This window comes from Gilliamella sp. BG2 (assembly GCF_046635645.1).
Classification (GTDB): domain Bacteria; phylum Pseudomonadota; class Gammaproteobacteria; order Enterobacterales; family Orbaceae; genus Gilliamella; species Gilliamella bombi.
The window spans coordinates 1-57,671 of sequence record NZ_JBIDFF010000003.1 but is presented as its reverse complement, the minus strand read 5'-3'; the positions used below and the strand labels follow the sequence as shown (position 1 = coordinate 57,671).

General features: G+C 35.1%; 52 protein-coding genes and 3 pseudogenes (1 of these 55 running past the window's edge). 28 read left to right on the top strand and 27 right to left on the bottom strand.

Annotated elements, in window-relative coordinates:
• The 5 genes from ACGH6Q_RS02175 to rpmE form a co-directional block, all read left to right on the top strand.
• Positions 1–105, top strand: partial view of a DUF721 domain-containing protein gene (locus ACGH6Q_RS02175; RefSeq protein ID WP_411591675.1) — the 3' end only. It extends 357 nt beyond the left edge of the window; only the last 105 of its 462 coding nucleotides appear in the window; the start codon falls outside the window, past its left edge; the stop codon is at positions 103–105.
• A 62-nt stretch (positions 106–167) separates the two neighbouring features.
• The gene (locus ACGH6Q_RS02170; RefSeq protein ID WP_065561406.1) at positions 168–572 is read left to right on the top strand and encodes a YhcB family protein; all 405 of its coding nucleotides are present in this window, start codon (positions 168–170) and stop codon (positions 570–572) included.
• A 79-nt stretch (positions 573–651) separates the two neighbouring features.
• Positions 652–2,025, top strand: a complete 1,374-nt coding sequence (locus ACGH6Q_RS02165) for a Do family serine endopeptidase (protein WP_065609090.1) — start codon at positions 652–654, stop codon at positions 2,023–2,025.
• A 112-nt stretch (positions 2,026–2,137) separates the two neighbouring features.
• The gene (gene degS / locus ACGH6Q_RS02160; protein ID WP_174798672.1) at positions 2,138–3,190 is read left to right on the top strand and encodes an outer membrane-stress sensor serine endopeptidase DegS; all 1,053 of its coding nucleotides are present in this window, start codon (positions 2,138–2,140) and stop codon (positions 3,188–3,190) included.
• A gap of 141 nt (positions 3,191–3,331) precedes the next feature.
• Entirely contained in the window at positions 3,332–3,547 is a 216-nt protein-coding gene (gene rpmE, locus ACGH6Q_RS02155) for a 50S ribosomal protein L31 (RefSeq protein WP_034914396.1), read from the top strand.
• 90 nt (positions 3,548–3,637) lie between these two features.
• Here rpmE and metJ read toward each other — a convergent pair whose 3' ends face one another.
• Positions 3,638–3,949: a met regulon transcriptional regulator MetJ gene (gene metJ, locus ACGH6Q_RS02150; RefSeq protein ID WP_034914400.1), complete on the bottom strand. Its 312-nt coding sequence runs from the start codon at positions 3,947–3,949 to the stop codon at positions 3,638–3,640.
• A 177-nt stretch (positions 3,950–4,126) separates the two neighbouring features.
• Here metJ and metB point away from each other — a divergent pair, with 177 nt between their 5' ends.
• The gene (gene metB, locus ACGH6Q_RS02145; protein ID WP_174798671.1) at positions 4,127–5,293 is read left to right on the top strand and encodes a cystathionine gamma-synthase; all 1,167 of its coding nucleotides are present in this window, start codon (positions 4,127–4,129) and stop codon (positions 5,291–5,293) included.
• Positions 5,294–5,370: 77 nt separating this feature from the next.
• Here the strand turns inward: metB and citX are convergent, their stop codons facing one another.
• From citX to ACGH6Q_RS02110, 7 genes and pseudogenes are all read right to left on the bottom strand, one after another.
• Positions 5,371–5,922 carry a citrate lyase holo-[acyl-carrier protein] synthase gene (gene citX, locus ACGH6Q_RS02140; RefSeq protein ID WP_411591672.1) on the bottom strand — a complete coding sequence of 184 codons (552 nt, stop codon included), beginning with the start codon at positions 5,920–5,922 and terminating at the stop codon, positions 5,371–5,373.
• A gap of 76 nt (positions 5,923–5,998) precedes the next feature.
• Positions 5,999–7,528 (bottom strand): citrate lyase subunit alpha, encoded by a 1,530-nt coding sequence (citF, locus tag ACGH6Q_RS02135; protein ID WP_411591670.1) that lies wholly within the window; start codon positions 7,526–7,528, stop codon positions 5,999–6,001.
• A gap of 12 nt (positions 7,529–7,540) precedes the next feature.
• Complete coding sequence (citE, locus tag ACGH6Q_RS02130; protein ID WP_034914409.1) at positions 7,541–8,428, bottom strand: citrate (pro-3S)-lyase subunit beta; 888 nt, start codon at positions 8,426–8,428, stop codon at positions 7,541–7,543.
• Positions 8,425–8,715, bottom strand: coding sequence for a citrate lyase acyl carrier protein (gene citD, locus ACGH6Q_RS02125; RefSeq protein WP_065589424.1), 291 nt, complete (start codon positions 8,713–8,715; stop codon positions 8,425–8,427). The genes citE and citD overlap by 4 nt, the downstream gene beginning before the upstream one ends.
• Before the next feature lie 21 nt (positions 8,716–8,736).
• The gene (gene citC, locus ACGH6Q_RS02120) at positions 8,737–9,771 is read right to left on the bottom strand and encodes a [citrate (pro-3S)-lyase] ligase (RefSeq protein WP_411591668.1); all 1,035 of its coding nucleotides are present in this window, start codon (positions 9,769–9,771) and stop codon (positions 8,737–8,739) included.
• A 10-nt stretch (positions 9,772–9,781) separates the two neighbouring features.
• Positions 9,782–10,621 (bottom strand): fumarylacetoacetate hydrolase family protein, encoded by an 840-nt coding sequence (locus ACGH6Q_RS02115; RefSeq protein WP_065589426.1) that lies wholly within the window; start codon positions 10,619–10,621, stop codon positions 9,782–9,784.
• Positions 10,622–10,715: 94 nt separating this feature from the next.
• Positions 10,716–12,002: pseudogene (locus tag ACGH6Q_RS02110) on the bottom strand (2-hydroxycarboxylate transporter family protein); the annotation flags it as partial.
• Between the two features lie 276 nt (positions 12,003–12,278).
• Between ACGH6Q_RS02110 and ACGH6Q_RS02105 the strand changes: the two are divergent.
• The 5 genes from ACGH6Q_RS02105 to ACGH6Q_RS02085 all read left to right on the top strand — a co-directional run bounded on the left by ACGH6Q_RS02105 (position 12,279) and on the right by ACGH6Q_RS02085 (position 19,663).
• Positions 12,279–13,868: a sensor histidine kinase gene (locus ACGH6Q_RS02105; RefSeq protein ID WP_174798669.1), complete on the top strand. Its 1,590-nt coding sequence runs from the start codon at positions 12,279–12,281 to the stop codon at positions 13,866–13,868.
• Between the two features lie 15 nt (positions 13,869–13,883).
• Positions 13,884–14,585 (top strand): response regulator, encoded by a 702-nt coding sequence (locus tag ACGH6Q_RS02100; protein ID WP_034914423.1) that lies wholly within the window; start codon positions 13,884–13,886, stop codon positions 14,583–14,585.
• A 716-nt stretch (positions 14,586–15,301) separates the two neighbouring features.
• A complete protein-coding gene (locus tag ACGH6Q_RS02095) occupies positions 15,302–16,843 on the top strand; it encodes a hypothetical protein (protein WP_411591666.1) in 1,542 nt (513 codons plus the stop codon).
• A gap of 817 nt (positions 16,844–17,660) precedes the next feature.
• Complete coding sequence (locus ACGH6Q_RS02090; RefSeq protein WP_411591664.1) at positions 17,661–18,524, top strand: RNA ligase family protein; 864 nt, start codon at positions 17,661–17,663, stop codon at positions 18,522–18,524.
• Positions 18,521–19,663, top strand: coding sequence for an AAA family ATPase (locus ACGH6Q_RS02085; protein ID WP_411591662.1), 1,143 nt, complete (start codon positions 18,521–18,523; stop codon positions 19,661–19,663). The genes ACGH6Q_RS02090 and ACGH6Q_RS02085 overlap by 4 nt, the downstream gene beginning before the upstream one ends.
• 139 nt (positions 19,664–19,802) lie before the next feature.
• Here the strand turns inward: ACGH6Q_RS02085 and citG are convergent, their stop codons facing one another.
• The 15 genes and pseudogenes from citG to ACGH6Q_RS02010 all read right to left on the bottom strand — a co-directional run bounded on the left by citG (position 19,803) and on the right by ACGH6Q_RS02010 (position 34,894).
• Positions 19,803–20,696 carry a triphosphoribosyl-dephospho-CoA synthase CitG gene (gene citG / locus ACGH6Q_RS02080; protein ID WP_065636796.1) on the bottom strand — a complete coding sequence of 298 codons (894 nt, stop codon included), beginning with the start codon at positions 20,694–20,696 and terminating at the stop codon, positions 19,803–19,805.
• A gap of 99 nt (positions 20,697–20,795) precedes the next feature.
• Positions 20,796–23,789, bottom strand: a pseudogene (locus ACGH6Q_RS02075) (DNA translocase FtsK 4TM domain-containing protein); the annotation flags it as partial.
• A gap of 147 nt (positions 23,790–23,936) precedes the next feature.
• The gene (locus ACGH6Q_RS02070; RefSeq protein WP_411591660.1) at positions 23,937–24,458 is read right to left on the bottom strand and encodes a gamma carbonic anhydrase family protein; all 522 of its coding nucleotides are present in this window, start codon (positions 24,456–24,458) and stop codon (positions 23,937–23,939) included.
• A gap of 5 nt (positions 24,459–24,463) precedes the next feature.
• Positions 24,464–25,705: a Bcr/CflA family multidrug efflux MFS transporter gene (locus tag ACGH6Q_RS02065; RefSeq protein WP_208610424.1), complete on the bottom strand. Its 1,242-nt coding sequence runs from the start codon at positions 25,703–25,705 to the stop codon at positions 24,464–24,466.
• Between the two features lie 128 nt (positions 25,706–25,833).
• Entirely contained in the window at positions 25,834–26,523 is a 690-nt protein-coding gene (rsuA, locus tag ACGH6Q_RS02060) for a 16S rRNA pseudouridine(516) synthase RsuA (protein WP_411591659.1), read from the bottom strand.
• Positions 26,524–26,544: 21 nt separating this feature from the next.
• Complete coding sequence (locus ACGH6Q_RS02055; RefSeq protein WP_065589434.1) at positions 26,545–27,276, bottom strand: class I SAM-dependent methyltransferase; 732 nt, start codon at positions 27,274–27,276, stop codon at positions 26,545–26,547.
• Positions 27,263–29,290 (bottom strand): oligopeptidase A, encoded by a 2,028-nt coding sequence (gene prlC / locus ACGH6Q_RS02050; protein WP_411591658.1) that lies wholly within the window; start codon positions 29,288–29,290, stop codon positions 27,263–27,265. Before prlC ends, ACGH6Q_RS02055 begins: the two co-directional genes overlap by 14 nt.
• Positions 29,291–29,386: 96 nt before the next feature.
• Positions 29,387–29,644: a BolA family protein gene (locus ACGH6Q_RS02045; protein ID WP_065560910.1), complete on the bottom strand. Its 258-nt coding sequence runs from the start codon at positions 29,642–29,644 to the stop codon at positions 29,387–29,389.
• Positions 29,645–29,735: 91 nt separating this feature from the next.
• The gene (locus ACGH6Q_RS02040; RefSeq protein WP_296208569.1) at positions 29,736–30,008 is read right to left on the bottom strand and encodes an STAS domain-containing protein; all 273 of its coding nucleotides are present in this window, start codon (positions 30,006–30,008) and stop codon (positions 29,736–29,738) included.
• A 5-nt stretch (positions 30,009–30,013) separates the two neighbouring features.
• Positions 30,014–30,658 (bottom strand): phospholipid-binding protein MlaC, encoded by a 645-nt coding sequence (gene mlaC / locus ACGH6Q_RS02035; protein WP_411591656.1) that lies wholly within the window; start codon positions 30,656–30,658, stop codon positions 30,014–30,016.
• Positions 30,659–30,667: 9 nt separating this feature from the next.
• Positions 30,668–31,258, bottom strand: a complete 591-nt coding sequence (mlaD, locus tag ACGH6Q_RS02030) for an outer membrane lipid asymmetry maintenance protein MlaD (RefSeq protein ID WP_296302527.1) — start codon at positions 31,256–31,258, stop codon at positions 30,668–30,670.
• A gap of 10 nt (positions 31,259–31,268) precedes the next feature.
• On the bottom strand, positions 31,269–32,048 hold the full coding sequence (gene mlaE / locus ACGH6Q_RS02025) for a lipid asymmetry maintenance ABC transporter permease subunit MlaE (RefSeq protein ID WP_296302526.1): 780 nt from the start codon (positions 32,046–32,048) through the stop codon (positions 31,269–31,271).
• A complete protein-coding gene (gene mlaF / locus ACGH6Q_RS02020) occupies positions 32,048–32,863 on the bottom strand; it encodes a phospholipid ABC transporter ATP-binding protein MlaF (protein ID WP_218056394.1) in 816 nt (271 codons plus the stop codon). Before mlaF ends, mlaE begins: the two co-directional genes overlap by 1 nt.
• A gap of 287 nt (positions 32,864–33,150) precedes the next feature.
• A complete protein-coding gene (locus ACGH6Q_RS02015; protein WP_370738298.1) occupies positions 33,151–33,750 on the bottom strand; it encodes a methionine ABC transporter permease in 600 nt (199 codons plus the stop codon).
• Between the two features lie 85 nt (positions 33,751–33,835).
• Positions 33,836–34,894, bottom strand: a complete 1,059-nt coding sequence (locus ACGH6Q_RS02010; protein WP_174798656.1) for a methionine ABC transporter ATP-binding protein — start codon at positions 34,892–34,894, stop codon at positions 33,836–33,838.
• A gap of 269 nt (positions 34,895–35,163) precedes the next feature.
• Between ACGH6Q_RS02010 and ACGH6Q_RS02005 the strand changes: the two genes are divergently transcribed.
• Complete coding sequence (locus ACGH6Q_RS02005; RefSeq protein ID WP_141671398.1) at positions 35,164–36,012, top strand: MetQ/NlpA family ABC transporter substrate-binding protein; 849 nt, start codon at positions 35,164–35,166, stop codon at positions 36,010–36,012.
• Positions 36,013–36,061: 49 nt separating this feature from the next.
• Here the strand turns inward: ACGH6Q_RS02005 and ACGH6Q_RS02000 are convergent, their stop codons facing one another.
• Together ACGH6Q_RS02000 and pepN are read right to left on the bottom strand one after the other, a co-directional pair.
• The gene (locus tag ACGH6Q_RS02000) at positions 36,062–36,391 is read right to left on the bottom strand and encodes a rhodanese-like domain-containing protein (RefSeq protein WP_411591651.1); all 330 of its coding nucleotides are present in this window, start codon (positions 36,389–36,391) and stop codon (positions 36,062–36,064) included.
• A 129-nt stretch (positions 36,392–36,520) separates the two neighbouring features.
• Entirely contained in the window at positions 36,521–39,154 is a 2,634-nt protein-coding gene (pepN, locus tag ACGH6Q_RS01995) for an aminopeptidase N (RefSeq protein ID WP_411591649.1), read from the bottom strand.
• Between the two features lie 158 nt (positions 39,155–39,312).
• Between pepN and pncB the strand changes: the two genes are divergently transcribed.
• The 5 genes from pncB (at position 39,313) to ACGH6Q_RS01970 (ending at position 45,600) form a co-directional block, all read left to right on the top strand.
• On the top strand, positions 39,313–40,506 hold the full coding sequence (gene pncB, locus ACGH6Q_RS01990) for a nicotinate phosphoribosyltransferase (protein ID WP_411591647.1): 1,194 nt from the start codon (positions 39,313–39,315) through the stop codon (positions 40,504–40,506).
• 161 nt (positions 40,507–40,667) lie between these two features.
• Entirely contained in the window at positions 40,668–42,071 is a 1,404-nt protein-coding gene (gene asnS, locus ACGH6Q_RS01985; protein WP_411591646.1) for an asparagine--tRNA ligase, read from the top strand.
• Positions 42,072–42,355: 284 nt separating this feature from the next.
• Positions 42,356–43,558, top strand: coding sequence for a porin (locus ACGH6Q_RS01980; RefSeq protein WP_085164238.1), 1,203 nt, complete (start codon positions 42,356–42,358; stop codon positions 43,556–43,558).
• Between the two features lie 300 nt (positions 43,559–43,858).
• A complete protein-coding gene (locus tag ACGH6Q_RS01975; RefSeq protein WP_034911519.1) occupies positions 43,859–45,001 on the top strand; it encodes a porin in 1,143 nt (380 codons plus the stop codon).
• A 140-nt stretch (positions 45,002–45,141) separates the two neighbouring features.
• On the top strand, positions 45,142–45,600 hold the full coding sequence (locus ACGH6Q_RS01970) for a methylglyoxal synthase (protein ID WP_065589447.1): 459 nt from the start codon (positions 45,142–45,144) through the stop codon (positions 45,598–45,600).
• A 219-nt stretch (positions 45,601–45,819) separates the two neighbouring features.
• Here ACGH6Q_RS01970 and ACGH6Q_RS01965 read toward each other — a convergent pair whose 3' ends face one another.
• Both ACGH6Q_RS01965 and lpcA read right to left on the bottom strand, forming a co-directional pair.
• Positions 45,820–46,599, bottom strand: coding sequence for a class II glutamine amidotransferase (locus tag ACGH6Q_RS01965; RefSeq protein WP_411591643.1), 780 nt, complete (start codon positions 46,597–46,599; stop codon positions 45,820–45,822).
• A gap of 1 nt (position 46,600) precedes the next feature.
• Positions 46,601–47,179: a D-sedoheptulose 7-phosphate isomerase gene (gene lpcA / locus ACGH6Q_RS01960; RefSeq protein ID WP_411591640.1), complete on the bottom strand. Its 579-nt coding sequence runs from the start codon at positions 47,177–47,179 to the stop codon at positions 46,601–46,603.
• A 401-nt stretch (positions 47,180–47,580) separates the two neighbouring features.
• Here lpcA and ribE point away from each other — a divergent pair, with 401 nt between their 5' ends.
• The 11 genes and pseudogenes from ribE to gorA all read left to right on the top strand — a co-directional run bounded on the left by ribE (position 47,581) and on the right by gorA (position 57,526).
• Positions 47,581–48,051 (top strand): 6,7-dimethyl-8-ribityllumazine synthase, encoded by a 471-nt coding sequence (gene ribE / locus ACGH6Q_RS01955; RefSeq protein WP_034911536.1) that lies wholly within the window; start codon positions 47,581–47,583, stop codon positions 48,049–48,051.
• A gap of 4 nt (positions 48,052–48,055) precedes the next feature.
• Complete coding sequence (nusB, locus tag ACGH6Q_RS01950) at positions 48,056–48,475, top strand: transcription antitermination factor NusB (RefSeq protein WP_034911540.1); 420 nt, start codon at positions 48,056–48,058, stop codon at positions 48,473–48,475.
• Between the two features lie 21 nt (positions 48,476–48,496).
• The gene (locus ACGH6Q_RS01945) at positions 48,497–49,552 is read left to right on the top strand and encodes a TrmH family RNA methyltransferase (RefSeq protein ID WP_411591637.1); all 1,056 of its coding nucleotides are present in this window, start codon (positions 48,497–48,499) and stop codon (positions 49,550–49,552) included.
• 151 nt (positions 49,553–49,703) lie between these two features.
• Entirely contained in the window at positions 49,704–50,639 is a 936-nt protein-coding gene (gene nadR / locus ACGH6Q_RS01940) for a multifunctional transcriptional regulator/nicotinamide-nucleotide adenylyltransferase/ribosylnicotinamide kinase NadR (RefSeq protein ID WP_174798646.1), read from the top strand.
• Positions 50,640–50,701: 62 nt separating this feature from the next.
• Positions 50,702–51,478: a bifunctional demethylmenaquinone methyltransferase/2-methoxy-6-polyprenyl-1,4-benzoquinol methylase UbiE gene (ubiE, locus tag ACGH6Q_RS01935; protein ID WP_411591634.1), complete on the top strand. Its 777-nt coding sequence runs from the start codon at positions 50,702–50,704 to the stop codon at positions 51,476–51,478.
• Positions 51,479–51,492: 14 nt separating this feature from the next.
• Complete coding sequence (gene ubiB, locus ACGH6Q_RS01930) at positions 51,493–53,034, top strand: ubiquinone biosynthesis regulatory protein kinase UbiB (RefSeq protein ID WP_411591632.1); 1,542 nt, start codon at positions 51,493–51,495, stop codon at positions 53,032–53,034.
• A gap of 86 nt (positions 53,035–53,120) precedes the next feature.
• The gene (gene tatA, locus ACGH6Q_RS01925; protein WP_051634208.1) at positions 53,121–53,354 is read left to right on the top strand and encodes a twin-arginine translocase TatA/TatE family subunit; all 234 of its coding nucleotides are present in this window, start codon (positions 53,121–53,123) and stop codon (positions 53,352–53,354) included.
• Between the two features lie 3 nt (positions 53,355–53,357).
• Positions 53,358–53,645, top strand: a pseudogene (gene tatB / locus ACGH6Q_RS01920) (Sec-independent protein translocase protein TatB); the annotation flags it as partial.
• Between the two features lie 50 nt (positions 53,646–53,695).
• Positions 53,696–54,466 carry a twin-arginine translocase subunit TatC gene (tatC, locus tag ACGH6Q_RS01915; protein ID WP_065609060.1) on the top strand — a complete coding sequence of 257 codons (771 nt, stop codon included), beginning with the start codon at positions 53,696–53,698 and terminating at the stop codon, positions 54,464–54,466.
• 46 nt (positions 54,467–54,512) lie between these two features.
• Positions 54,513–55,937: a bifunctional D-glycero-beta-D-manno-heptose-7-phosphate kinase/D-glycero-beta-D-manno-heptose 1-phosphate adenylyltransferase HldE gene (gene hldE, locus ACGH6Q_RS01910; protein ID WP_411591629.1), complete on the top strand. Its 1,425-nt coding sequence runs from the start codon at positions 54,513–54,515 to the stop codon at positions 55,935–55,937.
• 233 nt (positions 55,938–56,170) lie between these two features.
• The gene (gene gorA, locus ACGH6Q_RS01905; RefSeq protein ID WP_411591626.1) at positions 56,171–57,526 is read left to right on the top strand and encodes a glutathione-disulfide reductase; all 1,356 of its coding nucleotides are present in this window, start codon (positions 56,171–56,173) and stop codon (positions 57,524–57,526) included.
• Positions 57,527–57,671 lie beyond the last annotated feature (145 nt).

Below are 57,671 nucleotides of genomic sequence, written 5' to 3'. Positions count from 1 at the left end.
AGTGTGATGACACAAAAAAGCGCAATGTTTCTATCTGCATTAGCAGAAAATGCACCAGACAAGTTAAAAAAACAATTGATAAAACTTGCTAACCATGCAAAATAAGCGCTGATAATTAGTCTTCAATTTTATAAAATTATATATCTTAAAGATATAAGGAGTGAATAATGGATAAAGGTATGCTTACTTATCTTATAATTGGATTTGTGATTGGTTTTATTATTTGTTTCATTTTTATTAGTGTTATTAGTCCTAAGGCACGTAAATATGCCAAAGTTAAACAAGAGTTAGATCAAACAAAAGATGAATTAATAGCCCAAAAACAAATGATTGCTAAACATTTTTCACATAGTGCAGAAATATTGGATAATATGGCTAAAGATTTTCGTCGCCTTTATCAACATATGGCAGAAAACTCCAGTCAATTTATGGATAGTGGTAATATTCAATCTTTAGATTTTGATTCAAATACAGATTCTAACGAAACAAAAGAAATTACGCTTGATAAGCAGCCTAGAGATTATTCTGATGATTCTTCAGGTTTATTTAAAACGGATGAAAATAAATCTTAACCAATGATTTTATTCTCCGTTACTTAATATTCAAGCAATTTTATAGAGTGTAAATTTTTGTAAAAGCGAGAGTTCTGAGATGATTAATTCATTAAAACAACAAAAAAAATTATTAAGTATTTTAGCTTTAAGTTTAGGAATAAGTTTATCTGTACTTCCGAATACTTATGCAGCTTTTCCTCCTGCCTCAACCGATAATAATACGCAACTGCCAAGTTTGGCGCCTATGCTTGAAACTGTATTACCATCAGTTGTTAGTATTAAAGTTGAAGGAACAGCTCAAATGCAAAATAATATGCCAGAAGAATTTAGACGTTTTTTTGGTTATCCAGATAGCCAATCAAGGGCGTTTACAGGTTTAGGTTCTGGTGTGATTATTGATGCAGAAAAAGGCTATGTTGTTACGAATAATCATGTTATTGATGGTGCTGATAAAATTACGGTTGCTCTAAACGATGGGCATGAATTTAAAGCAAAACTAATCGGTAAGGATCCACAAAGTGATATAGCATTACTTAAAATCGATGATGCCAAAAAATTAACAGCTATTAAATTAGCAGATTCTGATAATTTACGTGTTGGTGATTATGCTGTTGCTATTGGTAATCCATTTGGCATTGGTCAAACTGTTACTTCAGGGATTATTTCAGCTTTAGCTCGTAGTGGACTTAATATGAATGGTTTTGAAAACTTCATTCAAACAGATGCTTCAATTAACCAAGGTAACTCTGGTGGGGCACTTGTGAATTTAAATGGTGAGCTTGTTGGTATAAATACCGCAATTATTGCTCCAAGTGGTGGTAATGTAGGGATAGGATTTGCAATTCCTAGTAACATGGTAAAAAGTTTAACTTCTCAGCTTATAGAATTTGGTGAAGTAAAACGTGGCGTGCTTGGTATCAAAGGTAATGAATTGACATCGGATATAGCAAAAGCGTTTGATGTTGATGTTCAAAAAGGAGCCTTTGTTAGTGAAGTTATTGAGAATTCAGCCGCACAAGCAGCAGGAATTAAATCTGGCGATATTATTGTCTCGATGGATGGTAAACCAGTTGATAGTTTTGCTGAACTACGTGCAAAAATTGCGACAACTGGAGCAGGGCGAACTGTTAAGCTAGGTTTAATTCGAGATGGCAAAACAATATCTGTCGATGTAAAACTAAAAAATAGCGACGAGACAACAACGGATGCGAAATCGCTACATTCTGCTCTTGATGGTGCAACGCTTAGCAATGGTGAAATTAAAGGCCAAAAAGGTGTTTTAATAGAAAGTATTGCTAAAAATTCGCCTGCGTCTCGACTCAGTTTGCAAGAGGGAGATCTTATTACTGGAGTTAATAAAGAACGAGTAACTAATATTGCAGATCTTAGAAAAATTATTGATAGTCACCCATCAGTAATTGCATTAAATATAATTCGTGGCGATAGTCGTTTATATTTAATTTTACGATAATTAGTCATTTTTTATATCGTCGATGCTTTAGCATCGACGAAAACTTTAATTTTAACCTTTATATAGATGTGTTAAAATCTTCATTATTCTTCCCATTACAATTCTGAAACTAATGCTCAAAAAAATTCTATGGCCAATATTAATTGGAACGGTTTTAGCTATTGTGTTATTGATTATTTTTCCTTCTTTACAAAAAGGAAACCAATCAAATTTTCCAACTTCAATTTTTCATGATGATCCATTAAGTTTTTCTAGTGCTGTTAAAACTGCAGCCCCTGCAGTAGTTAATATTTATAGCCGCTCAATTAATTCTTTTTCTCAGGAATCACAAGATAGTCCAATAACTCCGCTCGGTTCTGGAGTAATTATGAATGGGAATGGGTATATTGTTACTAATTATCATGTAGTTGAAGATGCAGAACAAATTATCGTCGCATTGCAAGATGGACGAATATTTGAAGCTTTATCTGTAGGCTCAGATAAACTTGTTGATTTAGCAGTATTAAAAATAGAGGCTTCAAATATCCCCACTATATTGATAAATCCTCAACGCGAACCTAAAATTGGTGATGTCGTATTAGCCATAGGGAACCCTTACAATATAGGGCAAACTATTACACAAGGTATTATCAGTGCTACAGGTCGTGATGGATTGAGCCCATACAGAAGGCAAAATTTTATTCAAACTGATGCATCAATAAATCATGGCAATTCAGGTGGAGCGCTAGTAAATAGCAAAGGTGAATTAATGGGAATTAATACTCTTACCTTTGCAAAAAATCTAGGCAATGATATTCCTGAAGGAATTGGATTTGCTATCCCAACTGCATTAGCAGTTAAAATCATGAATAAATTAATTCGCGATGGAAAAGTTATTAGAGGATATATAGGAATTGATGGATTAGAATTTGCACCAACTCAAAATCCAAGTGATATGCCAGTGGTGTTAGGTATTTTAGTCACCAGAGCGGAAGGTCCTTCATTACAAGCGGGAATACAAGCTAATGATATTCTGATTATGGTAGATAATAAACCTGTTAAATCAATTGTTGAAACAATGGATCAAATAGCTGAGTTGAAACCTGGTACAATTGTCCCCATTATAGTTCAGCGAAATGGGGAAAAGATTGAACTGCAATTAACAATAGGTCAATTACCTGTTTAATTGTTCTTTTATTTCTTGATTAACTCGACTATTGGCCGTATAATCTGCTGTCTTATCATGTTTTTTTAACACTCGTATGGTGTATAGATTTTGCTTTTATGGCCATTTATATAGCGATACGAAAAACTTTAGAGGTTTATTATGAAAGAAGGTATTCATCCAGAATATACTGCAATTACAGCAACTTGTTCTTGTGGTAACGTTATTAAAACTCATTCTACTGTTGGTCATGATATTCATCTTGACGTATGTGGTGAATGTCACCCATTCTATACAGGTAAACAACGTGATGTTGCAACTGGTGGACGTGTAGATAAGTTCAAACAACGTTTTGCTATGGTTGGCGGTAAAAAATAATTTTTCGGAAAACCATGTCCCAAAATTAATAATAATAGAAAAGGCGCATAAGCGCCTTTTGTTTTTCAAAATTAGTTTTTTAGTTAATAATCAATCAAAATCGGGATTAATACCTAAATCTTGCATCATCTTTTTAGCTTGCTTAGGAATACCGTCTTCACGATCTTTTTGTAAATCATCGTCACAAGGTAAAGGTTGACCGGTATAAGCATGAAGAAAGGCTTCACACAATAATTCACTATTTGTTGCATGACGTAAATTATTGACTTGTCGGCGAGTGCGTTCATCAGTCAATATTTTTAAAACTTTCAACGGAATTGATACTGTAATTTTTTTTACTTGTTCGCTTTTTTTACCATGTTCAGCATAAGGGCTTATATATTCGCCATTCCATTCCATCATCTTGTCACCAAATTACATCACAAATAATGTGGGCAATTCTAACGTTTTTTTTATTTTTCTGCAATCTACACACCAAGATAGTTAGACGTCTAGACATGTTGACGTCCTTATTGAATGTGTTATTCTTATACAATCTGTTGTTGAAGTAAGTAAAGTATTATTTAGAGGAATATTATTATGGTTAGTCAAACCAACAATTTAAGCCAAGGAACAATAGCTGTTCGTGGTGGGATTAATACTGATGAGCAATATGGTAGTGTTGTACCTGTTATTACACCATCTACTTGTTATCGTTATGAAGAATTTGCAAAACCAAGAAAGTTTGATTATGCACGAAAAGCTAATCCTAGTCGGCGATTAGTGGAAGAAACTGTTGCGAAATTAGAAGGTGGTGCAGATGCTATTTTAACAAACTGTGGCATGTCAGCAATTCATCTTATCAGTGTTGCTTTATTAGCGCCAAATGACTTAGTTGTTGCTCCTCATGATTGTTATGGCGGCAGCTATCGACTTTTTAATAGTCTAAGCCAAAAAGGCTATTTTAAAGTGAAATTTGTTGATCAGTCCGATGCAATAGCTTTACAAGAAGCACTTAATTTACATCCTAAATTAGTATTGATTGAAACACCAAGTAACCCATTACTTCGTGTTGTTGATATCAAGAAAATAGCCCAACAAGCACATGATGTTGGATCTTTGGTTTTAGTAGATAATACATTTATGACGCCAATTTTACAAAAACCGTTGGAGCTTGGTGCTGATATAGTCAGCCATTCTTGTACCAAATTTTTAAATGGGCATTCGGATTTATTAGCGGGAATTTTAGTCTTCAAAGACCAACAGCTTGCTACAGATGTTTTATGGTGGGCCAACAATATTGGTACGCTTACTTCATCATTTGATAGTTATCTTTTATTGCGTGGGTTACGAACTCTTGCTGCACGTGTTAATTTGCAACAAGAAAATGCCCAAAAAGTTGTTGAGTTTCTTGTTAATCACCCAAAAATAGCAAAAGTATTTCATCCCTCTTTACCATCTAATCTTGGGCATGATATTGCTAAAGAACAACAAAAAGGGTTTGGCTCGTTACTAAGTTTTGAACTGGTTGGAAATGCCGATGTAATGCCTAAGTTTTTAAAAGCGCTTAAAATTATTACATTAGCTCAATCACTTGGTGGCGTTGAGAGTCTTGTCTGCCACCCAGCAACAATGACACATTCAGGTATTAGTGCAGAAGCACGAAAAACAGCGGGTATTTCAGATCAGCTATTACGTATTTCAGTTGGTTTAGAAGATATTACTGATTTACTAGCTGATTTACAGCAGGCACTTGAAACAATCTAATTGAATTTTTAGATTAAAAAAGGATTGATGATATAATGCTGTAATGTTATTTCATCAACCTATTATTTGCACTTTTATTAAAGTGATGTTTTATTCTTTCTGAAATTTTCTATTTTCTTTTTTATCGCGGTAAAAATTTCATCAATTGAATGCCGTTTAGCTCTACCACAAATTTTTGCCTCTTCATTGCAGACCAAACATTGTCTTGGTTGATTTTCGAATTGAGAACGTGACAGGCTATTTTGTGTAACAATGTCAATAACATCAATATCCCACAAACGCCCTAAGGGATGATTATTTTCGACTTCAATACAATATTTTTTAAGGGTTTTAGCTGAACATTTAATTGCTATGATTGCTTCTGAACCAGTAATGTAATGGAAATGATCTTCATTGATTATTGTTATATTGTTTTGTAAAAAACAGAGATGTAAAGCTTTAATTGCTTCGTCAAAAAGATAACGGGCTCCGCTACTGTTTTTTATAGGACCAGGAATAACTATGCTTAATGATATGATTGGATATTTATAGCATGTCATTGCATGCTTTTGGTTTTCAACTCGCTTTTCCTTGGCTAGTAGCATTTGCTCAAGGATAATAGGAGTGCCATCATCAAATTTAATTTGCATTTTTTTCATCAAATAGAAAAGTAATAGCATGACACTTTTACATGTCAGGCTATTACTATATTAATAAAGATTAAAATTAATCTTTAACTTGGCGTACGACATCAATAACAGAGCCATCACGGAAATGTACGATACCAACGATTTTATCATTAAATTCGATTGGTTTTGGTTCACCAGTTAAAGACACAGCACGTTGATAAAGCTCTTCAATGCTCATAATTGGTAGGTTAGCTGCTTTTAAACGTTCAGCAATTTCTGAACGATTAGGGTTAACAGCAATACCATGGTCAGTGACTAGCACATCAACGCTCTCACCAGGAGTAACTAATGTTGTTACCTTTTTAATTACTGTTGGAATACGGCTACGAATGAGTGGCGCAACAACAATTGTTAAGTTTGCACCAGCAGCCGTATCACAGTGACCGCCAGAAGCACCGCGCATTACACCGTCAGAACCAGTTAATACATTAACATTGTAATCAAGGTCGATTTCTAACGCACTTAAAATAACAATATCAAGCTCATCAACACTTGCACCTTTTGAGGCAGGATTTGCATAAACATTAGTTGAAACTTCGATATGATCTTTATTTTTACCTAAAGATTGCCCCGCAGTGCCGTCAAAACTTTGAGTATCTAATAAACGTTTAACTAATCCTTTTTCGTGAAGATCAACAATACTTGCTGTAATACCACCTAAAGCAAATGATGCAGTGATATTTTTCGCACGCATGCGATTTTCAAGGAAACGAGTTGCTGCAGTTGACGATGCACCAGAACCAGTTTGGATTGAAAAACCATCTTTAAAATAACCAGAGTGTTCAATAACATCAGCTGCATAACGAGCGATCATCAGTTCGCGTGGATTGCTAGTTATACGCGCTGCGCCCACACTAATTTTAGTTGGGTCACCCACTTCATCAACTTTAACAATATAATCAACTTGATCTTGGCGAATACTTGCTGGATGGTTAGGATATCCAACAATATCCTCAGTTAATAGTACAACTTTTTTAGCAAATTGCGCATCAACCATAGCATAACCTAGAGCACCACATTGTGATTTTCCTGATACACCATTAGCGTTACCTTGTTCATCAGCGGTTGATACAGCTAAAAATGCGATATCAATGTTAATTTCACCACTTTGGATTAGTTTTACACGTCCACCATGAGAATGGATATGGACTGGGTTTTCCATTAAACCGTGAGAAATCGCATCGGCTAATTTACCACGTAAACCAGAGGTATAAATTTTAGTAATTACACCAGATTCGATATGAGGAATTAACGCTGAGTTACAGCTTAATAAAGAACTTGAAGCTAGCGTCAAATTTTTAATGCCTAAATTACTGATAGTCTCAACAACTTTGTTGATAACCTTATCGCCTTCACGAAATGCATGGTGAAAAGAGATAGTCATTCCATCACGCAATTCACATTTTTTAATTGCTTGCTCAATAGAATCACACAATTTACGCGTGTATTTAGACTCATCTTTTAAATATGGAGTTGTTGCGTTAGCATCAACAAAAGGCTTAATATTCTTGAGATCAGGGTGCTGTTTAAGCAAATCATCAATTTTTTTGTTTATAGAAGTAGTCATTTTTCAATCCTATCAAATTTCTTTACGTACACCAGAATACTTAGCCAACTCGATAACTTTTCTAGCTCGAGCAATAATCGGTGCATCAATCATTTTGCCATTTAGAGAAATAACGCCAAGGCCTTTTCTTTCTCCTTCTTCTGCTGCTTCAACTACTTTTTGAGCATGTTCAACTTCAGCTGCTGTTGGAGCATAAGCATTGTGGAGCAGGTCAATTTGTCTAGGATTAATGAGCGATTTACCGTTGTAACCTAATTTTTTGATTAAGCTGACTTCTTTCAAGAAACCTTCATCATCATTAACATTAGAGTAAACAACGTCAAAAGCATCAATTTTAGCCACACGTGCTGCATGCAATACTGCACAGCGAGCATAGAATAATTCTGTACCATCGCCACGTTCAGTTTGCATATCAACAAGATAGTCAAATGCAGCTAGCGCAATACCGATTAAACGTGGAGAAGATTTAGCGATAGAAACGGCATTAACAACACCTTGAGCAGATTCGATTGCAGCCATTAATTTAGTGCTACCAACTTCACGCCCACACTCTTTTTCGATTCTTTCAACATGGGCTTCTAACTCATGAATATCTTCAGCACAGTTAGTCATAGGTAAACGTACTACATCAACACCCGCTCGTACAACTGCTTCAAGGTCTTTTAGACCAAATGGAGTATCAAGCGCATTGATTCGTACTACTGTTTCAATTCCGTGCTCTTTATAAACAGGAAGAAGTAAAGTTTGTGCGACTAATAAACGCGCTGAATCTTTTTCCTTAATTGAAACGGCATCTTCAAGATCGAACATGATTGAATCAGGCTTATAAACAAACGAAGTTGATAACATAGCGGCGTTTGCACCTGGAAGAAATAGCATACTTCGACGTAATTTTTTCATAGTAATTTACTCCAATCTAAGTTTTCTTCTTCTGCGCCACGTAAAACTGCACATTGAACTCTAGCTTTAATAGCGCAATCAAGTGCACCTTTATCATCAATAATGATTAAACCGTCGGTTACATTAAGCTCATTTAAAGTTTGATTAACAACCGCACGGATTTGATCGCCAAATTGTTTATTAACATCACTATTAATAACAATTTCAATTCCCGTGTTTGGCATGACTTTGACTAACAAATCGCTAGATTCAAGAGTCCCCGCCATGGCTTCTTTTTGTATTTTCATTTTTTTACCTTTTAAAACGTATTAAATTTTAAATTTATCCAAATTAGCTGAAAGGTAATCCCATGTAGTAGATGGAACTAGTTTTTTTACCTCTTCATACTGCCCTGATGCCAATAATTTTCTTACTAATGAAGCTGATACAATAGTATCACCTTCGGTTATTCGTTGAACTTCAACAAAGGTAATTGCGGAGTGATTACTAACTGCTTTATCTTCAAGCCAATAAGACATCGCTTCATTATAAGCCTTCGTTACTTCGTCATAGGGTTCAGTTCCAACAAATCGATAGTTAATATTAAGCGCTGGAGCAATATAATTTCGGAATATAAGCAGATCGATACCCATATAGGCCTGATCGATTTTTGTCTTATCTTTTAGAAAATAAGTTGGAAATGTTGCTCTTGAAATAATATAAGGAGAACTTGCATGTACCGTCACATTTTGTATCTGTTTAGTACCATCTTTAACTAACTTCAAACGTGTATCAAATGAAAATAGCGATGCATTTTCATTGACAACAAAAACATGCAACCAATCACATTGACTTGCAGCATATTGAATAAGATATTGATGGCCTTTAGTGAAAGGATTAGCATTCATAACAATGCTACCAATTTTGCTCCCTTCTTTTTGTTGCGTGCTTAGTTGTTTACAATATTGCCTTATTCCAACTGGATTGTTTTCCATTAGGACAACAAGATCTGTTATTTCAACAATAGGATAAAACCCACATCCCTTAAAAAAATCTATATTTTCGGGTTTTGTATATAGAAAAAGATGAAAATAGCCGTTTTCATTGGCATATTTTATTACATGATCCATCAAGGTTAGATTTAGTTGATTGCCACGATAATTAGGATCAATAGCAACACATTTAATAATATTGCGATCAATACCTGCACAAGCAATAATTTGTTCATTGATTTTAGCTACCATAAAAACAGTAACTTGTGAATCCAGATCAAGATCAGAGCGAGATAGCAACTGTTTAACTTCTTTATAATCTTGTTCTGCTTTAGAAATATCAACAACGGCATAATCAACTAAATCGTACATAAATTTACCTCTATTCAGCTACTACATAATTAGTTAGTCGACCAATTCCTGTAATTTCGACTTCAATTGTATCGCCATCTTTCATAAATACTGGAGGATTACGTTTTTTACCAACTCCACCTGGTGATCCAGTAAGAATAACATCACCTGGAGATAAACGTGTAAAAGTACTAATATAAGAAATTAATTCAGGCACAGTATGCACAAGATTTTTAACTGAATCATGTTGCATTTGCTCGCCATTTAAATAAGTAGTTAAAGATAATACTTTTGGATCAGGAATTTCATCGCTTGTTGTAATACATGGACCGAAAGCACCAGTGCTAGGCCAGTTTTTACCTGCGGTAAACCAAGTATATTGCCAGTCGCGAATAGAACCATCCATATAACAGCTATAGCCAGCTACATATGATAACGCATCTTCTTGCTTAATGCGAAAACCAGCTTTACCTATAATAATAGCTAATTCTCCTTCATAATCCAACTCATTAGTAATAGCTGGTTTAATAATGTTGGTTTTATGACCTGTTTGAGAATCAGGGAAACGAACAAAAAGCGTTGGTGCTGAACTGGTTTCATTAAATTCTGCTCGTTTTTCGGCATAGTTCATACCAACACACAAGATTTTATTTGGATTTGGAATAACGGGTAAATAAGTAATGTCTTGTTCATCAATGTCACTTGGGGCATTAAGGTAGGTTTTGGCAATAGATAGTCCTTCTTTATCGGCAAGTAGTGATTTTAAATCGGCATATTTATCACCTAATTTTTGCTTTAAATCAACAATACCGTTGTGAGTAAGAAGACCAAAACTTGCTCTACCAGAGACAAGATAACTGACAAGCTTCATGAAAACTCCTTAAAAGCTATTTTGTTAATTGTAAATATTAAATAAAAATGAACAACCTTAGTATAAACCAAGGTTGTTATTTAATATGTAAAATCTATACTAAGAAATTGCCGAGAATAAGTAATGATACTGATACATTAATTGCACCACCAATACGAGTTGCAATTTGTGCAAACGGCATAAGTTCCATACGTTCTGCAGCAGTTAAGATTGCCACGTCACCAGTTCCGCCTTGACCACTTTGACAACAAGAAATAACAGCAGCATCAACAGGATACATACCAAGTTTTTTAGCAACAAAGAAACCAGTAGTAACCAAACTAACAACTGTACAAACAATAACAATTAGGTTTGTGATTGTGAATGCATCTACAATTTTTTCCCAAGGAGTGATAGCAACACCCACCGCAAATAAAATTGGGTAAGTAACAGACGTTTGGAAAAATTTATAAACAACTTGTGACCCACTTAATACTTTAGGTGAAACACCAGATACTAATTTAACAAAAACTGCTGCAAATAGCATTCCTACTGGTGCTGGAATACCAGTCACTTTGTGACCAATCATACCAACCATATAAAGAATAGCTGCTAATAATACACCTGAAGCGAATGTAGTTACATCAATAATCGATTCAGTTTTAGCTGCTTTTTTATCAGCAACTTCATCATCTGCTGGTAATAGTCGACCGTTACCAGTTAAGTGCGGATAAGCTTTACCAATACGATTTAAAATACCACCACAAATAATACCAGTTAAACCACCTAACATTACGATTGGTAAAACACGACCAAGCGCATCACCTTGTTCCATACCTAAGATTGAAGCGTACCCGATTGAAAGTGGAATTGCACCTTCACCAACACCACCAGCCATAATAGGTAATACTAAGAAGAAAAATGTTTCAAATGGTGTTAAACCAAGTAAATAACCAACGCCGACACCAACAAGCATACCAACGATTTCACCACATACCATTGGGCCGAAGATTTTTAAGAATCCTTGGATAAGTGTTTTCTTATCCATATTCATAATACTACCCACGATGATACAACAGATATATAAATAAAGAATATGTGTATCTTTATAGAATTTTTTTGTTGCAACAACGACTGGTTCAGGAAGAATACCATAATAAACTAATGCAGATGGAATAAAGGTTGCACAAATTGCGGCAGCTCCCATTTTTCCAACGATCGGCAAACGTTTACCAATTTCGCCACATAGAAAACCAAAAAAAGCACAAGTAACTACCATTACAACGATTTCGCTAGGTAATTTACCTGTTACTAACACTTCAGCGAAAATAAGAATACCTGCGATAATAAATAATGGAAGTGGGATAACACCAATTTTGTAGTTATCCATCAGACGCCACCAATTATATGGCCAACCTGTTAGATTTTCTGTAACAGTCTTACCCGTTGATTCTTTTCCATTAATGTTTTTCTCAGATGAGTTAAAATTCACCATTAATTTTTTTCTCCAAAATAAGTTGATTTATTCAAAATTATTGGCGGGTATATTTACAAAAAATTAATGAAATTTTTGTGATATAAATCATAAATTAACTGTGGTTTTTATGGTTTTAAAGGATATATGTTTTTTATGCTGTGATACACTTATTTGAACTTAATTTGAAAAGAAAATACAAAAATGCGAAGAAAAATCCACTTATCATTTACCACAAAACTTTTTTTATCGCTTTTGTTTTTTTCGTTGATTGTTCTTGCGCTATTACAAAGCTATATTTGGAACACAACTGAAACAAATTTGTATCGAAGTTTGGGCGAAAAAGCGCAAATTCAAGCAAAAGAGTTATCTGTTTTACCAAGTTTAATTGAATATGTCAAAGATAAAGACACAAATAAAATAGCTAATTTAATCACAGATATATTTAAACAAAGTGATGCAAGCTATATTGTTATTGGCGATGCTAATGCTAACCGTTTATTTCATACAGCTAATAGCCCTTTACATTCCCCCATGGTAGGAGGGGATAATCAAGAGGTTCTTAACGGTAATAGTAGCATCACTATTAGTGAGGGTTCTCTTGGTCTAGCATTAAGGGGGAAAGCTCCAATTATTGAAAACGGTAAGATTATTGGTATAGTCTCGGTCGGTTATATGATTGATGGTATTTATGCATTGCATATAAAACAGTTTATACCGTTTATCATTTTTTGTTCCTTGTTATTCTTAGCATTATTTATCTTTTCATACTGTTTTTCAAAAGCAATTAAAAAACAGATGTTCAATTTAGAGCCTAAAGCAATCGCACTACTGGTAAAAAGCCAAAAGTCGATCATGGAATCGATTTTTGAAGGTGTTATCGCCATTGATCTTAATTATAAAATTATCAATATTAATCAATCTGCTCGCACAATGTTAGATATTAAGATAAATGATGACGAGTTACATAAACATGATTTAAGCGAATTTATCACCTCAAGTGACTTTATCTACAAAAAAGAAAATCAAACTGAAGACATACACGATCATATATGCTATTTCAATAACATGATTGTTATTGCCAGCCGAGTTCGAGTGGTTATTGATGATAAAATTCAAGGCTGGGTAATTACTTTTCGTAATTTTGATGATATTAATGTATTAAGTATGCAATTAACGCAAGTAACACAATATGTCGATAATTTACGCGCATTAAGGCATGAACATCTTAACTGGTTAGCAACGCTATCAGGTTTAATATATATGAAACGGTATGATGAAGCGCAATCATTTATTGCATTGCATTCTGCCGATAACCAAAGTAATTTAGACTTTATTACCAAACATTTTAATGTGCCGGCTATATGTGGTTTATTAATTGGCAAATATTCAAAAGCACACGAAATTGGCTTAAATCTAGTATTTGATCCAGCATGCCAATTAAATGCATTACCTTCACTTATCACCGAAATAGAATTTATGTCAATTTTAGGAAATTTGCTTGATAATGCTTTTAATGCTAGCTTAAAAAATGATCGTGGTGATAAAACCATTTATCTCTATCTAAGCGACGCAACAAATGAAGTTGTATTAGAGGTAACTGATCAAGGCTGTGGCATTGATGAAAATATTCGCGATTCAATTTTCGAACCTGGCGTCACATCGCAAGAAGGTAAAGAACACGGTATTGGTTTACACCTTGTTTCGACCTATATAAAAAAGGCCAATGGTTATATTACATTTGAAGATAATACCCCTTATGGAACAATTTTTTCTGTATTTATACCTAAATAATAAAAAGGCAATTATATGAATCAATTTCAAGAAGATAATATCAAAGTGCTTATTGTTGAAGATGAGCCAATTTTAGCAGAACTAAATGCAGAGTTTATTCAAAAAGATACAAAGGTTAAAGTAATTGGAATAGCTTCAACACTAGAAGAAGCTAAAATAATGGTAGAAAAACTAAAACCGACCTTAATATTACTCGATAATTATTTACCTGACGGCAAAGGAATAGAATTATTTGAATACATCATAAATAATCATCTAGATTGCTATGTTATTTTTATTACAGCCGCAAGTGATATGGATACTTGTAGTAAAGCGATTCGTTATGGCGCTTTTGACTACTTAATAAAGCCCGTATCTTACCAAAGGCTAAAACACTCGCTTGAGCGTTTTGAACTATTTTTATACCGACAAAGCCTACAAAAACATGTCAATCAACGAAAAATAGACGAACTTTTCAATTTGCAAACTAAAGATTTTGTTGATATGAACCGCCACTCCAAAGGGATTGAAGAAATCACGCTACAAAAAGTCAAAGACTTATTTATGCAAACCGATAAAGCACTCACTGTTGACGAAATAGTCGAAAAAGCCAATATTAGCAAAACGACCGCTAGGCGATATTTAGAATATTGTGTACAAATCAAATTATTAACAGTCGAACTTAATCATGGAAAAATTGGACGACCAGAAAGGCTATATAAACGTTTAGGGAAATAGTATTTTATCTGTTTCAGATAAAATACTAGCTTTGAAAACATACCTATTTGAGTTTTTTTTAGTTATTGGTACTAGTAACAAAGGAAAAAACAGCTTATATAACAACCAAATACCTATATCTACCTTATTTTGGCGTTAGAATACGCAGCAACTGAGTAAGGTAGTACGCCAAACAAGGATGTTTGGATCGGATGTTACCACCGATACTACTCATTTCCCCAAAAGGGAAAAATATTTAAAACCACTACTTCAAACAATACCACTGTCCTCTATAACTGTCTGATTTAATTAAAAAAATGAAATAAAAAACTTCAATAAAATCAATGCTCTACCTGAACGTTTTTAGAGCAAAAAATCTAACAATACCACAAGATTAATATACTTGCTTTACCATGGGGTTTAAATATGCCAATAGCTAACCGAGGTTATTCCACTAAATAGGGTGAGCTGGAATGTAGGTGTAGATATTAATAATTTCACCAAATCTCAAAATGACGGAAACATAACACCCTATTTTAATTATAAAATTAACCTATCTATAAAACCGAATCGTTTTCATCTTTACATTTCTTTACAAAAAAGTCCGCTAAAAAACTAGCCAACTATTTTTTAAACGGCTATACTCTTATTGCTATAGGAAAATAAGAGAATAATTATAAAAAATCCAAATAAAACAAAATATTACTTGACACGAGGAACGTAATGCAGTATCATTTTTGGCACAAGGCACAAGGCACAAGCACTGGCTAACCTACGTCTTAAATTTATCAAATAACCCTATTCGACGAGTTTTTGCACGAAACTCATTTATATCTTCGAAATTATCCATAAAATTATTTTCAAAAGTTCCATTGGTATTAGCGCTATTGTTGTTATTGCCATACTCTTTTGAATCGCAGGCATTATCGGCCACGACTTCTGAGCGCATTCATGGTACTGCGCCTTATTTAACTTTTGATGGCGGTGTTACTAAAGTGACTAAAACAGATGACTTATTAACTATTAAATTATCAAATGGACGAACATTCACACCGCAAAATAATCCTTCATCATCGACAGTGCCAATCGAGTTACCTAATATAGGGGATACTTTGGCTAATATCGATATGATAGTCCAGCCAGCTGATTCAGTGAGCTTAAATGATTTGGTGACACAGGGTAAATGGGGCGATGATGATGGTGATAATCAGGTAACGGCAATGGGGAATATATCGGTATCATTTACGGATAAAAATGGTAATACCGTTAGTCGTCGTGATGCATTAGATATTTGTAAGGCACCTTATAAGATAACATTAAGTAGTACGGGAGGTAGTTTAGCAACGCAGTATGGCGTGCCCAAAAGTAGTACTTTCAGTGAAGGTACTGCGGTGTATTATATCACTCCGCCGCCACAACCAGTTATTTGTTCGGTCAGGCCGAATTTGCTATATGGTGGTACGACTGGTATCGATTCTAACGACAATCCTAAATTTGCTGGCCCATCTAGCATATGGAGTACTACTAAGGGTTTTCTAACTCAATCTACAAGTTCATCATCTTACGATTTAAATTTCCCAACTACAGGTGCGCATAATTTATATTTTGATTTACTCATAAGTGGAGTAGATATAAATGAATTGACATGGGCACCTGTCACGCATGAGGGAATTACTGCAACAGTGGCAAATGTTGTACCTAATGATAGGTGGATTCCTAATTGGGATAAGGGAAAAGCCGTAGCTCGTGTTAGGCTAACAGGTCCAGAGGCAAGAAATCAATGGAACAACCCTAATCCTAATCGAATAGCTAAGCCAAGGTTACCAAAAACCTTTGAGTTAGTGGGAAAGGATCGTAGTAATAATGTAGTGGTAAGGTATGGATTTAAGTTAAAGCAGTGGTTTGTTAACCGAGGAAGTAAATACGATACAGTTCCTGTTCAAACAACATGGTGTAGTCGTTTGGGGTATCGTCTTTCGCAGGTAAGAGATTTAACCAATGCAGTCAGAACAGCTAGTGTTCCTATTTCTGGCGCCACGCCTTCTTCAGTTTGGAATGGTTACCAGCGTCGAATTGGAGCTGGATTTTTCACGGAGTGGGGCTACATGTCTCATTATGCTGATGCGGACTTCGCCTACAGCACCCACTCCCACTATGGTTACTGGATGAGTGATGCCATATCTAACAGTCAGTTTTATGTCTACTCCGACACAGGCTATATCAATAGCAATAACATGGGTGCCACCTTCGGCTATTATGCTGTTTGCACCACACCTTAGTTTTTAGCGTTTAGTCCTTAATCCTTAGGGCGAAGGGGCGATTCTGGTACAAATAATAGAGGTAATCTAACAAAGAATCCAGCCCCCGCTCAGTTGGACGCTGAGCAGGTATGACTGCATTAATGACTGAAAGTCAAAAAATGCTCCCGACCGACTACGCATAGGCATGGTTGGCATTAAAAGGGTAAGTTTTAAATGTAATTTGTTCGGTAATGTTTCGGATGTTGACTCTAGCGTTATTTATTTTCCCAAAGGTTAAAACGTCCGAAACTTAACCTCATCCACATAGACTTTACTTAAATACAAAATCCCCAAAAACGGACTATAAGTATTTAATTCTATGAAAAAATAACCAATAAAAATTTAATAAAATCAATTGAATATCTAAGCTGTTTTATAGAAAAACATTTCGATTTTTCACAACACTTAAAGGTTAATATAGTCATTAATCTAGCATTAGAATAAGCCCAGAGCTGATAAAGGGCTGTAGCAAAAATAGTCAGTTAGCGTGTTGATTTTATTTGTATTTTTTGCAAAAACAAATAATTTATAATTAGTTATTTCCATAAATGATTATTTATTATAATTAAACTTGACAAAGCATGAGCAACTGTTGATAATAGCGCCGTTTTTTTAACCTGAATTTTTTGTTATAGCGAGGTGGCAAAATGCCTTTAGTTAACACTTTATCTTAATGCCGACTTGGTATCTTCTATCATATTGTCTTTTGCTTAGTATCATCTAAGCCCTTTCGTTGCAATTCAATCTATAGATTTTTGCCTTGTCGGTTTTCCCTTATTTTTTTGGAGAAAACATTATGACAATGGAATCTTATATTCAAAATTTAGAATTAATTAAATATCCACGAACACCGCACCTAGAAAGCTCACGCTTACAGTTTGGTGATAGTGAACATGGACAACGTCCTTATAACCAACTTGCAGGTAAATATATTGTTGTTGAAGAAAAGCTGGATGGCGCAAATTGTGCAATTAGTTTTTCGGCTTATGGTGAATTATTATTACAATCACGAGGACACTATTTATTGGGTGGTGCAAGAGAACGACAATTTAACCTACTAAAACACTGGGCAGTGGTACATGAACGTTGGTTACTTGAGCGTTTAGAAGATCGCTATATCCTTTATGGTGAATGGTTACACAAAAAACATGCTATTTTTTATGATGCTTTACCGCACTATTTTTGCGAGTTTGATATTTGGGATAGACAACAAAACTGTTTTTTATCTACCCTAAAGCGACATCAATTATTAGCTGGTGGTCCAGTTTTATCGGTGCCTGTGTTGTTTGCAGGGATTGCACCTTCTAAATTGAGCGATTTATTGGCGTTAGTCAAACCATCTTTGGCTAAAACCGCTAATTGGCGTACTTGCTTTGAACAAATCGTGATGCGTGAAAAGCTTGACTTAAGCAAAGCTTGGCAACAATGCGATAACTCTGACTTGATGGAAGGGTTATATCTTAAAATCGAATCGGAAGAACAAACCATTGATCGATTAAAATGGGTTAGGCAGGATTTTGTTCAGGCGATTTTAGATGCAGGGCAACATCATAGTGAACAGCCTTTTATTCCAAACCAATTGGCTCAAGGTGTTGAGTTATATACACCTCAATTAACAGTGAATTGGAATAATGGATGCCTAAACGGGGGTAAATTATGAATTACCAAGTACTAAAACAACAAATAGCAAGTACGTTGGCAACAGATGATTTTAGCCCATGGTTAACCTGTATTCCTGAATTGAATAGTTTAATAATAACGCCACAAGATCCCTCGCATCATGGAGAGGGGAACGTTTGGGTTCATACGCAAATGGTTGTGCGTGCATTATTAACGCAAGAAGAGTTTACCAACGCAACAGAAGATGAGCAGTTTGTATTATTTATGACTGCTTTATTACATGATATCGCTAAGCCAGAAACCACCGTCATAGATGAGTTGACAGGTAAAATTACACAACCAAGGCATTCCAAAAAAGGCGAGATCCGTAGTCGTATATTATTATGGCGAATGGGGGTGCCATTTGATTTGCGGGAACAAATCTGCCGAATTATTAGTGTACATCAAGTGCCTTTTTTTGCTTTAAGTGATGACGTAAGAAATAAATCACCCGAATATTTAATTCACCGCTTATCGTGGCAATTGCCTATTTGGATGTTGTGTTTGCAAGCTAAAGCAGATATGGAAGGTCGTATTTGTGCTGATAAACGCCGAGCGCTTGATGAAGTTGAACTCTTTAGGCAATTGGCACTTGAAGAAGGGTGTTTATATCAACCTCGCCAATTTGTTGATGATTATACTCGTATCGAATATTTTCGAGGTAGTAATGTATTACCCGATTATGCATTATATCCTCAAGAAGGATCTAAGGTGATTATGCTAGCTGGTTTACCTGCATCGGGTAAAAATAGTTGGGTGAGTAAACATTATCCAACATGGGATGTTGCTTCTTATGATGATGCTAGATCTGAGCTAAAACTAAAGCACGGTGAAAACGAAGGGCTGGTTATTCAGTTTGTGTTAGCAAAGGTTAAACAGTGGTTAAGAACAAAACAACCTTTTATTTGGAATGCGACCCACTTATCGCAAGAAATGCGTCAAAAAGCACTCGATTTGCTTTATGCTTATCATGCGAATGTGGAAATTGTCTATCTTGAACAACCAGAAAAAGAGTTGTATCGCCGTAATTCAGCACGAGATACTACGTTGCCAAATAAAGCAATTCAGCGGTTATTAAATAAATGGGAAGTTCCATTACCGACTGAAGCACATAAGGTGAGTTATTTTATTAATCAATAATTATTACTCATCTTTGGTTATATTAATTGGGGCCGATATTAAAGCCCCAAAATTAATTGGAGAATAGTGTTAAATATTAAATTCTGTTATTTTTAATTACTTTTTTTATCAATAAATCTTATCTTTTTATTGTCTTGTTTTATCCATTATATTGAGACAAAAACCAAGTAATCGCAATTAAATCCGCCGATCCGCCAGGGCTTAAATTACGTTTTATTAATTCACTGTCAAGATGATATAAATTTTCTCGTACTTTGGGATTGATTACGCCACCTTGTTTGATGAGTTTTTTCGCTTGTTCTTGGACAAAGGTCAAGCCATCAAGTCCACCTCGTGAAACTACATTAGTGTCTTGATTAAAAGCAAGTAAATGTAACATCGCTTGTAATAAGCAAGTTTCTTCATCATAGCCGTTCTTTTGCATTTGTTGAAAGATAGGCAGTGAGATATTTCTAACTGTTGCATAACCTGATTCTGCTTCTCCTCTTGCTCCTGTAAGGTTATGGAGTTTAAATAGCTTTTCACCAACAGAATTTGTTAGATTATTTTGTTTTAGCTCGCTTTGAACAATGCCTTGGCAAATGGATGAAACTTCGTTACAAATGCTTTGTATGTTGATTGGTAAGTTTAATTGCTCTAACTTGCCAATAGCGCCGAGCAGCAAACCAAAGGCAAATATCCCGCCTTTATGAGTATTAACTTGATTGGTGGCTTTAAACATCGCTTGTTCGCAATTAATACCAATTGGTCTAATGCCAGCTAAAAAAAGTTGATTTTTATGCAAAGCTGATGTTTTACCATATTGGTAAAAACGTTCAAACCAGACACAAATAGCACTAATACTTTGAATAAAGGTCTGGAAATCCATATCACGATGTGCTCCACTATTATTCATATCAACTAATCCGGGTTTTGGTGATAAGCAAATTTCTTTGATTAATGCTTTAGTTGCTAATTGCGCAGGTAAACATCGGTTAGGGTCATTATTGAGTTGTAATTCTAATAATGCTACTTGCTGAGAATAATCACTCATTACTATTGGTTACCTATAGGGATTCGATTTAATTAATTTGCATGATGCTATGATGTAAACACCAAGCCACTCTTTTAAATGGATTGGTGTGTGATAAAACTAATAATCGTTATGTGTTGATACAGCTAGTACTTCCCGATTTCCATTATGGCTTGGGGCGCTAATAATGCCTTCTACTTCCATTTGTTCGACAATTCGGGCTGCTCGGTTGTAGCCAATTCTAAATTTTCGTTGTACGCTAGAGATAGAAGCTCTTCGTGTTTCTATGACAAAAGCAACAACTTGGTCAAATAATGGATCGAGTTCTTCATCTGACGAGTTGGAATTGCCATTTTCGCTATCATCGGTCGCAACTGTGACATTTTCAACGTATTTTGGTGTGCCACGTGCTTTCCAATCTTGCACAACGGCGTGCACTTCTTCATCACGCACAAATGCACCGTGAACACGAATTGGAATGGAGCTATTAGGGGCTAAATAAAGCATATCTCCCATACCAAGTAATGATTCTGCTCCCATTTGATCTAAAATAGTGCGAGAATCAATTTTGCTTGATACTGTAAAAGCGATACGAGTTGGTATATTCGCTTTGATTAAGCCCGTAATGACATCCACCGATGGACGTTGTGTGGCTAAGACTAGATGAATACCTGCTGCTCGCGCTTTTTGAGCAAGCCGTGCAATTAGTTCTTCGACTTTTTTACCGACAGCCATAATCAAATCAGCAAACTCATCGACCATGACCACAATATAGGGTAATTTTTCGAGTGTCGGCATATTAAGATCCATACTATCAGTTGGTTTCCAAAGTGGATCGGGAATTGGTCTGCCCATTTGTTCTGCTAGTTTTATTTTTTCGTTATAACCAGCAATATTACGCACACCTAATGCTGACATTAGACGATAGCGTCGTTCCATTTCGTTAACACACCAATTTAATGCATTAGCGGCATCTTTCATATCAGTAACCACTTGTGTTAATAAATGTGGTATTCCTTCATAAATAGATAACTCTAGCATTTTGGGGTCAATCATAATAAACCTGACATCTTCAGGTTGCGATTTATATAAAATGCTTAAAATCATCGCATTAACACCAACTGATTTACCCGAGCCAGTAGTACCAGCAACAAGTAAATGAGGCATTTTAGCAAGATCAGCAACCACTGATTGCCCAGCAATATCTTTCCCTAATACGACAGTTAACGGCGATTGAGCATCTTTAAATTGAGGGCTGTCTAAGACTTCTCTAAAATAGACTGTTTGACGATTTTTATTGGGCAATTCAATACCTACATAAGGTTTTCCCGGAATAACTTCAACTACACGAACCGATGGCATTGATAATGATCGTGCTAAGTCACGATCTAGCGTTGAAATTCGTGCCGCTTTGATACCCGGTGCAAGTTCAATTTCAAATCGAGTAATCACAGGTCCCGGTAAATAATCAACCACTTTTGCCTTCACTCGATAATCCGATAAACTTTTTTCAATCAGTTCCGACATTGCGTTTAAGGCACCATGATCGACTTCGATTCGAGCTGTTGGTGGCGCAGTTAATAAGTTCAGTGACGGTAGTGGTGTAGTCGGTTTAGGTAACGGTTTATCATTACGTCTTAATAACGGATGAATTAAGCTATCTTCGTCATTTTCATTGAAATGATTATGTTGAATATCTTCAACACGATCTTCTTCAGGATAGATATCGTCAATAATTGGATTTGCTTTTTTTAGAGCTTCAGTGTCAACATATTCTAGTTGTTCTACGTCTGCTTTCACTTCTTTTATTTCAGTTTCAGTTTCAGTTTCAGTCTCTGTATCTGTTATGTTTTCTATATCTTCTATAGATGCAGTGTCTTTTGTACTTGTAATAACCTGTGGTTCTTGAATAAATGGTTGTTTGGTTTCAGTTGTTTCTATAGCTGAAAGGTTGATGGATGATTCAAACGGTGTTTGTTCATTTGTAAAATTAATTTTGGGTTCGTTGTGTACTGATGTAAACAGTGGTTTACTTGGTGCATCTGAAATTGTGTATTTTTCTGGTTCATCGAATGGTAGTTTTTCTTCTGATTTTTGTGTTTGTATTACCTGTTTTATTTGTTCTATTGATGAAGACAAGGTTTGCTCTTGCTCTGGAGTAGCTTTGTTTCCATTCATGTTTTGAATAATTGATTCAAGGCGAGATAAAATCTCGTTAGGATCGAGCTCTTTATTTGGTGGATTATCACTTGTTAGGGGCGCTGTTGTTGACTGCGGTACTTGAGTATCTTTGTGGGATGAATTGATTAATTCATCGGTTGTTTTTATTGAGATTGTTTTATCGTCAGCCGATATGATGGTATTTGCAGTCTGATTTTGAATTGTTTCAGCACTAGAGATAGCATTTGATGTTGGAATGATATTGATATCATCATCTGATTTTTTATCTAGTTTTGTATCAAAAGGTATTGTAAATTGAGGCTCTTTTATTTCCTCACCAGTCTGCGCTATTGATTTTTCATTTTGTGGATCTGGTTGTTTAAGTTTATTGGCTGTGCGAGGCTTAATTAACCATCTGATCGGTAGTAGTAAAATCATGACAAAAGCACCTAATTTCTCAATTAGATTTAACCATGATAATCCAGTTAATAATGTGACACAGGCCAAGCAAGTTCCAAGAAGAATTAAGGATAAAGTAATGCTATCTATAATTGGTAAAAGGCTTTCGATGACTATCGCACCTAAATAACCGCCCGCTTCAAATTGTTCAGAATCAGCAATATTTAAAGCAAAAAATCCTGTAGCACTAAATATAAATGCTAACACACCAATAATCCGAAATGAAAGACTAAAGTAGTTTATAGGATCATTAGCATGTTTATAAAAATAAACGATTGACTGTAAACAAATAAAAATAGCGATAAAAGGTAGGCTATAAGCAATAAAGCCTAAAAATTGAAACAGAACGTCACAGATGTATGCACCAACATAACCACCAAAATTACTAATAGGATAGTGCCAAGCTGTACGAGACCAACCTGGATCGGATGGATCGTAACTGAATTGCGATAGAAATAAACAAACAGATAAACCTATTATTGTTAGTAGAATCAATTGAGTGATGATCTGTTTTTTTGTAATTTTGGGCTTTTTCAAACAAGTACCTAAAAACTATTGCTATTAAAATAGCTGGCATTTTATCATAAATTGTGCTTGCTCACAGAGCCAATACTGTTTAAAACGCAATTTATTGTTGGGTTATTATGCAACAGGAAGTAGGCTAGTTTTAAATCTTATACCATTTTGTACATATCGTTGTGCATTAGTGATATTTGCTGTAATTTCAGCTTTAGTTAATTTGCGGATAATTTTTGCGGGTGATCCCATAATTAAACAACCTTCTTCATAAGGTATGGTATGTGTTACTAACGAGTTGGCGCCAACAAGGCAATTTTTTGCAATTTTGGCATTGTTTAATATAGTACTACCCATACCAATTAATACATTATCTTCAATGGTGCAACTATGTAGGATAACATTATGCCCAATAGTGACATTCTCGCCAATAATGCAAGGGATATCTGTTTCAATATGGATGGTAGTGTTATCTTGCACATTGCTATTTTTACCAATATGTATGGGAGCAATATCACCGCGTAAAACAGCGTTGAACCAAATAGAAACACCCTTTTGTAAAACGACATCACCAATGATATCAGCAGATTTTGCGATAAAACAATTTTGATGAATTTGTGGATGTAAATCACCTAGTTGATAGATCATAATTATTACCTTTTATTATTTTTGACACTCAAAAATAAGCTCACAGAAATAAAATTACATAACACCATAGAGCCAACCATTAGCCACTCTGTTGTATTATTGACCGTTATGGATTGTGCAGTTGGAGTTGATACCAATAATGATAATAATATGCCTATTGCCCCAGCGATTGCAAAACGAATTGTACCAGCAAGAGATGAGGCTGTACCTGCAATATAGGGATAAAAGTCTAAAACGATTGCCATACTATTTCCACCAATGGTTGACATACAACCAATATATCCTGCAATGCAAATAACAAGATAGGCAAATCCGAGATTAAATAATGTTACGATGGTAAGGCCTATTGCCATAACAAATTGGACCAAAAGACCGAACTGCATCATTTTAATCGAGCCAACATGTTTAACAAAACGGCTATTTAATGTATTCATAAACACCATAACTATTATATTGAATGCAAAGTAGTAGCCAAAATTAGTTGATGCAACACCGTGTAGATTCATATATACAAAAGGTCCTAAGCTTAAAAATGAAAATAATCCAGCTCCAGAAAATGCACCTAACATCATATAAGTTAATACTTGGCGATGCCTGAACAGTGTAATAAAATTACTTAAAATACGAATTAAACTGAATTTATCGCATTTTGTTTTTGTAAGTGTTTCAGGAATAAATGCGATCACTAGACCAAAGCAAGTCAAAGCAATTAGGCTAATAGTGTAGAAATTGGCTTGCCAATTAAACCAATATAAAATAAATCCACCAATAATTGGTGCGAGTAATGGTGCTACATTGGATATCAGCATGACAAACGACATCATTTTAGAAAATTCGTCACGATCACGATAAATATCTTTCATTAACGCATTAATGACTATTGCTGTAGCCGCTGCCGCAATGCCATGGAAAAAGCGAGCTGTAATTAATTGATTAATATTGTTGGCAATACCACAGCTTAACGCCGCAACTATAAAAATAATTAGACCCAAAATGAGAACATTACGACGCCCATAACTATCTGTGAGTGGTCCAAATAAAAGTTGTCCAACAGAAAATCCTAATAAATAGCAACTAATTGTTAGCTGTACCGTGCCATCGGTAACATTAAAGTCGCGTGCAATCGTTGGCATACTAGGTAAATACATATCTATGGATAAAGGCATCAACATAGAAAGTAATCCAAGGATAAAAATAAGCGCTTGTTTGGAAATTTTAATATCACTTAAACAATCTTGAGTTGGCACGTCATACTTCCTTCAAATTTTTTTAAAATGCACCTAAAATATGTCATATAAATGAGATAAAATTATTTAAAAAATATTCATTTATCTAAATGGAAAGTTGCTATTAAGATTAATGTAAATTATATGTGTCAATTAAACGAGTCGATTTCATCTTGTGAAAGTGGTCGATATTCACCTTCAGGTATATCAAGAATTACCTTACCTATTTGTTTGCGATGCAATTCAACAACATGGTTATTGACTGCTGCAAACATGCGTTTAACTTGATGATATCGTCCTTCACTAATAGTTAATTCAGCGTGAAAGTCATCAATAATATTTAATTTCGCTGGTTTGGTAAGTGATTTCTCATTTTTTAATTGGATACCATTTTTAAATATATCAATCAGTTCAATACATAATGGCTGTTCAACCGTGACGGCATAGACTTTTTCGCAATGATGTTTGGGTGATGTAATACGGTGTGACCACTTACCATCATCAGTAAGTAGAACAAGTCCTGTAGTATCAAGATCAAGTCTACCTGCTGCATGCAATTTTTCAGGCATTGGTTCATCAATAAAATAAAGTATAGTAGGGTGGTCAGGATCATCAGTCGAACAGACATAACCTTGAGGTTTATTAAGCATAAAGTAACGATTATTGGTTACGGGTATGATTTCATAACCATCATACTCAACCACTTGCTCGGGTAATAACTGGTAAGCACCTGATTTTATAATTTCACCATCGACAGTCACTTTTTTAGCTTTGAGTTCTTTGGTTACAATAGTGCGGCTAGCGCCTAAGTGATGAGCGAGAAATTTATCTAATCGCATAATTTAAACAATATCCTTGTATTACTCTAGAGGTGTGTATATATCAAAACGGTGATTTTTAGTTTTAATTTCTGCCGTTGGTTTTTGGTCGGCTAAAAAAGGAGCATAATCGGGCCTTTTTACAACTACACGTTTTTTGGCAAGTTGCCTTGCGGGTTCTAATAAGCTGTCAGCATCGTTGTCACTACCAACTAATAGTTGAAAAATGCGCATCTCTTTTTTGACAAGCGCACTTTTTTGACGATGCGGAAACATTGGATCGAGATAAATAACATCAGGTTTTTCAGGGTAAGTGCTCAATCCCTCAATGCTTGAATGATAAATTAAACGTAAATGTTGCTCAAGCCAACTACCGATTTGGGGATCTTGGTAGGCACGCTGCAAGCCATCTTCTAGCAATGCAGCAACAACAGGATGCCTTTCAAACATAGTGACATGGCAACCGATTGATGCTAAAACAAATGCATCTCGACCAAGCCCTGCTGTGGTATCAAGAACTGTAGGTAAATACTCACCTTTGATACCTACTGCTTTAGCAATTGCTTCGCCACGTCCACCACCAAATTGGCGACGATGAGCCATTGTTCCAGAAACAAAGTTTACGCATATTGCCCCTAGTTTTGGTTCGTCAGTTTTTTGTAACTCAAGTTGATTGTTTTGGGTAACAAGAGCGAATGGAAGATCAGCATGTGTGGATAACCACTGCTCAGCTAATAATTTTAGCTGAGCAAAGTTAGAATTAGTGGATACCATAATGACGAAGTAATGCTTCAAGTTGAGGTTCACGCCCTCGGAAGTTTTTAAATAATGTCATAGGCTCATCGCTACCACCCTGTGACAAGATATTATCAAGAAATGCATTGCCTGTTTTAGCGTTGAAAATACCTTCTTCTTCAAAACGTGAAAATGCATCAGCGGATAATACTTCTGCCCATAAATAGCTATAATAACCTGCAGCATAACCACCAGCAAAGATATGGCTAAATGCGTGTGGAAATCTTCCCCATTCAACGGTAGGAACAACCGCAACTTGCTTTCTTATTTCAGCCAATGTATTTAAAATATCAGGATCTTTTTGTGTATGTAATTTAAAGTCAAAAAGACCAAATTCCAATTGGCGTAAAATAAATAGTGCTGCTTGATAGTTTTTAGCATCTAGCATTTTTTCTAACATTTCCGCAGGGAGCGGTTCACCAGTTTGATAATGCCCAGATATGAATGCAAGCGCTTCAGGCTGCCAGCACCAATTTTCTAAAAATTGACTTGGTAATTCAACAGCATCCCATGGCACCCCATTAATACCAGAAACTGACGAAGTATCAATTTCGGTTAACATGTGGTGTAAACCATGACCAAATTCATGGAAAAGGGTTGTGACTTCGTCGTGTGTAAATAGTGCTGGTTTATCACCAACAGGGCGATTGAAGTTACAAGTTAAATAGGCAACGGGTTTTTGTACATGACCATCAGCAAAACGCATACGACCAATACAATCATCCATCCAAGCGCCGCCACGCTTATGTTCACGTGCATATAAATCAAGATAGAAACTACCTTTTAACTCACCATTTGCGGCAAAGAGATCATAAAATTTAACTTCAGGATCCCAAACTTCAACGCCTTGTCGCTCTTTGGCTGTAATACCAAAAATGCGATGCACTACTTCAAATAAACCATTAATAACTCGTTGTTGAGGGAAATAAGGGCGCAATTCTTCATCGTTGATAGCGTACAAATGCTGTTTTTGCTTTTCACTATAATAAGCTATATCCCATGGTTTGATGTCACTTGCGCCAAAAAACTCATAAGCATAACGTTTAAGATCTGCTAACTCTTTTTCACCTTGAGGTTTAGCTTTAGTTGCTAAATTAGTCAAAAATTCAATCACTTGGGTGGTTGAGCTTGCCATTTTTGTTGCTAGTGATTTATTAGCATAATTATCGAAGCCTAGTAATAGTGCAAGCTCATTACGAAGCGTTAAGATTTGTTTGATAATTTCAGTGTTATCCCACTTACCTGCGTTTGGTCCTTGATCTGACGCACGAGTATTATAGGCTTGGTAAAGTTCAAATCGTAAATCACGATTATCACAGTAGGTCATGACGGGAAGATAACTTGGTATATCTAAGGTTAGTAACCAGCCCTCTTTATCTTTTAATTTAGCCTGTTCTTTTGCGGCAGAAAGCGCACTTTCAGGCATGCCAGATAGTTCTTTGATATCGGTAATTAATTTTGACCATCCCATGGTGGCATCGAGCACATTGTTACTATATTTTGAGGATAATTCTGATAATTTTGCGACAATTTCACCGTAACGTTTCTGTTTGTCATCGGGTAAGCCAATTCCAGATAATTCAAAATCACGTAGTGCATTATCAACCACTTTTTTCTGTGCTTTGGTTAAAGTAGCATATTGTTCGCTTTCTTTGAGTTGCTTATAAGCTTGATATAAAGGTCTATGTTGCCCAACCCATGTGCTGTACTCAGATAGTAATGGCAGACAAGCTTCATAAGCTTCACGTAATTCAGGGCTATTTTTAACTGAGTTAAGATGACTAACTGGAGACCAAGCTCGTCCAAATTTTTCGTCTGCTTCATCAATTGGTTGAATTAAGTTATCCCAAGTATATTGGCTATTTTGCTTTAATACTGCTTCAATGGTATTTCTGCAGTTTTTTAAAGTTTCTTGTATAGCAGGCAAAACATGTTCGGGTTTAATTTGTGAAAAAAGGGGTAATGGTGCATCTGTTAATAATGGATTAGTCATGTAGCGATACCTTTATACAAATGGTGTTGTCTATTGATACAACATAATATGGTGGCGAAAACAATTAATTCAAGGGATTATCATGCTAAGAAATGGTTATAATCCCATAAGTTTGCGTTCACGTTGCCATTCAGTGGGGGTATAAGTCTTTATAGAAAGCGCATGAATACGGTTATCATTAATAAATTCAGCCAAAGGGGCATAGATTGCTTGTTGTTTTTTCACTCGATTTAAATCGGCAAATAATTCTCCTACAGCAATAACTTGGAAATGGCTTCCATCATCGGTTAGGACATGTACATCATCAAGTTCAAGCGAATTTTTTAATTTGTTTATAATTTCTTGTTTATCCATTATTCATACTCATCATTAATGTAAATTATGGTGTGGGGGTTGTTAAAAAGTTTCCGGTAACTATGTGTTTCAGTATAAAAATTAACATTTTCTAAATATTAATTACAGGTTGTAGATCATACAATGTAATTAATGTTTGTAGCTGAGGATTAATACCTTTGAGCTTTACATGATATTTATTGCAAAAATAAATTAAAGTTGCGAGCCCTGAAGAATCAACCCGAGTAAGTTGAGCAACATCAATGCAATTTACACCATTTAAAATAGTATTTTGTGTTGACCACAAATCGTTTAAAGAGTGAACATCAAGTTCACCCTGTAAAGATAATATTTCTTGTTGTTTTTCTGTTTTTATTCGCGACATTATGGCTAGCCTTTTGGTTTAGCGTTTGGGTCAATATTGCGATTTGAAAGATCAGTTAATTGTTTAGTTAATGCGTCAATACCATCTTGGCGTAAAATTGTTGACCACTCATTTTGCTTGGTGGTGATCATGCTGACGCCTTCTGCAACTAAATCATAAGCTTTCCATTCGCCAGTGACAGAGTTTTTACGCCATTGGAAATCAATACGTAATGGTTGTTGATTTTTATCCGGTTGATTTAATAAAACACGAATGGAAATAAGTGTTTTGCCAGTTAAATCTTTTGGCGATTCAACTTGATAGGTTTGACCATTATACATAGATAATGCTTGAGCAAAAGCTTGTACCAGATAGTTTTCAAAAGCCGCGAAATAAGCTGTGCGTTGTGCCTCTGTTGCACTTTTATAATAATTACCTAAAATCAATGCGCCAGCATATTTGACTTGTACATAAGGTAATAGATCCGATTTTACAATCTCTTTGAGTTTGTTAGGGTTTGATTTTAAAGCTGCAGATTGTGCATTCATGGTGCTAAAAATCTTATCAGCAGCAACTTGCATTTCTTTATAGGGATCGTTTTCAGCAAAAGCTGTAGAACTAAACAATAAAGCTAATACTAAAAAAATGGTTGTTTTAAATTTGTTTAACATGTTAACTCCTTAGTTTTCAATTGTATCTTCTTTTTTATCTTTGTTGGCTTTGTCTTTATCTGATGAGCCACCTATGCTGTAAAGGAATTTACCAATAAGATCTTCTAAAATGATGGCTGGTGTGGTGTTTTGCACAACAAAACCTTCGAGTAAGTATGGCGGAGTTTTATTTTTTTCTGCTTTAGCTACAACAGCAGGGTCAACGCCTATTGCGTCAATATTAAATTCTGTTTCTCTATCAACGCCTATATTGATATCAATAAATTGTTCTCCAAGTATTCCAGATGTCTTAATTGCAAGTGAACTTGAACTTGGAATTTTGTTATATTGTGTATCGATATCCATTGCTACATAAGGTTTGTATTGATTACCATTCGACAAATTTAGCGAAATATTATTGACGCGGCCAATGACTACCCCACCAATTTTGATAGGTGAGCGAGCTTTTAATCCTCCGATATTTTCAAACACAGCATAGACACGATAAGTGTTATGGCTAGCAAATGATGTTGGATCGGTAACTCTAAAACACAAAAATAGCACTGAGCAAATAACCAGCACCATAAATAATCCAACGGTAATTTCAACTTTACGATTCATGTCTATGACCTCAATGACTAAACATTAATGCGGTTAAAATAAAATCTAACCCCAAAATAACTAATGATGAATAAACAACGGTATTTGTTGTTGCTCGACTAATTCCTTCTGATGTTGGTACGCAATCATAACCATTAAACAGTGCAATCCAAGTACTAGCAATGGCAAATGCAAAGCTTTTTACAAAACAGTTACCTAGATCATGCCACCAATCAACATTACTTTGAATAGATGACCAAAAAAAGCCTGCATCAATACCTTTCCAATCAACACCTACAATAACACCACCTAAAATACCAACGGTAACAAAAATTGCAGTTAAAAATGGCATACTGAAAAAACCAGCCCAAAAACGAGGTGCAATAATACGTCGTAATGGATCAATTGCCATCATTTCCATACTTGATAGCTGCTCAGTTGCTTTCATTAAGCCGATTTCAGCCGTTAATGCAGAGCCAGCACGACCTGCAAACAGCAAACCAGCAACAACAGGACCTAACTCACGAAGTAGGGCAAGGGCTACCATCATTCCAAGGCTGGCTTCAGCACCAAAAGTGGTCAGAATAAAATAACCTTGCAAGGCCAAAACCATGCCAATAAAAAGACCAGAAACAATAATAATAGTGAGTGATTGTACTCCAACAAAATAAAATTGCTTAATGAGTAATGGGAATTGTTTATTAAATTGTGGCTTACCAATTAATGCCCTAAAGAGCATCACACCAGAACGACCAATCATTGCAATGACATCAATAAACCATTGTCCTAATTTTGCCAGTATATTTAACATTATTTTGTACCTCTGCTTAGGTCTAATTTGTAATCTTCAGCAGGATAATGAAAAGGTACTGGACCATCAGCCAACCCGTCAAGGAATTGTTTTACTCGTAAATCATCATTATCACGTAATTGCTGTGATGTACCACCTGCAATAATATGTTGTTCGGCTACAATATAAGCATAATCTGCAATACTGAGCACTTCGGTCACGTCATGGCTAACAACGATACAGGTTAATCCTAATGATTGGTTGATTTCAGATATCAGTTTAACAATAACACCCATAGATATAGGATCTTGCCCAGCAAAAGGTTCATCAAACATAATTAAATCGGGATCAAGCGCAATGGCTCTAGCTAATGCTGCTCGCCTTGCCATACCACCAGATAGTTCCGATGGCATCATTTGAGCTGCACCACGTAAACCAACAGCTTGTAATTTCATTAAGACTAAATTATGCAATATAGGTTCAGGTAATTTGAAGTGCTCACGTAGTGGGTAAGCAACATTATCAAACACAGTTAGATCGGTAAATAAAGCTCCCGATTGGAATAACATGCTAATGCGTTTGCGTACTTCATAAAGTCGGGAGCGAGACATGCTTGGAATGTCTTCTCCATCGAATAAAATTTTTCCTGACTGCGGTTTTAATTGACCACCAATGAGCCTTAGTAGTGTGGTTTTACCAATTCCTGAAGGTCCCATGATTGCTGTCACTTTTCCTTTAGGGACATTCAAACTCATATTTTTATAAATAGGCCTTGTTCCACGATAAAAAGACATATCGTGAATTTCAACCAAATTTTGTTGTAATGCGTTTGTCACATTGATTTCCTAGATTTCTAGAATGGTAAAATTTTGCTTATTTTACTTGATATTTGTAAATAAAGAAATCAATTAAACGTGTTGCCTATTTGTGTATAACTGCTCAATAAATAGTTTTTATACTCGATGGCTGATTTTTATAGGCAAACAGAGGTTTTACGTAAAATATCTTATTAGAGAGATAAAAGATAATTAAGGCTATTTTTCTAAATAATAAATGGGGAAAGTTATATTTTAGCTCCCCCCATTTTTTACTGATCATGCATAACTAAAAGTGATTATGTGTTTTATTCATGCCGTGCTTTACGAGCTAAATAATTACCAGTGCTTTGAATAAATTGTATAGCGATAACTAATATCACCACGCAGATATAAGTAACAGTATTATCAAAACGTTGATAACCGTATGACACAGCTAAATCACCAATACCGCCAGCACCAATAGCACCAGCCATCGCTGTAGCACCAATTAAACCTATAGTAGCAGTTGTAAGCGTTAAAATTAAAGAGCTAAATGCCTCTGGTAACATAAAATACCAAATAATTTGTATTGGCGTCGCTCCCATTGATTGAGCCGCTTCAATAATACCACTATTCACGTCAAGTAATGAATTTTCAACTAATCTAGCAATGTAAGGAGCAACATAAAATGTTAACGGAACAATCGCTGCTATAGTGCCAATAGAGCTATTTACAATGACCTTTGTTAAAGGTTGGATAGCAACTAATAAAATAATAAAAGGCAATGAGCGAACTATATTAATAATCGGGTTGATAATTCGAAACACTCGACGATTTTCTAATAGTCCATAAGGTCTTGTTGTAACTAAGCAAATACCAAGTGGAATTCCGATTAATGAACCTAAAATTAAGGAGAAAACTACCATAATTAGGGTGTCATAGAATGCTTGAACAAATTGTTCAGTGGTTACTGATGTTGCAAAGCAAGAGGCCAAATAGTCAATTATAGTATTAAATATTTCCATTTTTACTCATCTCCCAATGTTTAATTTCAGTGACTTGCACACCGCACTCACGTAAGTAATGTACTGATTCTTTGATATTACTATCGTTACCTTTTAGTTGAACAAACATACTACCTAAAACCGTTTTTTCGATTTCTGACATATGGGCAAACAAAATATTGACGATAACTTTTTGTTGCAGTATAAGTGAATTCATCACGGGTTCTGACGCAGATCTTCCTAAGAATTCGAGCTTAAATAATTTAATATTGTCTTTTTTACCTTCTATTTCTAACAAATTTTCCACAACACCATTTGGAATTTGATCGTTGATCACTGAGCTAACAAAATTTTGAGTAGTTTGGTGTTTTGGTTGTCCAAATACGTCAAGTACGTTACCTTGTTCTATAATCTTGCCTTTTTCCATTACTGCAACTTTATGGCAAATTTGTTCAATTACATGCATTTCGTGAGTGATTAACACGACTGTTATTTTATATTCTTCATTGATTTTTTTGATTAAATCTAAAATAGCTTGAGTGGTTTGTGGATCAAGTGCTGAAGTTGCTTCATCACATAGTAAAATATCAGGACCGTTGGCTAATGCTCGGGCGATACCAATACGCTGTTTTTGCCCACCAGAAAGCTCTTTGGGATAGCTGTTAGCTTTATCACTTAATCCAACAAATTCCAAAAGTTCATAGACTTTTTGTTTAATCGAATGTTTACCTTTTTTGATTAAAATTAAAGGAATAGCAATATTTTCAAATACGGTTTTTGATTCAAGCAAATTAAAATGCTGAAAAATCATACCAATTTTTTGACGGGTTTGACGTAATTCATTACTAGATAATTGATTTAATAGTTTATTTTGAATAATGACATTGCCTTGTGTTGGTTTTTCAAGAAAGTTAATTAAGCGCACTAAGGTACTTTTACCTGCGCCGCTGTAACCAATAATGCCGTAAATATCACCTTTACTGATGGTTAAATTAATATCGTTTAAAGCTTGTGTTGTGACGCCATTTCTTTCATATTGTTTTGAGACATGTTCAAATTTAATCATTGTTCATCACCTATTTATTTTGTTCTAGTTGAATAAGTGCTTGCTTAGGCAATTTGGCTGAATCATTTATTGCAGGTGTTTATATTGCATATTCAACGATTGACAATAATTGATATATCTAACGGTATCACAGGTTAAATTGTTGCTCTAATAATCGTTTTTTATATCTTATTCCATATAGTTATAAGATAGAATTACTTGGAATAAATGAATGCTTTTTTCTGTGTTAGAGTGTATTTTATGCTTATAGCTTATAGAGGATAGCTGAAATGAAAAATGCGTTTATCAAACAAAAAATATTTAAATACATATCAGTCGTTTTAGTTGCTAGTTCAGTGTTTTTGACTATTGGTTGTGATAATTCGTCTAAACCAGTCGATAATCAGACAAAAAAAGAAATTAGCATGGGCGTATCACCAGGTCCATATAACGATCTTTTTAATGATGCTGTTAAACCCATACTTGAATCAGAGGGTTATAAGGTTAAATTAGTGAATTTTCCGCATTTACTTGAATCAGACGTAGCTTTAAGTGAAGGTAGTATTGATTTAACCGTTGCACAGCACACAGCTTATATGAATGTGTTTAATGCCCAGCGTAAAGCAAATTTAAAATCGGTTGTGCATGTACCATCGGTACCTGCGGCAATATTTTCAAATAAGTTCACCTCACTAACGCAAGTTTTTTCAGGAGCAAAAGTTGCTATTCCACAAGATGCTTCTAATGCAGCTCGTTCATATAATCTACTAGAAAAAGCTGGTTGGATAAAATTAAAAAATAATACAAATCCTATTATTGTTAGTAAAAATGATATTGCTCAAAATATTGCAGGGATTGAAATTATTGAAATGGATTCGGCCAATATTCCTAGAGTGCTTAATGAATTAGATTTTGCGGTAATTCCAGGTAGCATTGTTTATTCTGCTAATATTGACTCGAACAAAGCATTACTTTCTGAAACCATCATTCCTGATTTGGAAATTATGGTTGTAGTGAATGAAGGAAACGAAAATAGTCGATGGGCTCAAGATGTGAAGCGTATTTATCAATCTCAACAATTTAAAGATTATATGAAAACACATAACCAAAATGGTTATTGGGTGATGCCTCAAGAATAAGCATAGCAAGGTAAAGTAATGAAGAAAAGCCCGTTTTATAACGGGCATTTTAGTATCGTGCCATCTGTTTATCAATTGTTAGCGCCCAAGCATCAATCCCTCCTGTAAGATTATAGAGAAAGTTAGGATCAAAACCGTTTTCTGCTAAATAATGAGCAACAGTTAGGCTACGTCTTCCGTGATGACAATAAATAACAATATCGATTTCATCTGGGATTTTATCTAGATATAAAGGGATCATATTCATTGGAATATGAGTTGCGTTGCCAATACTGCAAATGGCTATTTCATAGGGTTCTCGTACATCGAGTAGAAATAGATTATCTTGCTGATTTAATTTTTGTGCAAGTTCTGTGGGAGTGATTTCTTTTATTGTCATTATTTAAAACTTATTAAAGTGCTTGTAAAAAAGTTTCAGGAAACTATACGTTTAAGTATAAAATTTTAACTTCAATTTTAAATTTATTAATAGCATCCTACAACGATATTGCAGAATGCTATTTCCTACTTAGGCTTCTAGTGCCTTGTTAATTTTCTCAAATAAATCTTTAGATAAATTTTCAATTTTTAGCAATGCCTCAAGTGCTTTTCGCATCTGCTTTTGACGCTTTTTGTCATAACGTTTTAATCGAATTAGAGGATCGATAAGCCTTGCTGCAACTTGCGGATTTTTTTTGTTTAACTCAGTGAGAATTTCAACTAAAAATTGATAACCACTGCCATCTTCAGCGTGAAATGCCACAGGGTTATTATTTACAAATGCTCCAATTAATGCACGAATCCGATTTGGGTTACTGAGTGTAAATGAGCGGTGAGTTAATAATTTTTTCACGGTAACAAGAACATTCTTTTCTGGGCTTGTTGCGTTTAGTGCTAACCATTTGTCCATAACAAGTCCATCTTGATGCCATTTGTCATCAAAGTTAGCCAATAACTCAGTTCGACAATCAAGTTCAGCTTTTACAGCAACACTCAAGGCGGCTAAACAATCAGTCATATTATTTGCTTGATAATATTGTTGGTTAACCAATGTATTGGCGTGCGAATTATCATCGGCATGAGCTAATAAAGTTAAACAACAGTTTTTAAGTGACCGCTTAGCAATGTCATTATGTTTAATTTGATATTGTGACGTTTTATTGTGGTGATAAACGGCTGATAATTCATCATAAAGTTCGTTTGCAAAATGAGTTAACAAAAATAGACGCACTTGATGAATTGCGATTGGATCAACCACAGTAAATAAATTCGCCAACTCGTTTTCAGATGGCAAGGTTAATATTTGTGCAATAAGGAAAGGGTCAGTTTTTTCTGATAACAATACGGCTCTAAATGCATCTAATACTGAATCAGGCAACATTAAATTTTGATTTTCTTGATAATTTTTCACATTCAAGCGAACATATTTTGCTAATAACATTTGAGCTGCATCGTAACGGCTAAATGCGTTAGTAGCGTGTTGCATTAAGAAAATAAGATCATTATCTTGATAATCATAAGTTAACTTAACAGGTGCTGAAAAATCACGTAATACTGAAATAATCGGTTTTTGAGTTACGTTATCAAAGATAAATTGTTGTTTGTTTTGTGTTAAATTTAAAACATGGTGAACAGATTTGCCTTGGTATTGCAGTGGAATTATTTGACCATTATGTTGATATAACTCGATATCAAGTGGGATATGCAAAGCTTGTTTTTGTGCTTGATCTTGAGTAGCTGGCGTATATTGTTCTACTGTTAAAGTATATTGTTGATTTTTCTCGTCATAATTATCGGTAACGGTTAATTCAGGTGTTCCTGATTGGCTATACCATAATTTAAATTGAGTTAAATCGATACCTGAGGCATCTTGCATGGCTGCAACAAAATCATCACAAGTTGCGGCACTACCATCATGGCGTTTAAAATAAAGTTTCATCCCTGCTTGGAATTTATCTTCTCCTAATAAAGTATGCATCATTCGAATAACTTCAGCGCCTTTTTCGTACACGGTGACTGTGTAAAAGTTATTCATTTCTATTACTTGTTCAGGCCGAATAGGGTGAGACATTGGGCTAGCATCTTCGGCAAATTGAACGGTGCGCAAAAGTTTGACATCCTCAATGCGTTTTACTGAACGAGATCCCATATCAGCGCTAAATTCCTGATCTCGAAATACAGTTAATCCTTCTTTTAAACTAAGTTGGAACCAGTCGCGACAGGTTACCCGATTACCAGTCCAGTTGTGAAAATATTCATGACCAATTACACCTTCAATACCTAAATAGTCATCATCTGTTGCTGTTTGTGGCTTGGCAAGCACATATTTTGAATTAAAGATATTTAATCCTTTGTTTTCCATTGCTCCCATATTGAAAAAATCAACCGCTACAATCATAAAGATATCTAAGTCGTATTCAAGCCCAAAGCGTGTTTCGTCCCAACGCATGGCATTTTTTAAGCTTGTCATAGCCCACTGCGAACGATCTAAATTACCTTTATCAACGTAAATTTCTAAATCAACTTTCCGTTTTGATTGCGTGATAAACTGATCTCTTAAAATATCAAAATCACCAGCAACTAATGCAAATAAGTAAGCCGGTTTTGGAAAAGGATCTTGCCATTGTACCCAATGACGTCCATCAGCAAGCTCGCCTTGCGCTATGCGATTACCGTTCGAAAGTAGATAAGGATAATGTTGTTTATTCGCGGTAATACGTGTTGAAAAGCGAGCAAGAACGTCAGGTCTGTCAAGATAATAGGTAATATGGCGGAATCCTTCTGCTTCACATTGAGTACAGAGCGCTTCGCCTGATACATATAATCCTTCAAGTGCTGTATTGTCAATTGGTTTAATTTCGTTAACAATCGTTAATGTAAATTCTGCTGGAACACGCTGAATGATTAAGCCAGCTTTTGTGAGCTGATAATCATGCCATGGTTGTTCGTCAATATTAACAGAAATCAATTTAAGATCTTCACCATCTAAAATTAAATTGTCCACTTCATTATTTTTCTTAATAACACGGCTACGAGCTGTGACGGTTGTTATTTTGGGAGCTAAATCAAAATCAAGATCAATGTCGGTAATGGTAAAATCGGGTGATTTATAATCAAGACGATTTTTGGCAATAGGCTGCGATTCAGGTGTTTTTATATTCATGTTGTTATGACCTTTTGGTTTGAAATCAATTTATATTTTATACTGATCGATATTATAGTCGATTAAAAACAATCTTATTACATAATTAATCTATATCTTCATTATTATTCTGCTATAATCTTTGAAATTTTTATTTAAAGCAATAGCACTAAATTTACATGTTACCAGCAATAATTACATCAATATTAGATACTGATGCTTATAAGTTGCATATGCAGCAGGCTGTATTTCATTACTACCCAGAGGTAACTGTCGTTGCCCAGTTTCGTTGTCGTAGTGATGATTTATTGGGACAATATGTTGATGAAATAATACGTCAAGTGAAATTAATGGAATCATTAGCGCTGTCTGATGATGAATTTAACTATTTATCAAATATTTCCTTTTTTAAATCTGACTATTTAAATTGGCTTAAAAAATGGCGTTTCAATAGTGATTTGCTCACTATAAAAAATGAAGATGGAGTGCTTTCTATTACAATTGAAGGTAAATGGCTAGATGTTATTCTATGGGAAGTGCCATTACTTGCCGTTATCAGTGAAATTGTTCATAAAGATCGTTCACCTAATATTGGAGTTTCTGAGGCACTAGCTCGGCTAAAAGATAAATTGGCGTTGTTTAATGAAAAAACAGCTAATATGGATATGTCGGGCTTTAATTTAATGGATTTTGGTACACGTAGGCGTTATTCGTTTGCGGTGCAAGAGGCAGTTGTCAGTTATTTGAAAACACACTTTCATAACTTTTATAGTACTAGCAATTATTTACTGGCTTATCGTTTAGGGCTTACTCCTGTTGGAACCCAAGCGCACGAGTGGTTTCAAGCTCATCAACGTTTAAGTGCTAATCTTCAAGATTGCCAAAGAAATGCTCTTCAAGTTTGGTTAGATGAATATCCTCATGACTTAGGAATAGCATTAACAGATTGTATTACAATGGATGCATTTTTACGTGATTTTGATTTGCATTTTGCTTCCCATTATCAAGGGCTTCGTCATGATTCAGGTGATTCAATTCAATGGGGTGAAAAAGCAATTGCTCATTATCAGCAATTGGGCATAGATCCACAAACTAAACTTTTGGTTTTTTCTGATAGCTTAAATTTTGATAAGGCGATTAAAATCTATCAACATTTTAATCATCGCGTAAAATTATCTTTTGGCGTCGGTGGTTTTTTAGCTTGTGATATTCCATCTAAAGATGCCAATACCAAAGCATTGAACATTGTGCTTAAATTAACGGAATGTAACAATCAATCAGTGGCTAAACTATCAGATAGTCCAGGTAAAACGATATCTCAGGATTTAGATTTTATTGATGAATTAAAACGAACTTTTAGTGTTAAACAATGATAATAATTCATGTTTAACTTATTATTAATATTAGAAACTAAAAATTAGTAATAAGAAACAAGTTATTCAAGAATTCCATTTCGTTATGGGATAGTCTTTAGAATATATCTGTATTACTTTAAATATTACTTAAACAAATTAATGTAGAGATGGATAATTAAATGACTTCAGTTGCACCTATTGTTGATGTGTTACAAGGCAAAATTGCTGTTGGTAGCACTATTTCAGTTCAAGGCTGGGTAAGAACTCGCCGTGATTCTAAAGCAGGTATTTCATTTTTAGCTGTTTACGATGGTTCCTGCTTTGACCCTATTCAAGCTGTTATTGAAAATAATTTACCTAATTATGAACAAGAAATCTTGCGTCTAACAGCTGGTTGTTCCGTTAAAGTCACTGGTAAAGTAGTGGAGTCACCAGGTCAAGGTCAAAAATATGAATTACAAGCAACGCAAGTTGAAGTGTATGGCTTTGTTGACGATCCCGAAACTTACCCAATGGCAGCAAAGCGCCATTCAATTGAATATCTTCGTGAAGTGGCTCACTTGCGTGCAAGAACCAATATTGTTGGTGCGATAACGCGTGTACGCCATACGCTTGCGCAAGCAATTCATCAGTTTTTTAATGATCGTGGCTTTTATTGGCTATCAACTCCTATTATTACCGCATCAGATACTGAAGGGGCGGGCGAAATGTTTCGCGTTTCAACACTTGATATGCTAAATCTGCCTAAATCTGATAATGGTAAAGTTGATTTTGATAAAGATTTCTTTGGTAAAGAAGCTTTTTTAACCGTTTCAGGACAATTAAACGCTGAAACTTATGCTTGTGCACTTTCTAAAGTTTATACTTTTGGTCCAACATTTAGAGCAGAGAACTCAAATACTACTCGTCATTTAGCTGAGTTTTGGATGATGGAGCCTGAAGTAGCATTTGCTGATCTAGATGATAACGCTAAGCTTGCTGAGGATATGTTGAAATATGTGTTTAAAGAAGTGCTAGAAAAACGTGCTGATGATATGCAATTTTTTGCTCAGCATGTCGATAAAGAAGCAATCAATCGTCTTGAAAACTTTATTAATGCTGATTTTGCTCAAGTGGATTACACTGATGCTATCACTATATTACAAAATTGTGATGCTAAATTTGAAAACCCAGTCAGCTGGGGAATTGATTTAGCTTCAGAACATGAACGTTATTTAGCTGAACAACATTTTAAAGCACCAGTGGTAGTAAAAAATTATCCGAAAGATATTAAAGCGTTTTATATGCGTATGAATGATGACGGTAAAACGGTAGCGGCAATGGATGTTTTAGCGCCAGGAATTGGTGAAATCATTGGTGGATCTCAGCGTGAGGAGCGTTTAGATATGTTGGATAAGCGCATGGACGAATTGGGACTCAAAAAAGAAGATTATTGGTGGTATCGTGATTTACGTCGATACGGTACTGTGCCGCATTCTGGTTTTGGTCTTGGTTTTGAACGTTTAATTGTTTATGTAACAGGTGTTCAAAATGTGCGCGATGTTATCCCATTCCCAAGAACGCCGCGTAATGCAAACTTTTAAGTTGATTAAAATCCCTAACAAGAATTTATTGAGAGTTACAGTAGGTAGATATTAATCTGTTTTAGTTTAAAAAACAATCAAACAGGCTTAAATTTAGACTTAGACACTACATTTAATGAAAAGTTCGCTTGATTTTAAAAAAAATTTATACATAATTTACACTACTGTAAAAAGTAGAAAAATAATAGATAAAAATATTATTTTTTGGATGAATAATTATTGTACGAAAATTGACACTAAACTTATGGAAGTGTCTTTTTAAAAAATAACCATGAGGGTAAAAAATGAAACGTAATCTATTAGCAATCGCTATCCCTGCGCTTTTAGTCGCAGCTGGTGCAAATGCATCTATCGAAGTTTGGAACAAAGATGGTAATAAAGTTGACTTTTACGGCCGAGTAAAAGCAGCTAACAACATCACTGACCGTGGTCAAAAAGGCGAAGGTGACGATACTTCAGCTCGTTTAGGTATGTCAGGCCAAACTCAAATCACTGATAGCGTAACTGGTTATGGTCGTTGGGAATATGAAGCTAAAGCGGGTAAAAGTAAAGACGGCAGTAGTGAAGTACGTTATGCATTCGCTGGTTTAAACTTTGGTGATGCTGGTTCATTCGACTATGGTCGTAATGACGGTGTGTTAAAAGCAATTACTGCTTATACTGACGTATTACCACAATTTGGTGGCGATGCAGCAAACAATGAATGGCATGTTCTTTCAGAACGTACTAAAGCTGTTGCAACTTACCGTAACAATAACTTCTTTGGTTTAACCGATGATATTAGCTTTGCATTACAATATGCCGATAATGGTGATGCAGTTAAAGATATTGAGAATAAAAAATGGTTAGACCCTGTATCAGGTACTACTAAAGATCGTATTAACCATAAATCCAAAGAAGCTTGGGGTGCAAATGTTCAATGGAATATTTTTGACACTGGTTTAACAGCTGGTGCAGGTTACGCTCAAACTTCAAAAAGTGATAGCCGTCAAAGTACTTGGGCAACTGGTCTTAAATATGATAACTATAATTTATATTTAGGTGCTAACTATTTCCAAAGTAAACATAAGAATGCGGTTGGTACTTATGGATTAATTGGTGATTACGTTTATCATATAAGAGATACAGATTTAAAAGTCAGAGGATTTGAATTAGTTGCTCAATATGGTATCGATCTTGAAGTTGGTCGTTTAACTCCTTCTCTAGCTTATGTTCAACACAAAGTTAAATCTTCTGATTATGATAATTTTTCAAAATATGGTTACCGTTGGAAGTATAGAGGTTTCAATTCACCAGAAGCTAAGTATGTATCTGTAGGTGCAACTTACGATTTAAACAAGAACTTTAGTACGATTGTTGAATATAAATTCAATCTTCTTGATCGTAAAGATTTTGGTGCAGCTTCAAATACTGAAAATCCACGTGGTCACGATACTAAACCAGGTACTAAAGATGTGTTAGGCGTTGGTTTAATTTACCAATTCTAATCGCTTAATATCTTATAAAAAGGCACTTAGGTGCCTTTTTTTTCATCTTTTGAATTCATTCCCACCTAAAAAAACATTTTATGCCTAAAAAAATTTATAATAAGTATTAAAATATTCGAAAATTCGCAGAATAAATCTAAATTCCATTGTTAAATAGGCAATGTGGCATTAGAGCCATGTTTATTAGGCAAAATGGCTATCACAGTAATAATATAATTGCTGATTATTAGCAGTTATTTGTTAAACCAGAGCAAAGCAATTTGCATCTTTAATAATATAAAATACCTTTGAGGGTAAAAAATGAAACGTAATCTATTAGCAATCGCTATTCCTGCACTTTTAATTGCAGGTACAGCAAACGCTTCTATTGAAGTGTGGAATAAAGACGGTAATAAAGTTGACTTTTATGGTCGTGTTTACGCATTAAACTATATTACTGATCGCAATAACCAAACAGGTGAAGGTGACAAGACCACTGCACGTTTAGGTATGTCAGGTCAAACACAAGTGACCGACAGCGTAACTGGCTATGGTCGTTGGGAATATGAAGCAAAAACAGGTAAAAATGCTGATAATGAAACTCGTTATGCATTTGCTGGTTTAAACTTTGGTGATTTTGGTTCATTCGACTATGGTCGCAATGATGGTGTATTAAAAACATTAACATCTTACACTGACGTTTTACCAGAATTTGGTGGTGATGCTTCTGATAATGATCTTTATGCATTAACAGCTCGTACTAAAGCCGTTGCAACCTACCGTAATTCAGATTTCTTTGGCTTAGTGAATGGTTTACGCTTTGCTGTTCAATATGCGGATAACGGAGATAACAGCTCAACACGTCATTTCGGTAATTATACTCTTAATGATAAACGCAATAGTGCTGAAGCATGGGGTTCAGTTGTTGATTGGGATGTGCTTGATACTGGTTTATCTGTTGGTGCTGGTTATGCACAAACTGGTGGTCATAAAGATGCTAAAGCATGGTCAGCTGGTATTAAATATGACAACGACAACCTTTATTTAGCTGCGTTATATATTCAAGGTAAACAAAAATATGGCTGGGATAATGCCTCAACTACTCGTAGCGCTGATGATTTAAAAACCAAAGGCTATGAATTAGTTGCTCAATATGGTATTGACTTTGAAGTAGGACGTTTAACGCCATCTGTTGCTTATATCCAACATAAAGTTAAAGACGCATCTAGTTATTCAAGTGATGCAGGGCTTAAAGGTAATGATTTAGCTAAATATGTTGATGTTGGTTTAACTTATGACTTTAACAAAAACCTACAAGCTATTATCGATTATAAAATTAACTTGTTAGATAAAGATGATATCGGTGCACGCCGTGCTTTATATGAAGATGGTTCATTTACTAAATCACAAATCAAGGGCACAACAAAAGACACAGTAGCACTTGGTTTAATTTACCAATTCTAATTGATTGTATCTTTGTTTTTAAAAGGCACTTCGGTGCCTTTTTTATTATCTATTATCTATTATCAATTAAATAAACCTTGCGCTTTGATTAATACTCTGTTAAAAATTAAAAAAATATAATAATGAATTAGGATACAATGATGCTATATACCACACGTAAATTACTAGCTAAAAAAAATATTGCTTTAGTTGCTCACGATCATCTGAAAGATTCTTTATTAAATTGGTGTAAAAAAAATCGTGAAGAGCTTTCTCGTCATAATTTATGTGGCACGGGCACTACTGGAACATTAATAAAGCAAGAAACAGGATTAAATATCACGCCAATGTTAAGTGGTCCGATGGGGGGAGATCAGCAGATAGGTGCATTAATTGCAGAAGGTAAAATTGATATCTTAATCTTTTTTTGGGATCCACTTAATGCTGTACCTCACGATCCAGATGTGAAAGCGTTGTTACGATTATCTACTGTTTGGAATATTCCAGTTGCCACTAATCAATCCACAGCTAATGCATTAATTCAGTCCTCTATTTTTACGCAAGAAGTTGATATTGAAATTCCTGATTATCAAAACTATTTAACTCAAAGAGTTAAATAAATGCCAATACCGTCTCAAATTCGTAAAACAGGTCGGCAAATACTTTTACTTGATAATCTGTTTATTGTCTTGCGTTAGGATTTCGGCAATTTGTTCACAAGGTTTTGGTATATTATTGGCAATAGTATTGCTGATTGCTCTAGCTAAAAACCTATAATGTTATGGATAACTTTAAGTTATCTGCATTATCAATTTAAAAATGAGTCACCAAGCACCCTATTAAAATGCGGAAGATTGGCTAATTTTGCCATCTTTAAATAAAATCGCTTCGCCAGTATTAAGTTTTTGCCATATCTCATTTGAAGTTAATGGTAAGGTTGAAATGATAGTAACAATATCATTGGGTGTTGTATGTTTTTGAAAATCAATTTCTACATCTTCGTCCAATAATTTTGCTTTGCCAAATGGTGCTTTACGGGTTATCCAATGCAAATTTGTTGTGCAATATGCAAACACATATTGCCCATCAGAAAGTAGCATATTGAATATGCCTAGTTGGCTTAATTGATCGGCACATTGCTTAATAAAATTAAATAGCTCAAGATCATCGACAGGTTTTTGTAAATATTTTTGCTGTAATTGATTAATTAAATAGCAAAAGGCAAATTCGCTATCGGTTTCTCCAACTGGTTGAAAAAGCCCTGTATCTAAATTTTGGTAATTGGTTAATTGTCCATTATGGGCAAAAGTCCAATTTTTACCCCAGAGTTCGCGGGTGAATGGGTGGGTATTTTCTAGTGCGACACCGCCTCGATTTGCTTGTCGAATATGAGCAATCACAGCTTTAGATTTGATGGGATATTCTTTCACCATTTTAGCAATAGGCGAATAGCTACAAGGCTCTGGATCTTTAAATGTTCGGCAACCTTTTCCTTCGTAGAAAGTAATTCCCCAACCATCTTTGTGAGGACCTTTGTCCCCACCTCGTTTAATTAAGCTAGTAAAACTAAAGCAGATATCAGTTGGCACATTAGCACTCATACCCAATAATTCACACATATTATTTTGCCATCTCTTTTTCAATTAACAGAATAAGAATATGAATAACTTTGATGTGGATTTCTTGCACACGATCGGCATAACCAAAATGTGGAACACGAATATCAACATCGGCAAGTCCATTCATCTTACCACCATCTTTACCAGTTAACGCAATAATTTTCATCCCTTTTTGTTTTGCTGCTTCAATAGCCTTAAGCACGTTAGCTGAATTTCCTGAAGTTGAGATACCTAAAAGCACATCACCTTTTTGACCTACACCTTCAACATAACGTGAAAAAATAGAATCAAATCCAAAATCATTACCTACACACGAAATGTGGCTTACATCTGATATGGCAATCGCAGGATAAGCAGGGCGATTATCACGATAGCGACCAGTTAATTCTTCAGCAAAATGCATAGCATCACAATGAGAGCCACCATTACCACATGATAAAACTTTACCACCATGTTTAAACGAATCAGCAATTAAAATAGCAGCTTTTTGGATTTGTTGGAGATTTTTATCGTCTGAAACAAAATTAGTTAATACGTCAATAGCTTGGTTTAATTCATCACGAATATTGTCAATATACACAGGTATTTCTCCATCAATAATAAATAAATTTATAGACTATTGTAGTTTGTTCAAAATTGCTTGCAAGCGATAAAAATAAGATTCCTTATTTTGGTAAAAACATATTTAGTAAATATGCCATTAAGTGCAAAAATAAACATTGAAATAGAAATAAATTAAGGTTGTTTCTAATAATGATGGTTGAAATAACAACAAAATTTAAATTAATTTTAAATTTAACAAATAATACATTTGCAAATAGTTAAATTCTTTGCGTTTATTTTAAATAATATATTGGGTAGAACTTGGTCGTAACGCTATTTGCCAATAGGATAAGTCTATAATTCGTGATACAATTTATTTATTAATTTTCACGCAAAACAGAGTGAAATGGCATAAAATAGAATTAATAAGGAAATTATATGCAAACGATTGAAGGTAAAGTTGCTGCACCAAAAGCTAAAGTTGCAATTGTAGTGGCGCGTTTTAATCATTTTATTAATGATAGCCTAGTAAATGGTGCAATTGATGCATTGACACGTATAGGACAAGTTGATGATAAAAATATCACTGTTATTTGGGTTCCTGGTGCTTATGAAATTCCTCTAGCTGTTAAAGTTGCCGCACAGTCAAAAAAATATGATGCTGTTGTGGCGTTAGGTACCGTAATTCGTGGTAGTACAGCGCATTTTGATTTTGTTGCTGGTGAATCAAGCTCTGGATTATTAAGTACAAGTTTAGATAACACTATTCCAGTAGGGTTTGGTATTTTAACCACCGAAAGTATAGAACAAGCAATTGAACGTGCAGGCACTAAGGCAGGCAATAAAGGGGCTGAAGCTGCATTAACTGCGCTGGAAATGCTAAATATTATTAAAGCAATTAAGGAGTAATTTTGTGGCATTAGTTAATCCTCGTCGTCGAGCAAGAGAATGTGCGGTACAAGCCATTTACTCTTGGCAAGTTTCTAGAAACGATCTTGCTGATGTTGAGACAAGTTTTATTGCAGAACAAGATATGAAAGGCGTCGATTCTAAGTATTTTCGTGAATTATTAAATGGTGTAGCAAAAAATACTGCCGAATTAGATGATAAAATGACGCCTTATCTCACTGAACGATCTGTTGATGAATTAGGACAAATTGAATTAGCGATACTTAGAATCGCACTATATGAATTAATGAAACGTCAAGATGTGCCCTATAAAGTGGTAATTAATGAAGCCATTGATTTAACAAAAACCTTCGGTGCTGCTGACAGCCATAAATTTGTTAATGGCGTATTAGATAAAATAGCCCCAACCATCCGTACGCGATAACCGATTAATTGTGAGATTGATATGAACGACAATACCGAAAAAAATAAACCATCTATTTTTTACGCCAAAAATAGTGAATCTAAAAAACATTCTCGCTCGGCTATTGAAAAGCCCTCTCGATGGAAAGAGAAGCGTAAAGATGATTCATTTCAGTTGAAATCTAAACGAGATCGTCATGATCGTATTGAAACATTCAAACCTCGAAATGATAAATCTGAGTTTGCAAAAAAGCGGTTTAATGTTGAACTTAATCAATCTCAATCATCTATCGATAATGATTCACCATGGCAAAAAAAGGTTCGTGCTAATGATCAAGTACCGACCTTTGGTTATGATGGCTATCGCCAACGTAAAGAAGAAACTTTAGTTTATAGTGAAAATAGCTGTAAAGCAGTTTTCAAACATCGACGCACAGCTATTGTTAAACTATTTATTACCCAAGAGATGACTTATCAGTTTAAAGATCTAATAGACTGGTTAGTCAAACAACGGTTAGGTTATGATGTTATCTCTAGTGAGCAAATTAGTAAAATAACTCAAACTCAACACCATGGCGGTGTCTGCCTAATTGTAAAAAAACGTGTCCCACTTACCTTATTGGATTATTTAGAAAACAGTAGTAATAAAGATCGTGATTGTATTTTAGCTATTGACGATGTTCATAATCCCCATAATTTAGGTGGCTTAATTCGTAGTGCTGCTTTTTATGGTGTTAATGGCGTTATATTACGTCAAACAAATTTACTTGATAGTGGCGCTGCCATGCGTGTGGCAGAAGGTGGTATTGAGGCTGTTGAATCAATTAAAAGTGATGATTTTGTTGCTTCACTTGATATGCTCAAACAGCGTGGTTACCAAGTTGTTGCGTTATTACCGTGTCAGGCAAAATCCATTGCATCAACTGAATTGCATAAAATCAAGTTTGATAAAAAAGTTGCGTTAGTTATATTTCAACAAATTAATATAAAACTTATTAATTGTGCTAATGTTGTTGTCCATTTAAAGGGAAATGATAACATGCCTGCGTTAAATATTTCGGTTGCAACGGGTATTTTATTATCTAATTTACAAAAATAATAAAGTATTATTTTATCTTTATTATCAACTATTTGTATGGTAAAAGTTATTTTACTAATTGGTAAAATATATCAAATAGCATGATTTGATTAGAAATTGCTTTTTTTTTCTGTAAATTGTTATTAGTTATTGTGTGTTATTGGTAATGGTTATGGCTTTAAAGCATAAAGTTGGTTTAATTTTTGGGAAGTTTTATCCTTTACATTGTGGTCATATTTATTTGATTGAAAAAGCAATGAGCCAAGTTGATGTGTTACATATCATATTGGGCTGTGAGGAATCACGTGATAAGCAGCTATTTGATAAAAGCCGCTTACCCAAACAACCACAAGTTAGCGACCGCTTTTCATGGTTAAAAGAGACGTTTAAAGATCGCCACAATATTCATATCCATGTACTTGATGAAGCTGGTATTGAATTTTATCCCAATGGATGGCAAGATTGGAGTTGTCGCGTTAAGCAAATTCTTTCCGAACATAAAATTAAGCCTAACGTAGTATTTACTAGTGAACCGCAAGATGTCAAAAATCATGAACTCTATTTTGGCTGTCCGGTAATCATTGTTGATGCCAATCGAGATTTTATAAGCATCAGCGCAACCCAAATCCGTGAAAATCCTTATAAAAACTGGTCTTATATCGCACAAGCAGCAAAACCTTTTTTTGTTAAAAAAGTAGCTATTGTTGGTCAAAATAGATTTCGTGATTTACCTATTCAATTTGCCAATATTTATAATACTCAATATGTACCTAACGGTTATATTAATTATATTGAGCGAGAAATCTTAACTCAGCATAACAAACGCTATTTGAGTGAATCCGATTTTATGAAAATTGCGATGTTACATGTAGAACGGATTTCAAAAGCTGTTGAAAGCGCCAATAAGGTTGTTTTTACCTCAATTGATTTTGAAACATTAGCACAGTACTACCATCAATTATTTCAAAAAGATAATAAAATTTTAAAAGCTTTTAAAGACAGTTATCATTTTGATTTAGTCATTCATGAAAAAGATTTAAATCCAAAATCCTCACGGCTGGAACATTTTGAAACAATCACAAAAGAGGTTGAAGCATTATTGATTTAGTTCATCACATTTATTGTGGCTTATGTTAAAATAAGTCAAATATTTGTGATAGGTAAATTTTTATGTCTCAATCTTCTGACAAACAAGACGATACAAATCAAGAAAAAATTGATTTTGGTTACAAACAAGTTCCCAAACAAGAAAAAGTAAAACGTGTTGCTGAAGTATTTCATTCTGTTGCTGATAAATATGATGTTATGAATGATCTAATGTCATTTGGCATACATCGTATTTGGAAAAAAATTACCATTGAATATAGTAGCGTGCGTAAAGGTCAAAAAGTTTTAGATTTGGCAGGAGGCACTGGTGATTTAACGGCAAAATTCTCGCAACTTGTTGGTGATGATGGATTGGTTGTGTTAGCTGATATTAACGAATCGATGTTAAAAGTGGGACGAGATAAGCTACGTGACAAAGGCTTATTTAAAAACATTGAATATGTACAAGCTAATGCCGAGGAATTACCTTTTGCAGATAACTATTTCGATTGTGTTACTATTTCATTTGGATTACGTAATGTCACCGACAAAGAAAAAGCATTACGATCCATGTGGCGAGTATTAAAACTTGGCGGGCGTTTATTAATTCTTGAATTCTCTAAACCGCAATATCAAATTCTGAATAAAGCGTATGATCTATACTCATTTACCATGTTACCATTGATGGGGAAAATAGTGGCAAATGATTCTGAAAGTTACCGTTATTTAGCTGAATCTATCCGTATGCATCCTGATCAAAATACATTGAAAAAAATGATGGAAGATGCAGGATTTGTCGATGTGAAATATCACAATATGACTGGTGGTATAGTTGCGTTACATACTGGCTTTAAATTTTGATGCGATGAATAATAATGACATTTTTTAGACTGTTTAAAATATTAACTGTATTCCGAGCTTATCAATTAAATGAATTGTTGCCAAAACATCGTTCATCAAAATGGTTGCGTACTTTATTATTTTGTATGTTTTGGGTTAGAGCTAAAGCAAAACATCAAGAAATCGGTGAACGTTTACAACTAGCGTTACAAGAACTAGGTCCAGTTTGGGTGAAAATTGGACAAATGATCTCAACTCGACGAGATATTTTACCAAAACACATAGCCGATGCTTTGGCAAAATTACAAGACCAAGTTAACCCTATTGACGGTAAAATTGCCAAACAAATAATTGAGTCAGCTTTAGAGCAGCCAATTGATTATTATTTTGCAGATTTTGACGAAAAACCAATAGCATCAGCATCAATAGCACAAGTTCATAAGGCGATATTAAAACGTAGTCAAGCCGAAGTAGTTATCAAAGTATTGCGTCCTAACATTTTACACGTTATCCAAGCCGATATTAGTTTGATGTATTGGGTGGCTAAACAATTAACTAAGCGGATTGAATCAGGCGAAAAATTACGAGCGGTTGAAATAGTGCATGATTATGAAATGACACTATTAAAAGAGTTAGATTTACAAAAAGAAGCTTACAACACGGCTAGATTACGCGATAATTTTATCAATAGCGACATTTTATATATCCCTTATGTTTACCAAGATTTATGTCGAAAAAATGTGATGGTTGAAGAGCGCATTAAAGGGATCCCCATTGCAGATATCGATCAGTTAAAGCAAAATAATGTTGATATGAAATTACTTGCAGAACGAGGAGTACAAGCTTTTTTTACCCAAGTGTTTCGTGATAACTTTTTTCATGCTGACATGCATCCAGGCAACATTTTTGTTGATATTACAGAACCACAAAATCCACGTTATATTGGTATTGATTGTGCGATTGTTGGTATATTAAGTGCTGATGATCAACGCTATCTTGCAGAAAATTTCTTAGCATTTTTCAATCGAGATTATCGAAAAATAGCCGAAACCTATATTGCATCAGGCTGGGTACCAGCAACAACAGATGTTATTGCACTTGAAATGGCAATGCGCAATGTATGTGAGCCCGCATTTTCAAAACCACTTTCTGAAATCTCATTTTCACAGATTTTACTGCAATTATTTCAAGTTGCACGCCAATTTGACATGGATATCCAACCCCAACTAACCTTACTTGAAAAAACGCTATTTTATATTGAAGGACTTGGTCGTCAGCTTTATCCAGAACTTGATTTGTGGCAAACAGCAAAGCCGTTTTTAGAAAAGTGGTATCGAGATAAATATAGTGCTAAAAAGATACTACAACAAGCTTGGGAATCGTTGCCTCAGTGGCGGGTCATGTTGCCACAGTTACCAGAAAAATTAAATGATTATGAACGAATTTCCAAACAAATGAATGTTCAATTACAGCAAATCAATCAAGAACTTCAGCGTAGTAAAAAGCGTGAACGAAATTTATATACAGCGATTGCACTATTTTGTGCATTATGTATTATTATACTAATTGTGCATTAAGAATTGAGCACAAAACTAGTTATTTGGGAAAATTGTAGTTTGTGTGTATAATTTAGGTATTAACCTTACTGGAGATAATTATCATGATGCCAAGCTTGCCTCAACTCCTCATATTAGTTGCTGTTGTTGTTTTGTTATTTGGAACAAAAAAATTACGAACATTAGGGTCCGATCTTGGCGCATCAATTAAAGGCTTTAAAAAAGCGATGAATGATGATGACGGCCACGACCAAAAAGAGCAAGACAATTTACAAAAAGTCGAGAATATTGACTCATCAGATACTAACAATACAGATACTAACAATAGCAAAAAAGAGTAACCCGTGTTCGACATCAGCTTTGGTCAGTTACTATTGGTATTAATTATTGGTCTAGTGGTTTTAGGGCCAGAAAGGTTACCTATTGCCATAAAAACAGTTGCAGGATGGATAAAAGTACTCCGCCGAATGTCTGCTACTGTACAGTTAGAATTAAATAAAGAACTTAAACTGCAAGAGTTACAAGACAGTCTAAAAAAGGCTGAACAAAGTGGTTTAACAACACTTACGCCAGAGATTCAAGAATCAATTGATGATTTAAAGCGCGTAACAGAATCATTACAAAACGAGATCGACTCTGCAACGCTGATCGATTCTCACTCTCACTCAGATAAAAATAAATCATGACCGACGACGCTACACAACCATTAATTGGACATCTTGTTGAACTTAGAACACGGCTTCTACGCTCTATTATCTGTATTTTGCTAGTATTAGCTTGCTTACTCTATTTTTCCAATGATATTTATCATATCGTGGCAAATCCACTTATCAGCCAATTACCTCAAGGTAGTAGCATGATAGCAACAGATATTGCAGCACCATTTTTTACCCCAATTAAGCTAACTGCGGTGGTGGCAATATTTATCTCAATTCCTTACATACTGTATCAAGTTTGGGGATTTATCGCACCAGCACTATATCAACATGAAAAACGTCTTGTAATGCCGTTAATTGTATCAAGCACAATTCTCTTTTATCTTGGTATCGCATTTGCTTACTTTGTGGTGTTTCCACTAGCATTTTACTTTTTTATTCACACTGCACCTATTGATGTAGCTATCAATACAGATATTACAAAATACCTTGATTTTGTAATGACACTCTTTATTGTTTTTGGATTTGCTTTCGAAGTGCCAGTTGCCATTATACTACTTTGTTGGACAGGAATAACTACGCCTAAAAGTCTACGAAAAAAGCGCCCTTATATAATTGTTGGAGTGTTTGCCGTTGCAATGTTTGTTACACCTCCCGATGTATTTTCACAAATATTACTAGCTGTACCTATCTGTTTACTGTTTGAAATCGGCACTTTTTTTGCCCGTTTTTATCAACCACGAAAAAATGACAAAACAGAAGATAACGACAGTTATGAATCTGATAAAGATAGTTAACAGATAAAAGATGAATTAACTGAATAATTAAGGATAACAAGTCATAATGAAGACCTCATTACCTGATTTTAATTGTGCCAATGTATTAGTTGTAGGCGATATTATGTTAGATCGCTATTGGTATGGAGGAACTAATCGGATATCCCCCGAAGCGCCAGTACCTGTAGTTAAAATTGACTCTTTAGAAGAGCGACCAGGTGGTGCGGCTAATGTTGCTATGAATATTACATCGCTTTGTGGTAACGCGAGACTAATCGGATTAACAGGTATTGATGAACCAGCCAAAATTCTTGATGAACAGCTAAGTAAACACAAAGTTCAATGTGATTTTGTCTCTGTTTCAACACACCCAACCATAACTAAACTACGAGTCTTATCACGCAATCAACAATTGATCCGTATTGATTTTGAAGAAGGATTTGGCAATATTGATGCAACTCCTATTCTTGAGCGTATTCAAACAGCATTGGCGACGCATAAAGTATTGGTTCTGTCGGACTATGCTAAAGGAGCATTATCAGCAGTTCAAGCAATGATTAAGCTTGCTAATCAAGCAAATGTACCGATTCTAGTTGATCCTAAAGGGACTGATTTTGAACGTTACCGTGGTGCAACAATCTTAACCCCTAATATGTCAGAGTTTGAGGCGGTAGTTGGTCATTGTCAAAGTGAAGATGAAATCATAGAAAAAGGCCACCAACTGATTAAACAGTACCAACTAAAAGCGCTATTGATTACACGAAGCGAAAAAGGCATGACATTGCTTCAATTAGATAAACCAACTTATCATCTACCGACTCAAGCTAAAGAAGTATTTGATGTAACAGGTGCTGGCGATACTGTAATTGCCACATTAGCTGCAGCTTTAGCCGCAGGGCAATCTTTAGAGGAAAGCTGTTTCTTAGCCAATGCGGCAGCGGGTGTTGTTGTTGGTAAACTTGGCACTTCAACAGTATCACAAGTAGAGTTAAGTAATGCCATTCGAGCACGTGCCGATGACGGATTTGGTGTAATGACAGAAGAAGAACTCAAAGAAGAAGTTCAAAAAGCACGGATGCGTGGTGAAAAAATTGTCATGACCAATGGTTGCTTTGATATTTTACACGCAGGACATGTTTCTTACCTTGCTAATGCGCGTAAACTTGGTGATCGTCTAATAGTTGCTGTGAACAGCGATGCCTCGGTTAAGCAGTTAAAAGGTGAATCAAGACCAATAAACCCACTTATGCAACGAATGATTGTATTAGGTGCACTTGATTCAGTTGATTGGGTCGTACCATTTGAGGAAGAAACACCACAGCGATTAATAGCCACTATTTTACCCGATGTATTAGTCAAAGGTGGCGATTATAAACCTGAAGATATAGCAGGCGGTAAAGAAGTTATTGCTGCTGGTGGAACTGTTAAAGTGCTCAATTTTGAAGATGGATGTTCAACAACCAACATTATTAATGCAATAAAAACACGCTAAGCTAAATAATCACAAATAAAATTGGCTACTTGGAAATAAGTAGCTGATCGGCTTTTCAGCTCTTAATAACCTTAGTTAATTCTTATTTAAGATAAAAATCGGCAAAAAAAATTAATACAACTTTAATTAATCGATAATAACTATTGTTAAATTTCAAAATTAATACTTTTTTTATTGTGATCTTTATGCAAAGCTAATAAGCAAATAACGAAAAAGAGTATTAAGGATATTTTATGACCAAACATTATGATTACATTGCCATTGGTGGTGGTAGTGGAGGGATAGCATCAATTAATCGAGCTGCGTCCTATGGAAAAAAATGTGCCATTATTGAAGCTAAATTATTAGGTGGAACCTGTGTTAATGTTGGTTGTGTACCCAAAAAAGTAATGTGGTATGGTGCTCAAATTGCAGAAGCTATTAAACATTATGGTCCTGATTACGGTTTTGATACCACTATTAATCAATTTAATTGGGATAAATTAATTGCTAGTCGAACTGCTTATATTGATCGCATTCATCAGTCTTATGATCGGGTACTTACTAATAACAAAGTTGACGTCATTCATGGCTATGCAAAATTTGTTGACTCTCACACCGTTGAGGTAAATGGTGAACACTATAGTGCTGATCATATTCTAATTGCTGTTGGCGGAAAACCAAGCATTCCCAATATTCCAGGTGCGCAATATGGCATTACTTCAGATGGCTTTTTTGCTCTAAAAGCCTTGCCAAAACGTGTGGCAGTTGTTGGCGCAGGTTATATTGCTTGCGAAATAGCAAGCGTATTACACGCTTTGGGCGCACAAACACATCAATTTGTTCGCAATGCTACACCACTACGATCTTTTGATCCGCTTATTATTGAAACCTTAATGGAAGTTATTACTACTGAAGGACAACAATTACATACTTTTGCGGTTCCAAAATCGGTAATTAAAAATAGTGATAATTCACTAACATTAAACCTCGAAAATGGCGAAAGTTACACAGTTGATTGTTTAATTTGGGCGATTGGACGTGATCCAGCAACAAATGACATGAATTTACAGGCGGCAGGAATTGCGGTTGATAATAAAGGTTTTGTTATCGTCGACAAATACCAAAACACCAATGTCCCGGGCATCTATTCTGTCGGTGATGATATTACAGGCGCTATAGCGCTAACACCTGTTGCAGTTGCCGCAGGGCGCCGCTTATCAGAAAGGTTATTTAACAATAAACCTGATGAACATTTAGATTACAGTAATATTCCGACCGTCGTATTTACTCATCCTGCAATTGGTGCAGTAGGATTGACTGAACCGGAAGCAATACAGCAGTATGGTGAAGAAAACGTAAAAGTGTATAAATCAACATTTACAGCAATGTACACCGCAGTAACACAGCATCGACAACCTTGTCGAATGAAATTAGTATGCGTGGGGAGAGATGAAAAAATTGTTGGTATTCATGGCATTGGTTACGGAATGGACGAAATGTTACAAGGCTTTGCAGTAGCGCTTAAAATGGGAGCAACTAAAAAAGACTTTGATAATACGGTGGCTATTCACCCAACTGCTGCCGAAGAGTTTGTTACCATGCGTTAAAAACGACCGATAGTAGTAATAAAAAAGCAGGCTATTAGTCCTGCTTTTTTGTTAATATTTTTATATATTAGGGCGTGTTGATCTTTCGTGATTATTTTTTAGACGGCATGATGTGAGTTATAATAATTCTGCAAAAAACAACCAT

Excerpts from the sequence above, each read along its gene's own strand:
- ACGH6Q_RS02170 (WP_065561406.1), top strand. The coding sequence starts at position 168 with ATGGATAAAGGTATGCTTACTTATCTTATAATTGGATTTGTGATTGGT.
- ACGH6Q_RS02165 (WP_065609090.1), top strand. The coding sequence starts at position 652 with ATGATTAATTCATTAAAACAACAAAAAAAATTATTAAGTATTTTAGCT.
- degS (WP_174798672.1), top strand. The coding sequence starts at position 2,138 with ATGCTCAAAAAAATTCTATGGCCAATATTAATTGGAACGGTTTTAGCT.
- rpmE (WP_034914396.1), top strand. The coding sequence starts at position 3,332 with ATGAAAGAAGGTATTCATCCAGAATATACTGCAATTACAGCAACTTGT.
- metJ (WP_034914400.1), bottom strand. The coding sequence starts at position 3,949 with ATGATGGAATGGAATGGCGAATATATAAGCCCTTATGCTGAACATGGT.
- metB (WP_174798671.1), top strand. The coding sequence starts at position 4,127 with ATGGTTAGTCAAACCAACAATTTAAGCCAAGGAACAATAGCTGTTCGT.
- citX (WP_411591672.1), bottom strand. The coding sequence starts at position 5,922 with ATGCAAATTAAATTTGATGATGGCACTCCTATTATCCTTGAGCAAATG.
- citF (WP_411591670.1), bottom strand. The coding sequence starts at position 7,528 with ATGACTACTTCTATAAACAAAAAAATTGATGATTTGCTTAAACAGCAC.
- citE (WP_034914409.1), bottom strand. The coding sequence starts at position 8,428 with ATGAAAAAATTACGTCGAAGTATGCTATTTCTTCCAGGTGCAAACGCC.
- citD (WP_065589424.1), bottom strand. The coding sequence starts at position 8,715 with ATGAAAATACAAAAAGAAGCCATGGCGGGGACTCTTGAATCTAGCGAT.
- citC (WP_411591668.1), bottom strand. The coding sequence starts at position 9,771 with ATGTACGATTTAGTTGATTATGCCGTTGTTGATATTTCTAAAGCAGAA.
- ACGH6Q_RS02115 (WP_065589426.1), bottom strand. The coding sequence starts at position 10,621 with ATGAAGCTTGTCAGTTATCTTGTCTCTGGTAGAGCAAGTTTTGGTCTT.
- ACGH6Q_RS02105 (WP_174798669.1), top strand. The coding sequence starts at position 12,279 with ATGCGAAGAAAAATCCACTTATCATTTACCACAAAACTTTTTTTATCG.
- ACGH6Q_RS02100 (WP_034914423.1), top strand. The coding sequence starts at position 13,884 with ATGAATCAATTTCAAGAAGATAATATCAAAGTGCTTATTGTTGAAGAT.
- ACGH6Q_RS02090 (WP_411591664.1), top strand. The coding sequence starts at position 17,661 with ATGACAATGGAATCTTATATTCAAAATTTAGAATTAATTAAATATCCA.
- ACGH6Q_RS02085 (WP_411591662.1), top strand. The coding sequence starts at position 18,521 with ATGAATTACCAAGTACTAAAACAACAAATAGCAAGTACGTTGGCAACA.
- citG (WP_065636796.1), bottom strand. The coding sequence starts at position 20,696 with ATGAGTGATTATTCTCAGCAAGTAGCATTATTAGAATTACAACTCAAT.
- ACGH6Q_RS02070 (WP_411591660.1), bottom strand. The coding sequence starts at position 24,458 with ATGATCTATCAACTAGGTGATTTACATCCACAAATTCATCAAAATTGT.
- rsuA (WP_411591659.1), bottom strand. The coding sequence starts at position 26,523 with ATGCGATTAGATAAATTTCTCGCTCATCACTTAGGCGCTAGCCGCACT.
- ACGH6Q_RS02055 (WP_065589434.1), bottom strand. The coding sequence starts at position 27,276 with ATGGTATCCACTAATTCTAACTTTGCTCAGCTAAAATTATTAGCTGAG.
- prlC (WP_411591658.1), bottom strand. The coding sequence starts at position 29,290 with ATGACTAATCCATTATTAACAGATGCACCATTACCCCTTTTTTCACAA.
- ACGH6Q_RS02045 (WP_065560910.1), bottom strand. The coding sequence starts at position 29,644 with ATGGATAAACAAGAAATTATAAACAAATTAAAAAATTCGCTTGAACTT.
- ACGH6Q_RS02040 (WP_296208569.1), bottom strand. The coding sequence starts at position 30,008 with ATGTCGCGAATAAAAACAGAAAAACAACAAGAAATATTATCTTTACAG.
- mlaC (WP_411591656.1), bottom strand. The coding sequence starts at position 30,658 with ATGTTAAACAAATTTAAAACAACCATTTTTTTAGTATTAGCTTTATTG.
- mlaD (WP_296302527.1), bottom strand. The coding sequence starts at position 31,258 with ATGAATCGTAAAGTTGAAATTACCGTTGGATTATTTATGGTGCTGGTT.
- mlaE (WP_296302526.1), bottom strand. The coding sequence starts at position 32,048 with ATGTTAAATATACTGGCAAAATTAGGACAATGGTTTATTGATGTCATT.
- ACGH6Q_RS02015 (WP_370738298.1), bottom strand. The coding sequence starts at position 33,750 with ATGGTAGTTTTCTCCTTAATTTTAGGTTCATTAATCGGAATTCCACTT.
- ACGH6Q_RS02010 (WP_174798656.1), bottom strand. The coding sequence starts at position 34,894 with ATGATTAAATTTGAACATGTCTCAAAACAATATGAAAGAAATGGCGTC.
- ACGH6Q_RS02005 (WP_141671398.1), top strand. The coding sequence starts at position 35,164 with ATGAAAAATGCGTTTATCAAACAAAAAATATTTAAATACATATCAGTC.
- ACGH6Q_RS02000 (WP_411591651.1), bottom strand. The coding sequence starts at position 36,391 with ATGACAATAAAAGAAATCACTCCCACAGAACTTGCACAAAAATTAAAT.
- pepN (WP_411591649.1), bottom strand. The coding sequence starts at position 39,154 with ATGAATATAAAAACACCTGAATCGCAGCCTATTGCCAAAAATCGTCTT.
- pncB (WP_411591647.1), top strand. The coding sequence starts at position 39,313 with ATGTTACCAGCAATAATTACATCAATATTAGATACTGATGCTTATAAG.
- asnS (WP_411591646.1), top strand. The coding sequence starts at position 40,668 with ATGACTTCAGTTGCACCTATTGTTGATGTGTTACAAGGCAAAATTGCT.
- ACGH6Q_RS01980 (WP_085164238.1), top strand. The coding sequence starts at position 42,356 with ATGAAACGTAATCTATTAGCAATCGCTATCCCTGCGCTTTTAGTCGCA.
- ACGH6Q_RS01975 (WP_034911519.1), top strand. The coding sequence starts at position 43,859 with ATGAAACGTAATCTATTAGCAATCGCTATTCCTGCACTTTTAATTGCA.
- ACGH6Q_RS01970 (WP_065589447.1), top strand. The coding sequence starts at position 45,142 with ATGCTATATACCACACGTAAATTACTAGCTAAAAAAAATATTGCTTTA.
- ACGH6Q_RS01965 (WP_411591643.1), bottom strand. The coding sequence starts at position 46,599 with ATGTGTGAATTATTGGGTATGAGTGCTAATGTGCCAACTGATATCTGC.
- ribE (WP_034911536.1), top strand. The coding sequence starts at position 47,581 with ATGCAAACGATTGAAGGTAAAGTTGCTGCACCAAAAGCTAAAGTTGCA.
- ACGH6Q_RS01945 (WP_411591637.1), top strand. The coding sequence starts at position 48,497 with ATGAACGACAATACCGAAAAAAATAAACCATCTATTTTTTACGCCAAA.
- nadR (WP_174798646.1), top strand. The coding sequence starts at position 49,704 with ATGGCTTTAAAGCATAAAGTTGGTTTAATTTTTGGGAAGTTTTATCCT.
- ubiE (WP_411591634.1), top strand. The coding sequence starts at position 50,702 with ATGTCTCAATCTTCTGACAAACAAGACGATACAAATCAAGAAAAAATT.
- ubiB (WP_411591632.1), top strand. The coding sequence starts at position 51,493 with ATGACATTTTTTAGACTGTTTAAAATATTAACTGTATTCCGAGCTTAT.
- tatA (WP_051634208.1), top strand. The coding sequence starts at position 53,121 with ATGCCAAGCTTGCCTCAACTCCTCATATTAGTTGCTGTTGTTGTTTTG.
- tatC (WP_065609060.1), top strand. The coding sequence starts at position 53,696 with ATGACCGACGACGCTACACAACCATTAATTGGACATCTTGTTGAACTT.
- hldE (WP_411591629.1), top strand. The coding sequence starts at position 54,513 with ATGAAGACCTCATTACCTGATTTTAATTGTGCCAATGTATTAGTTGTA.
- gorA (WP_411591626.1), top strand. The coding sequence starts at position 56,171 with ATGACCAAACATTATGATTACATTGCCATTGGTGGTGGTAGTGGAGGG.